General features: G+C 61.5%; 51 protein-coding genes (1 of these 51 running past the window's edge). 22 read left to right on the top strand and 29 right to left on the bottom strand.

Annotated features, from left to right (window positions below; all coding sequences use genetic code 11):
* Positions 1-47: 47 nt before the first annotated feature.
* Positions 48-1061 (top strand): adenosine deaminase, encoded by a 1014-nt coding sequence (gene add / locus AC1RMF_RS04585; RefSeq protein ID WP_493139955.1) that lies wholly within the window; start codon positions 48-50, stop codon positions 1059-1061.
* 10 nt (positions 1062-1071) lie between these two features.
* On the opposite strand, the gene AC1RMF_RS04590 is transcribed toward add, so the two are convergent.
* The 4 genes from AC1RMF_RS04590 to AC1RMF_RS04605 all read right to left on the bottom strand — a co-directional run bounded on the left by AC1RMF_RS04590 (position 1072) and on the right by AC1RMF_RS04605 (position 5484).
* Entirely contained in the window at positions 1072-2502 is a 1431-nt protein-coding gene (locus AC1RMF_RS04590; protein WP_493139957.1) for a GGDEF domain-containing protein, read from the bottom strand.
* Between the two features lie 95 nt (positions 2503-2597).
* Positions 2598-3527, bottom strand: a complete 930-nt coding sequence (locus AC1RMF_RS04595) for a DMT family transporter (protein ID WP_342616389.1) — start codon at positions 3525-3527, stop codon at positions 2598-2600.
* Positions 3524-4282 carry a 2OG-Fe dioxygenase family protein gene (locus AC1RMF_RS04600; RefSeq protein ID WP_493139960.1) on the bottom strand — a complete coding sequence of 253 codons (759 nt, stop codon included), beginning with the start codon at positions 4280-4282 and terminating at the stop codon, positions 3524-3526. Before AC1RMF_RS04600 ends, AC1RMF_RS04595 begins: the two co-directional genes overlap by 4 nt.
* Positions 4279-5484 (bottom strand): argininosuccinate synthase-related protein, encoded by a 1206-nt coding sequence (locus AC1RMF_RS04605; protein ID WP_493139962.1) that lies wholly within the window; start codon positions 5482-5484, stop codon positions 4279-4281. Before AC1RMF_RS04605 ends, AC1RMF_RS04600 begins: the two co-directional genes overlap by 4 nt.
* A 233-nt stretch (positions 5485-5717) precedes the next feature.
* On the opposite strand from AC1RMF_RS04605, the gene AC1RMF_RS04610 reads away from it, so the two are divergent.
* Together AC1RMF_RS04610 and AC1RMF_RS04615 are read left to right on the top strand one after the other, a co-directional pair.
* The gene (locus tag AC1RMF_RS04610; protein WP_493139964.1) at positions 5718-6644 is read left to right on the top strand and encodes a LysR family transcriptional regulator; all 927 of its coding nucleotides are present in this window, start codon (positions 5718-5720) and stop codon (positions 6642-6644) included.
* A 242-nt stretch (positions 6645-6886) separates the two neighbouring features.
* On the top strand, positions 6887-9211 hold the full coding sequence (locus AC1RMF_RS04615; RefSeq protein ID WP_493139966.1) for a sensor domain-containing protein: 2325 nt from the start codon (positions 6887-6889) through the stop codon (positions 9209-9211).
* Between the two features lie 10 nt (positions 9212-9221).
* On the opposite strand, the gene AC1RMF_RS04620 is transcribed toward AC1RMF_RS04615, so the two are convergent.
* Complete coding sequence (locus AC1RMF_RS04620) at positions 9222-10298, bottom strand: PLP-dependent cysteine synthase family protein (protein WP_493139968.1); 1077 nt, start codon at positions 10296-10298, stop codon at positions 9222-9224.
* 137 nt (positions 10299-10435) lie between these two features.
* Here AC1RMF_RS04620 and AC1RMF_RS04625 point away from each other — a divergent pair, with 137 nt between their 5' ends.
* The 5 genes from AC1RMF_RS04625 (at position 10436) to AC1RMF_RS04645 (ending at position 13906) form a co-directional block, all read left to right on the top strand.
* Positions 10436-10675, top strand: a complete 240-nt coding sequence (locus AC1RMF_RS04625; RefSeq protein WP_493139970.1) for a DUF3820 family protein — start codon at positions 10436-10438, stop codon at positions 10673-10675.
* Between the two features lie 110 nt (positions 10676-10785).
* Positions 10786-11328: an iron transporter gene (locus AC1RMF_RS04630; protein WP_493139972.1), complete on the top strand. Its 543-nt coding sequence runs from the start codon at positions 10786-10788 to the stop codon at positions 11326-11328.
* A gap of 17 nt (positions 11329-11345) precedes the next feature.
* Entirely contained in the window at positions 11346-11696 is a 351-nt protein-coding gene (locus tag AC1RMF_RS04635) for a cupredoxin domain-containing protein (RefSeq protein WP_493139974.1), read from the top strand.
* A gap of 27 nt (positions 11697-11723) precedes the next feature.
* Positions 11724-12524: an FTR1 family iron permease gene (locus AC1RMF_RS04640; protein WP_493140777.1), complete on the top strand. Its 801-nt coding sequence runs from the start codon at positions 11724-11726 to the stop codon at positions 12522-12524.
* Positions 12503-13906 (top strand): 4Fe-4S binding protein, encoded by a 1404-nt coding sequence (locus tag AC1RMF_RS04645; RefSeq protein WP_493139976.1) that lies wholly within the window; start codon positions 12503-12505, stop codon positions 13904-13906. The genes AC1RMF_RS04640 and AC1RMF_RS04645 overlap by 22 nt, the downstream gene beginning before the upstream one ends.
* Before the next feature lie 24 nt (positions 13907-13930).
* Here the strand turns inward: AC1RMF_RS04645 and AC1RMF_RS04650 are convergent, their stop codons facing one another.
* The 6 genes from AC1RMF_RS04650 to AC1RMF_RS04675 form a co-directional block, all read right to left on the bottom strand.
* The gene (locus tag AC1RMF_RS04650) at positions 13931-15190 is read right to left on the bottom strand and encodes a putative Na+/H+ antiporter (RefSeq protein WP_342616380.1); all 1260 of its coding nucleotides are present in this window, start codon (positions 15188-15190) and stop codon (positions 13931-13933) included.
* Between the two features lie 60 nt (positions 15191-15250).
* Entirely contained in the window at positions 15251-16435 is a 1185-nt protein-coding gene (locus AC1RMF_RS04655; protein WP_493139978.1) for a DUF1501 domain-containing protein, read from the bottom strand.
* Positions 16436-16464: 29 nt separating this feature from the next.
* On the bottom strand, positions 16465-18033 hold the full coding sequence (locus tag AC1RMF_RS04660) for a DUF1800 domain-containing protein (RefSeq protein ID WP_493139980.1): 1569 nt from the start codon (positions 18031-18033) through the stop codon (positions 16465-16467).
* A gap of 184 nt (positions 18034-18217) precedes the next feature.
* The gene (locus AC1RMF_RS04665) at positions 18218-19399 is read right to left on the bottom strand and encodes an AI-2E family transporter (RefSeq protein ID WP_493139982.1); all 1182 of its coding nucleotides are present in this window, start codon (positions 19397-19399) and stop codon (positions 18218-18220) included.
* A gap of 122 nt (positions 19400-19521) precedes the next feature.
* A complete protein-coding gene (locus tag AC1RMF_RS04670) occupies positions 19522-20826 on the bottom strand; it encodes an ABC transporter ATP-binding protein (RefSeq protein WP_342616376.1) in 1305 nt (434 codons plus the stop codon).
* A 9-nt stretch (positions 20827-20835) separates the two neighbouring features.
* Positions 20836-22566 (bottom strand): ABC transporter permease, encoded by a 1731-nt coding sequence (locus AC1RMF_RS04675; protein WP_342616375.1) that lies wholly within the window; start codon positions 22564-22566, stop codon positions 20836-20838.
* A 129-nt stretch (positions 22567-22695) separates the two neighbouring features.
* Between AC1RMF_RS04675 and AC1RMF_RS04680 the strand changes: the two genes are divergently transcribed.
* On the top strand, positions 22696-24813 hold the full coding sequence (locus AC1RMF_RS04680; protein WP_493139987.1) for an ATP-binding protein: 2118 nt from the start codon (positions 22696-22698) through the stop codon (positions 24811-24813).
* Positions 24786-25409 carry a response regulator transcription factor gene (locus tag AC1RMF_RS04685; RefSeq protein WP_493139989.1) on the top strand — a complete coding sequence of 208 codons (624 nt, stop codon included), beginning with the start codon at positions 24786-24788 and terminating at the stop codon, positions 25407-25409. Before AC1RMF_RS04680 ends, AC1RMF_RS04685 begins: the two co-directional genes overlap by 28 nt.
* A gap of 338 nt (positions 25410-25747) precedes the next feature.
* On the opposite strand, the gene AC1RMF_RS04690 is transcribed toward AC1RMF_RS04685, so the two are convergent.
* The 10 genes from AC1RMF_RS04690 to amaB all read right to left on the bottom strand — a co-directional run bounded on the left by AC1RMF_RS04690 (position 25748) and on the right by amaB (position 36316).
* Complete coding sequence (locus AC1RMF_RS04690; protein WP_493139991.1) at positions 25748-27229, bottom strand: nicotinate phosphoribosyltransferase; 1482 nt, start codon at positions 27227-27229, stop codon at positions 25748-25750.
* A 1-nt stretch (position 27230) separates the two neighbouring features.
* On the bottom strand, positions 27231-28106 hold the full coding sequence (locus AC1RMF_RS04695) for an NAD(P)-dependent oxidoreductase (RefSeq protein ID WP_493139993.1): 876 nt from the start codon (positions 28104-28106) through the stop codon (positions 27231-27233).
* On the bottom strand, positions 28103-29035 hold the full coding sequence (gene lhpI, locus AC1RMF_RS04700) for a bifunctional Delta(1)-pyrroline-2-carboxylate/Delta(1)-piperideine-2-carboxylate reductase (protein WP_493139995.1): 933 nt from the start codon (positions 29033-29035) through the stop codon (positions 28103-28105). The genes AC1RMF_RS04695 and lhpI overlap by 4 nt, the downstream gene beginning before the upstream one ends.
* Positions 29036-29061: 26 nt before the next feature.
* Positions 29062-29673 (bottom strand): helix-turn-helix domain-containing protein, encoded by a 612-nt coding sequence (locus AC1RMF_RS04705; protein WP_342616369.1) that lies wholly within the window; start codon positions 29671-29673, stop codon positions 29062-29064.
* A 112-nt stretch (positions 29674-29785) separates the two neighbouring features.
* Complete coding sequence (locus AC1RMF_RS04710; RefSeq protein WP_493140779.1) at positions 29786-30490, bottom strand: ABC transporter ATP-binding protein; 705 nt, start codon at positions 30488-30490, stop codon at positions 29786-29788.
* Between the two features lie 8 nt (positions 30491-30498).
* Complete coding sequence (gene livG / locus AC1RMF_RS04715; RefSeq protein ID WP_493139997.1) at positions 30499-31332, bottom strand: high-affinity branched-chain amino acid ABC transporter ATP-binding protein LivG; 834 nt, start codon at positions 31330-31332, stop codon at positions 30499-30501.
* Positions 31329-32645, bottom strand: a complete 1317-nt coding sequence (gene livM, locus AC1RMF_RS04720; protein WP_493139999.1) for a high-affinity branched-chain amino acid ABC transporter permease LivM — start codon at positions 32643-32645, stop codon at positions 31329-31331. The genes livG and livM overlap by 4 nt, the downstream gene beginning before the upstream one ends.
* Positions 32642-33568 (bottom strand): branched-chain amino acid ABC transporter permease, encoded by a 927-nt coding sequence (locus AC1RMF_RS04725; RefSeq protein ID WP_493140001.1) that lies wholly within the window; start codon positions 33566-33568, stop codon positions 32642-32644. The genes livM and AC1RMF_RS04725 overlap by 4 nt, the downstream gene beginning before the upstream one ends.
* Before the next feature lie 17 nt (positions 33569-33585).
* Positions 33586-34713: a branched-chain amino acid ABC transporter substrate-binding protein gene (locus AC1RMF_RS04730; protein WP_493140003.1), complete on the bottom strand. Its 1128-nt coding sequence runs from the start codon at positions 34711-34713 to the stop codon at positions 33586-33588.
* A gap of 76 nt (positions 34714-34789) precedes the next feature.
* Complete coding sequence (amaB, locus tag AC1RMF_RS04735; protein WP_493140005.1) at positions 34790-36316, bottom strand: L-piperidine-6-carboxylate dehydrogenase; 1527 nt, start codon at positions 36314-36316, stop codon at positions 34790-34792.
* A gap of 93 nt (positions 36317-36409) precedes the next feature.
* Here amaB and AC1RMF_RS04740 point away from each other — a divergent pair, with 93 nt between their 5' ends.
* Genes AC1RMF_RS04740 through nadB form a run of 8 tightly spaced genes read left to right on the top strand, consistent with a single transcriptional unit; the run spans position 36410 to position 45958 of the window.
* Positions 36410-37585 (top strand): NAD(P)/FAD-dependent oxidoreductase, encoded by a 1176-nt coding sequence (locus AC1RMF_RS04740; RefSeq protein ID WP_493140007.1) that lies wholly within the window; start codon positions 36410-36412, stop codon positions 37583-37585.
* Between the two features lie 14 nt (positions 37586-37599).
* Positions 37600-39297, top strand: a complete 1698-nt coding sequence (locus AC1RMF_RS04745) for a thiamine pyrophosphate-binding protein (protein WP_493140008.1) — start codon at positions 37600-37602, stop codon at positions 39295-39297.
* The gene (locus tag AC1RMF_RS04750; RefSeq protein WP_493140010.1) at positions 39294-40442 is read left to right on the top strand and encodes an NAD(P)/FAD-dependent oxidoreductase; all 1149 of its coding nucleotides are present in this window, start codon (positions 39294-39296) and stop codon (positions 40440-40442) included. The genes AC1RMF_RS04745 and AC1RMF_RS04750 overlap by 4 nt, the downstream gene beginning before the upstream one ends.
* A gap of 40 nt (positions 40443-40482) precedes the next feature.
* Complete coding sequence (locus AC1RMF_RS04755; RefSeq protein WP_342616361.1) at positions 40483-41373, top strand: EamA family transporter; 891 nt, start codon at positions 40483-40485, stop codon at positions 41371-41373.
* A gap of 46 nt (positions 41374-41419) precedes the next feature.
* On the top strand, positions 41420-42268 hold the full coding sequence (locus AC1RMF_RS04760) for a 3-hydroxybutyryl-CoA dehydrogenase (RefSeq protein ID WP_342616360.1): 849 nt from the start codon (positions 41420-41422) through the stop codon (positions 42266-42268).
* 52 nt (positions 42269-42320) lie between these two features.
* Positions 42321-43211, top strand: a complete 891-nt coding sequence (gene nadC, locus AC1RMF_RS04765) for a carboxylating nicotinate-nucleotide diphosphorylase (protein WP_493140012.1) — start codon at positions 42321-42323, stop codon at positions 43209-43211.
* 8 nt (positions 43212-43219) lie between these two features.
* Complete coding sequence (gene nadA / locus AC1RMF_RS04770; RefSeq protein ID WP_493140014.1) at positions 43220-44359, top strand: quinolinate synthase NadA; 1140 nt, start codon at positions 43220-43222, stop codon at positions 44357-44359.
* 15 nt (positions 44360-44374) lie between these two features.
* A complete protein-coding gene (nadB, locus tag AC1RMF_RS04775) occupies positions 44375-45958 on the top strand; it encodes an L-aspartate oxidase (RefSeq protein ID WP_493140016.1) in 1584 nt (527 codons plus the stop codon).
* A 39-nt stretch (positions 45959-45997) separates the two neighbouring features.
* Here the strand turns inward: nadB and AC1RMF_RS04780 are convergent, their stop codons facing one another.
* The gene (locus tag AC1RMF_RS04780; RefSeq protein ID WP_493140018.1) at positions 45998-46939 is read right to left on the bottom strand and encodes a TIGR02285 family protein; all 942 of its coding nucleotides are present in this window, start codon (positions 46937-46939) and stop codon (positions 45998-46000) included.
* Between the two features lie 82 nt (positions 46940-47021).
* Here AC1RMF_RS04780 and AC1RMF_RS04785 point away from each other — a divergent pair, with 82 nt between their 5' ends.
* A complete protein-coding gene (locus tag AC1RMF_RS04785; protein WP_493140020.1) occupies positions 47022-48533 on the top strand; it encodes a response regulator in 1512 nt (503 codons plus the stop codon).
* Here AC1RMF_RS04785 and AC1RMF_RS04790 read toward each other — a convergent pair.
* The 3 genes from AC1RMF_RS04790 to AC1RMF_RS04800 form a co-directional block, all read right to left on the bottom strand.
* The gene (locus tag AC1RMF_RS04790; RefSeq protein WP_493140781.1) at positions 48530-49267 is read right to left on the bottom strand and encodes a sulfite exporter TauE/SafE family protein; all 738 of its coding nucleotides are present in this window, start codon (positions 49265-49267) and stop codon (positions 48530-48532) included. The two genes, AC1RMF_RS04785 and AC1RMF_RS04790, sit on opposite strands and share 4 nt — an antisense overlap.
* Before the next feature lie 48 nt (positions 49268-49315).
* Positions 49316-50242: a bestrophin family protein gene (locus tag AC1RMF_RS04795; protein ID WP_342616354.1), complete on the bottom strand. Its 927-nt coding sequence runs from the start codon at positions 50240-50242 to the stop codon at positions 49316-49318.
* Between the two features lie 109 nt (positions 50243-50351).
* Positions 50352-51245 (bottom strand): LysR family transcriptional regulator, encoded by an 894-nt coding sequence (locus tag AC1RMF_RS04800; protein ID WP_493140023.1) that lies wholly within the window; start codon positions 51243-51245, stop codon positions 50352-50354.
* 185 nt (positions 51246-51430) lie between these two features.
* On the opposite strand from AC1RMF_RS04800, the gene AC1RMF_RS04805 reads away from it, so the two are divergent.
* The 3 genes from AC1RMF_RS04805 (at position 51431) to groL (ending at position 54911) form a co-directional block, all read left to right on the top strand.
* Entirely contained in the window at positions 51431-52699 is a 1269-nt protein-coding gene (locus AC1RMF_RS04805; protein WP_493140026.1) for an MFS transporter, read from the top strand.
* A gap of 137 nt (positions 52700-52836) precedes the next feature.
* On the top strand, positions 52837-53127 hold the full coding sequence (gene groES / locus AC1RMF_RS04810; protein ID WP_342616352.1) for a co-chaperone GroES: 291 nt from the start codon (positions 52837-52839) through the stop codon (positions 53125-53127).
* 128 nt (positions 53128-53255) lie between these two features.
* Entirely contained in the window at positions 53256-54911 is a 1656-nt protein-coding gene (gene groL, locus AC1RMF_RS04815) for a chaperonin GroEL (RefSeq protein ID WP_342616351.1), read from the top strand.
* A 99-nt stretch (positions 54912-55010) separates the two neighbouring features.
* Here groL and AC1RMF_RS04820 read toward each other — a convergent pair whose 3' ends face one another.
* The 4 genes in view from AC1RMF_RS04820 to pgi are tightly spaced (at most 18 nt apart) and all read right to left on the bottom strand, a layout consistent with a single transcriptional unit that may run on beyond the window.
* Entirely contained in the window at positions 55011-55622 is a 612-nt protein-coding gene (locus AC1RMF_RS04820; protein ID WP_493140029.1) for a DNA-3-methyladenine glycosylase I, read from the bottom strand.
* Entirely contained in the window at positions 55619-56245 is a 627-nt protein-coding gene (locus AC1RMF_RS04825) for an HAD family hydrolase (protein ID WP_493140031.1), read from the bottom strand. The genes AC1RMF_RS04820 and AC1RMF_RS04825 overlap by 4 nt, the downstream gene beginning before the upstream one ends.
* The gene (locus AC1RMF_RS04830) at positions 56242-57546 is read right to left on the bottom strand and encodes a winged helix-turn-helix domain-containing protein (RefSeq protein ID WP_493140033.1); all 1305 of its coding nucleotides are present in this window, start codon (positions 57544-57546) and stop codon (positions 56242-56244) included. The genes AC1RMF_RS04825 and AC1RMF_RS04830 overlap by 4 nt, the downstream gene beginning before the upstream one ends.
* Positions 57547-57564: 18 nt before the next feature.
* Positions 57565-57671, bottom strand: the 3' end of a protein-coding gene (gene pgi, locus AC1RMF_RS04835; protein WP_493140035.1) for a glucose-6-phosphate isomerase. The gene runs 1447 nt beyond the window's last position; the window shows 107 of its 1554 coding nt (coding positions 1448-1554); the start codon falls outside the window, past its right edge; it ends in the stop codon at positions 57565-57567.

The following is a 57671-nucleotide window of genomic DNA, read 5'->3' on the forward strand; positions in this document are numbered from 1 at the left end:
ACTACAACCGCGAGACCCAACGCCCGGTTGATTCCCAAAGGCCTTCCATGAATACATCTGTCCAGAACGCTAAAGCAAGTCGACTGAAATCACTTCCCAAAGCCGAGGTGCATCTCCATTTGGAGGGCAGTTTTGGGGCCGGTTTGATCGCCCAGTGGGCCAGGCTGGAAGGCGTCAGCTTGCCCCGGCCGCAGGAGGACCTCTTCAAGTTTTCGGGCCTTGCCGATTTTCTGGGCTTTCTGGATTTGGCCTGCGGCCTGGCTTGCACCACCGATCGACTGGTGGAATTGAGCTATGGCCTGAGTCAACGGCTGGCCGACAACGGGACGGGCTATGCCGATGTGATCTTCAACCCCACGCACTGGCATGCCTGGCACGGCCGACTGGGCGCCATGCTGGAGGCGATCGATGCCGGCTTTACGCAGGCCGAGCAGGACGGTCTGCCCAGCGTGGGACTGTGTGTCAGCCTGCTGCGCACACAGTCAGCCGACGCCGCCATCGAACTGGTTGACATGCTGACCACCATGCGTCACCCGAGAGTGGTCGCCTTGTCGGTAGATGGCAATGAGGCCGCCGCAGGTCGCACCGGTCCACGCTTTGCCGATGCCTTCCGCAGGGCGACAAACGCCGGTTTGCGCCGCACAGTCCACGCCGGCGAGTCCAGTGGACCCGAAGGGGTCTGGGACGCGGTGGAGCTGCTGGGCGCAGACAGGATTGACCACGGCGTCAGAGCCATAGAAGACCCGGCACTGGTCCGCATGCTGGCCGACCGGCAGATCCCCCTGGGGATCTGCCCCACGTCGAATCTGGTTCTGCGCGTATATCCGTCCATGCAGGAGCATCCCATCGAAAGGCTGCGAGCTGCGGGTGTGCCTGTCTCAGTCAATACCGATGACCCCGCCTTGCTGGACGCCAGTCTGGTGGGGGAATATGCCTTGTGCCAACGGACTTTTGGCTGGAACGATGACGTCACCAGGTCGGTCGCGCACACCTCCATAGAAGCCAGCTTTGCCAACGAAGATACCAAGGCGAAGCTGCTCGGTGCATTGGCCACCTGGTAGCAATCACGGGCTACAGTTCCTCGGCGAAATCCACACGGTTTCGACCACGGCGCTTGGCGCTGTACAAGGCGTCATCGGCCGCAACGAGCAGGCGCTCCGCTGTCATTTCCGCGTGGCGTGCAAATGCGGCCACGCCTGCGCTGATGCTGACGCTAGGCGCAGTCGGCGAGCCGGCATGCGCAATGTTCAAGTTGGCTACGGCAATCCTGATCGAGTCCGCGACCTGGATGGCTCCATGCAAGTCCGTTCCGGGCAACACCACCGCGAACTCCTCACCGCCGTATCGGGCCACCATATCGGCGGGCCGATTGGTGCACTTCTGGAGTGCCGTCGCGACAACCTTCAGACATTCATCGCCACGCGGGTGGCCGTACCGATCGTTGTACAGCTTGAAATGGTCCACGTCGATCAGGACCAAGGCCAGCACGTCCCTTTGCCGCTTTGCCAGAGTGATCTGAACATCCAGATATTCGTCCAGATAGCGGCGGTTGGACAAGCCGGTCAGCCCATCGTGGCGGGACAGCGTGGCAAGCGCCTGGTTTGCCGTTCCCAGCTCCATGGAAAGCTGTACCAGCCGGGCGTACTGCCTGCCATGCTCTATCAGCAGCACGATCAAAAGAAGACTCGCTGCCAGCAGGCCGTACATGCGTCCCACATACCAACCCAGGTCATAGCGACCGGTGTTCAACAGAGCCCCCAGCGCAATGTCACACAACCAGACGCACAGGACGACCAACAGCCATACATCGAGCACGGAGTGCGGCTTCTTGCGCCAAAGTGCCACCAGCGCAGTTGCACTCAACAGCCAGACGGCCAACAGAAACCCGTGCCCCAGGGGAGTTGTCTGGTTGCCATCCAGAAACGTCGGGATAAGCCCATTTCCTCGCAGCGCAAACAGCGTGAACCCCGTTACAAGGGCAAGTACCAGGAACACTGTGGCAACCACACGGACGGTTGCTGCACGGGTCGTCTGGGTTTCGGGTGGTCCGCCCGTGCCATCGTCGCGCCTGGTATTGGCATAGGCAATGACAAACAGGGGAAAGCCACCGTGCCAGAACATGTACATGGCAGACGATGTTTGCGGCCCGGCGCCGGTCACCTGTGGCGACCAGAACAGATTGGGAAAGCTCAGCGCGTAGGCCAGCGTAATCAAACAGGAGAACACATAACCGCCTGCCAGCACCAACAGGGCGGGTGCCCGCAGTACGCCGTACTGACTGAATAGCAGCGCCGCAGTAATCAGGTCACAGAGAACCAGCGCCGCCACGTATGCCGGGAGGAAGGCGGAGAACTCTTCCAAGGGACTCTTGGCAAACGGTGCTGCACACAGAAGAACCAGGGCTGAAAACAGGATGGCGCACAGCGCAAGTCGGTACTCCCTCCGTCCGGCGGGCTCGGTCGAAAGCAACACCCAATGCTCGTTTGGCAGGTTTTGTAGCATCGTTTTCCCCAACGGCGGCTTGCGCTGCTCTGAAAACTATTTTTTTATGCCTCCAATCTACGAGTGTCCTGCATATTCCATGTGTTGTCTCATTTTTATTTGCGCGGCGCCCGCAACACGGCACCGGTACCGGCAAGTATGAGTCCGCATCCGATCCAGGCCCAGCCAGAGAGCATCTCCCCGAAAAATATCCAGGCGAACAGGGCACCAAATATCGGTTCACTGCCCATTAAGAAAACGACCTTGGTGGGTGAAGACCTGGCAGCGGCATAGTTCTGTGCAAAGAATGCAAACACCGTGCAAAACAGAACCAAAAATCCCATGAGGAACCAGAAATCCAGATTGCCGGGGATGGTGTCGGCAAGCCCTTGCCCATCCGTAGACAGCAATGCAAACAGGGCACCCAGAAACACAATCCAGGCCTGCATGGCGGTGAGCTGCAGGGCAGAGACCGGGTGCCATTGCGTCATCTTGCGTGTCAGGGTCATCATGAGCGCGCGCAGAAGGGCTGCGGCCAGCATCAGCCAGTCACCCTTGCTCCTTAGGGGCTCCATGAGCGCAGAGGGGCTCAGTAGCAGAACGCCTGCCAGGCAGGCTGCCACGGCCGCCAATACCACCTGGCTTGGTGGGCGTCCAAGAAGGGCCCATTCCACCAGAGGGGTCAGCGCAACGCATAGGCTGATGAGAAACGCCGCGTTGGTGGCCGAGGTGAGCGTAACCCCGACCGTCTCGCACACAAATATGCACAACAGCAACAAGCCCAACGTGGCACCAACCGTCAGGCTTTTGCGCACGTTCTGCCGTCCCAGCATGGACAGCAAGGACGGTGTCAGCACTATCGCCGTCAGGCTGAAACGCAGCACCAGGTAATGCAGCACCGTCACCTGCAGGGTCACCTGCTTGGCCACCGCGTAGCTGCCGCCCCACACCGCCGCGACTGCCAGCAACATGAGTTCGGGCAGATATCGGGTGTATGACGCAGCCGTAGTTGCGGCATTTGCCAACCCTGCAGGTGAGCCCTTCATGCAGACTCCCGCCGGGTGAAGGCGACAACCAGCACGTCCCGATAAGCGGGCATGCCGTCAATCTTGGGGGAAATGGCGGTGACGGCGTGCATCGTGCTCTCGTCATTGGCGATGAAGGTATGCATGGGCTCCGTGAGCGTCGCGCTGTCCAGCAGGCGTCTGCGGACATCCGTGATCATGCTCTCGCCACCCACCACGTTCTGCCGGCGCACCATCATCGAGACGATGTAGTGCACCCCGTCACGGTGCAAGCCCTCAGGCGTAGGTTGTCCAAGCTCTCCACTGCGCGCCAGGATCCGGTAGGGGTGCAAACGGATGTTCCAGGGGGTCGGATGTCCTTGCGCGGCATCGACAATGCGCACCAGGGTCCACAGGATTCCCCGCAGGACGGGGTGCGCCACAAAGCCTTGCTCCAATGGATCAAAGTAGCGCGGTATGCCGCCATTGAGCGCATTCACATAGCTCGGCTGCTCATAGGGCCCGTGCGGAAGTTGCAGCAGCGAGCCGTCCGACTGCGTATTGAACTGCCCGTAACGCCGCAGACGATAGCGCCCACCGTCGCCCATGTGCCGGTCCAATGTCAGCCGGTTCCAATAATCCGCAAAGTCATGCCAGCTGGAGTCGTACACACCTGCAGCCTCGGCAACGTCCGAGCCAGCCAGCACAGCATAGTCCTTGGAGGCCAGGAGCCGCGAGGCGCGCGCCCATAGCGGCGGGCTTGTTACTTGGCGCGTCGGGGAGAGTACGGCGTTCATGCTGCCACCTCCATGGCCTCGGGGATCTGCAGGCTGTTGCTGCCGCGAATCTTGGCAATCGACTTCTCCCACGCATCGCGGTCCGTCAGGTAGAGCGGCACGTCAGCCACGATGGAGCACACGTCGGCAGCACCGCCGCGCAGTTGAAAGCCGACAGTCCCGCTGACCTGCTGGGCTGTGCAGTCGATGAACTGCTCTGCCGATTCGCGCAGCTTGCCATACCACCGGCCTTCAATGGCCTCGCGTACCCAGAGCTGCTCCTGGCTGGCTTTCTCACGCAGCACCTCATATTCAAGGCAGGCCGTCTCCAGATGCCTGTAGGCATCCATCAGAATGGTTGCCGCCGGGGCCTCCCGCACTTCAAGCACCTTCTCACCCTGGTCCAGGTGTTCAAGCCCACTGTACCGGCCAATGCCGAACGAACCCACGTGGTAGTTGAGCTGCTCAACAAGCTCCATGGTCGGCATGCGTTTGCCGTTGACCGCCACCGGCCTGCCGCCTTCAAAACGGATCTGCACGCTGGCTCCAAACTTGCTCTGCGTCGCAGCGGTCCACTGGTACAGAGAGTCCGGCACCCAGAAGGCCTCCGGGTTGTCCAGTGAGCCCGATTCGTACTCGCGCACCCACAGATTGGCGTCACCACTGATGCCGCGTGCCTGAAAGCGTGTGAGCCCTGCTGCCGCCAATCCGGCGATCTTCTCTTCACGGCTGAGGGCAGAAAATTCATAGGGCGTCCCGTACCAACCACCAAATCCCAATTGCGAGATGGCACCGTTGAGGCGGCGCAGGCTGTTCTGCGATTGATTGGCGGTATGGATGACGGCGTCGCAGCCAAGCCTCTTTGCCGTCCGCACTGCGGAGGCCGCAATCAGCGGACGGGTGAGCGAAGAACTGATCGGGTAGATGCCCAGGTATTTGGCTTGCGCGCGGATGGCAGGAATGACACCCACGTTGACGAACTCTTCCCTCGCATCCACGACTTCCAGGTCGGCGCCGAAGTGGTCGGCGATGGACTTCAGGTCGCTCTGGTCCACGCCATCCCCGACATCCACCGCCATTGCAGTAACCTTGCAGTTGCGTCGGGCCAATTCCTTCAAGGCATAACTGCTGTCCAGGCCACCGCTGAAAAGCGTCAGGATATGGCGTGAATGACTGGCCACAACGTCCATATCTGCAAAGCTGCGAATCCGTTTAGAGATCATGTTTCCTCCGGTTTGAAAGTGAGATCGGGACGGACTGATCTTCTGGTCGGAAGAGTGTTTGCAAAATCCCACATGGCGGAACAGCTGATATGCCCCCTCGGAACCAATTTCCGATTGACTGCTTGACGATTTACCGGTATCGCCCTGCCCGGTACAAGGTCTCATGCCGCAGCGATCCTCTTCCTTCACAGGTATATTGACAACAGGTGTCGCTGGAAAGGGAGTGTTTCCCAATGGGAAAGAATGAATTCTTGGATGTGTTGACCGAAATGGTCACCTTCGTTCGCGTGGCGGAGTCGGGCAGCTTTTCGGCCGCCGCGCGCTTTCTTCACATCACGCCGTCAGCGGTGAGCAAACAGGTCACCCGACTGGAAAGAGTGTTGGGGGCCCAACTGATTCGGCGCACCACCCGCCAGTTGCAACTCACCGATGTGGGCATGGAGGCCTTCCACAAATGCAGCGAACTGGTGGAGGCCGCGCAAGGCGCCATGCAGGTAACGGCCAAGTTCATGGAGCGACCGCAAGGCATGGTTCGCCTCACTGCGCCCAAGGCTTTTGCAAAGCACATCCTGCATCCTGCGATCCTGGATTTCCTGGACAAGTATCCCGAAGTGGACGTGCAGCTCATCGTCACCGACAAGCTGGTCGACCCTATTCAGGAAGGTGTCGATCTGGTGGTCCAGCTGACCAAGGTGCCGCCGTTGAATCTGGCTTCGCGGCCGCTGATGGAGGTTGAGCACATCCTGTGCGCTTCGCCCAAGTTTCTCAAGAACAACCACCCCATCAAGAACCCCAAAGACCTGGTGGGAATCAACTGCCTCTACCTGGGAGAGCGCGACCGGGACAACTGGTGGCGATTCAAGAAGGGCAACGAAGTTGAGGACGTCGTCGTCAAGGGGCGCTATGTCGCCAACCACAGCGAAATGCGCCTGGAAGCTGTCCTGCGGGGCGTGGGTGTTGGATGCGTTCCCGACTTCGTGGCCCGAAGTGCGCTGCGATCAGGGGCCGTGCAGCGCATCCTTCCAGAATGGGAGCTGGAGGCAAACTACCACGGCACCGCGCACATCCTGTATCCGCCCAATCGCTTCCTGGCGCCCAAATGCCGCGTGCTGATTGACTTCCTGGTGGAGCACGTTGCCGCACGCATAAAGGCGGCCTGAGGATCTGCGCGCCGACGCCCCGCTTGCACCGAACTGGACACGGATAGCCGCATTCCGCGGCTGGCACAAGACTGTTGCCGCCCAGGCACAAAACGATTGTTGATCCTCCTTCACAATTTGAATCAATGCGAATGGGGGCGTCTTAGGAAATCAATACTGCTATTGCACCTTAGATGGAGGTTATCAATGCATATTGAGAAGTTCGGCGGATCGACTCGGCAGATCACTCACGAGGTGGTCAAATGACCACGACCATACTGACGGGCACGTTTCTTCTGGGCTTGGTTCTTGCGATCTATTCGGTCCTGAGAAGACAGGCCAACGACAGTGAAGACCATCTGTCAGGCATTGCCAACAACGTGCCTGCCCTGATTGCCTACGTCAACGCACAGCAGCATTACGAATACGTCAACGACCTGTACAAGAAATACTTTGCCCCCTGCATGAAAGACATACGGGGGCACAGCGTGCAACAGGTCTTGGGGCAGGACCGCTATGCCACGATATCAAAACAGATTGAAAGTGCGCTGAAAGGTCAGTTGCAGCATTACGACTGGATGCCGTTTCCAGACACCTGGCTTGCCATTCAGTACGTTCCCCGGTTGGGCAATCGTGACGAGGTGATCGGGTATTACGTAGTGGGTAGCGATATATCCGAGCGCAAACGCACCGAAGATCAGATTCAGGAGCTCAACGCGGAGCTGGAGCGACGCATTCGGTTGCAGGAAAGTGTGAGCCGCGCGCTCACAACGCTCAGTGCAGGGAACCGCGCACTGCTCAGGGCCACGGACGAACAATCCCTGTTGGACAGCATGTGCCAGGCCATCGTCAAGGTAGGTGGCTATGCCATGGCCATCGTGTGCTACACCAATGACGACAAGGACAAGACCCTGCGCACCATGGCGGAGTGTGGTCACTCGGCGGGCATGGAGGCGCTGCGCGCCATCAAGAACAGTTGGGCAGACAACGAGTATGGGCGCGGTCCCATGGCACGGGCCATTCGCACGGAAAAGGTATGTGTCATTCAGAACCTGCATGCGGATCCCAACTATTCCGCTTGGCGCTCCGATATGGCCGACTACGCCGCTGGCATTGCCTTCCCGTTGAAGGTGCAGGGAGAAACTATAGGAGGCATCGGAATATATGCGTCCCAACCGGATGCGTTCGGACCAGATGAGGAAAAGCTGCTGACGGAACTTGCAGAGGATCTTGCCTATGGCCTCACCTCGCTGCGTGAAAGAATAGAAAAGGAGAAGATAGAAAATGCGATGCACCTTCTCACGAGCTACGACGCGCTCACCGGTCTGCCCAACAGCAATTACTTCACCGAGCTGTTGAATGGCGCCATTCATTCGTGTCATGCCAAGGGGCAGTCGTTCGCGTTGATTCAGACAAATATCGAACGGCTGTCCGAAATCAACGACGCGCTGGGCTTTCACCAGGGTGACTGTCTGCTGCGGGAATTCGCGGAGAGACTGCGCTCGGCCGCTGCAAATTCCGCAATGGTCGCCCGCTTGCGCGGCGATGAGTTTGCGGTATTGATACCTGAGTGTGACGAAAGCGCTGCCATTCTGATGGGGCAGCAACTGCAGCAGGCTTTCTCGGGTCGTTTTCTCATTGCCGACATTCCCCTGGAGTTGTCAGCCAGGATCGGCATCGCCCTGTATCCCCAGCACGGAACCAACCCGCACGACCTGTATCGCAACGTTGACATAGCGGTCCACCAAGCCAAGAAGCGTGGGATCGGCTTGTGCGTCTGCAGTCCGCCCAAGGCGCGCGACCAGTCCAGACGCCTGACGCTGGCCGGAGAACTGAGGCGCGCCATTGATGAGGGAGACTTGCGCATCTACCTGCAACCCAAGATCCATGTGGCCTCAGGTCTGGTCCGAGGGGCAGAGGCCCTGGTCCGCTGGAAGCATGCCAAGTATGGAATCATTCCGCCGGGGGAGTTCATTGATCTGGCCGAGCACACCGGGCTCATCAAACCCCTCACGGATTGGGTCATAGAAGCCGTGTTGGGCATCGCGCAGGACTGGAATGAAAGAGGTTGCGCACTACCCATTGCGGTGAACATTTCCGCCCGCAACCTGCATGACGAGGATTTTGAAAATCGACTGCACAAGCTGCTGTCAGTCAAGGATGTACCGGTCGGCCTGCTGGAGATGGAGGTAACCGAATCCGTCATCATGGAGGACGCCGAGTTTTCATTGCGTGTATTGCACGGGCTGCGCAACCAAGGCATACCGCTCTATATCGACGACTTTGGCACAGGCTACTCCTCCCTGAGCTACCTGCAAAAGATGCCAGTCGACTATTTGAAGATTGACCAATCGTTCGTACGGAATATCACTACCAGCAAGGAGTCTTCGCTGATCGTGCGTTCGACGATCGAGCTTGCACACGACATTGGCCTGATGGTCGTCGCCGAAGGCGTTGAAACCCAGGAGCACTGGGACCTTCTGGCCCAATTCAAATGCGACTATTCACAGGGCTACTTCGTCGCTCGGCCCATGCCGGTGGAAGAGTTCCAGGATTGGGTCCAGCTCTGGGACGCACGCCGCAACTGATTGCTGCCGGTCAGGCGCTCGCTTGCGACATTGCAGCACGCACCCACTGCGCCGCATCCGTGCAATCACCTATCGTTTGGGCAACCCATTGTTCGTCGTAGTAGGTGGGTAGGTAGCGTTCACCGGCGTCGCACAGCAATGAGAGTATTGACCCGGACTCACCACGCTCGCGCATTTCCAGCGCCAGGGTCAGCATGCCCATGAAGTTCGTGCCCGTGGAAGGGCCCACCTTGCGTCCCAGCAACACCGACAGCGCGCGCATGGCGGCAATGGAATAGCTGTCTTGCACCACCAGCATGCGATCCACCAGGGTTCGGATGAAGCTTGGCTCCACACGGGGGCGTCCGATACCTTCGATGCGCGAGCCCGGTCCGCAGATGGCGGCATCGCCACTTGCAAAATAATCGGAGAAAACCGAACCGGCCGGATCGGGCACCAACAGCCGTGTGGCGTGGCGACTGTAGCGGATGTAGCGTCCGATGGTGGCACTGGTTCCGCCCGTGCCCGCCGCCGCCACGATCCAGCGCGGCACCGGGTGGCGCTCCTGCTGCATCTGCTGGAACATGCTTTGCGCAATGTTGTTGTTGCCACGCCAGTCCGTTGCGCGCTCGGCGTAGGTGAACTGGTCCATGTAATGGCCCTGCCATTGGTCGGCCAGTTGCTTGGCCTGTGCATAGACCTGGGACGCCGTATCCACAAAATGGCAGCGCCCACCATAAAACTCGATCTGGGCGACTTTCTCAGGAGAGGTGCTTTTTGCCATGACGGCAATGAACGGCAGCCCCAACAGGCGTGCAAAGTAGGCTTCGCTGACGGCGGTGGAGCCGCTGGAGGCTTCGACAATGGTCGAGCCTTCACGGATCCAGCCATTGCACAGGGCGTACAAGAACAGCGAGCGTGCCAGTCGGTGCTTCAGACTGCCGGTCGGATGGGTTGATTCGTCTTTCAGATACAGGTCGATCCCGCGATTCGAAAACATGGGCAGATTCAACGGAATCAGATGCGTATCGGCGCTACGCTGGTAGTCGGCCTCAATGCGGGAGATTGCCTTGTCTGTCCAACTATTGGCACCCTGGTTAACATGCATACTGAAGTTCCTCGGGCACGGTTGAGAAGAGGGAAAGTGACTGGCGCGCATTGTAGCGAGGTCGGTCTCCCGGACTGCCTGCAATGAGGCCAAACTTCCCAACAACTGACCTCGCCCCAGCCACTGCAAAGCGCCCCATGAATCCCGAAGACCTGCAACTGCTTGTGACCCGCGAAATGCCCTACGGCAAGTACAAGGGCCGCCGCATTGCCGATCTGCCAGGCAACTACCTCACCTGGTTCGCGCGCGAAGGATTTCCCAAAGGGGAACTGGGCCGCCTGTTGGCATTGATGCACGAAATCGACCACAACGGCCTGTCTGACCTGCTGACGCCACTGCGCCATCAAGGGTCCTACGCAGAAACTGCAAGGCGCTGATACCTCCTGAAAGACAGTCTCTGGAGAGGCGTGTTTACAAAAGTAAATGAGAGTGATTCGCATTCTGTGTTAGGATTTATCCATCCTCACCACCCACCGATGTCTTCACCATGAAACCACGTATTGCTCATTCCGCGCTCCTTGGCCTGGCACTGCTCTCTTCGCTCGCGCAGGCGGCAGAAACCCCGATCGGCAAGCACCAGATCGTGAGCGGCCTTGAAATCGGCGCCGTCTATCTGCAGCCGGTGAAGATGGAGCCGGACGGCATGATGAAGAAGGTTGAAGAATCTGACATCCATCTGGAAGCGGATATCCACGCAGTCAAGAACAACCCCAACGGCTTCGCCCAGGGCGACTGGATGCCGTATTTGATGGTCAAGTTCGAACTCAGCAAGACGGGAAGCAACTTCAAGCTCTCCGGCGACCTGATGCCTATGGTGGCCAGCGACGGACCGCACTATGGTGACAACGTCAAGCTCGATGGTCCTGGCAAGTACAAGCTCAAGCTCACCATCATGCCGCCATCGGACAACCCGCATGCGCACTTTGGCCGTCACGTCGACAAGGAAACCGGTGTGGGTCCGTGGTTCAAGGCGTTCGATCTGAACTACGACTTCACCTACGCCGGAACCGGCAAAAAAGGCGGCTACTGAGCCTTGGGAGATCTACCGTGGCCCAGGGATTCCGACACTTCGCAGCAGGCCTTCTGGCTTGCCTGACGCTGGCAGCGGCCCCCGCCGCTATGGCCGCCGAGGACCTGCCGAGCTTTCGGCTGGAATGCAACAACGGTGTGTTCAAGCCGCAAAAACTGGTGGTTCCTGCGGGCAAGAAATTCAGGATCGACATCTACAACACGGGCACGGAAGCCATCGAGTTTGAAAGCGTGCAACTGCGCAAGGAGAAGGCCCTGAACCCCGGCGGCAACTCTTTTGTCGTGGTCTACCCGTTGGACCCGGGCGAATACAAATTCTTCGACGACTTCCACATCCAGCAGGGCCAAGGCAACCTGGTTGCCAAATAGCCGGAGTCACAAAACGCGATGCACAACCTGGCCCAGATCTTCTTTGTGATGTGGCGCGAAAGCGTCGAAGCCATGCTGGTGGTGGGAATCCTGCACGCATGGCTTTCCCGCAACCCGGAGGGACGAAGAGGCGTGCGGTTCCTGTGGCTGGGCGTTCTGGCGGGGCTGTGTGGCGCCTTGTTGCTGGGCCTTGGCATCGAAGCCCTCAATGCAGTTTTGTCCGATGAGGGGCAGGAATATTTTCAATCAGCGCTGCAATTGGCTGCGGCCGGCCTGATCGTGCAAATGGTCTTCTGGATGCGCCGCCACGCGCGCAGCCTCAGGCGCGATATGGAGCAGTCACTGGAGCTCAACGCCCGCCAGAAAAACTGGTGGGGCGTGGGCGCACTGGCTGCCATCGCCGTTGCGCGCGAGGGAAGTGAGACCGTGGTGTTCCTGAGCAGTCTGGCCAACGGCAGCAGTCTGGCTTCACCCGCCTTCTGGATCGCCCTGAGCTTGGGCGTGCTGGTTGCGGCGGTCACGTTCTACGCACTGCAGCTGGGAGGGAAGCTGATTTCCTGGCGCGCCTTCTTCCGGGTAACCGAGGCCATGCTGCTGTTGCTGGCCTGTGCCCTGCTCGTCAGCGGCGTGGAGCGACTGATTGGCATACAGACCCTGCCAGCCTTGATCAACCAGCTGTGGGATAGCTCCGCACTGCTGGACGATGGCAGCGTCGTGGGCAGCGTGGTGTCCGCGTTCACCGGTTACCGTGCGCGTCCGTCACTGATGATCGTTCTGGTGTTCTGCGCCTATTGGTTGGGGGTCCGATGGAATTCGCGACGGCGCTGAGGCGGGCCCCACGCAGGCCCCTGGTGGCCGGCCTGGGCGAGTGGCTCAAACGCCATGGCAAGCTGATTCGAGCCACCCAGTGGGTTGTGGTGGTGTGCTACGCCATACTGATTCTGGTTCCGGCGCTGCTGCCGCTCCCCGACGAAACCGCACACGTCTTCACCCACCTCACCGTCTTTGCACAATTCGTCTTCTGGGGCATCTGGTGGCCTTTTGTGCTGGTGAGCATGGTTCTGGTGGGACGCACCTGGTGCGGTGTTCTCTGCCCCGAAGGCGCGCTGACTGAATGGGCCAGCAGCAAAGGCCTGAACCGTGCCATCCCGCGCTGGATGCGTTGGGGCGGCTGGCCTTTCGTGGCCTTCGTCGGCACCACCGTCTACGGACAAATGGTCAGTGTCTACCAATACCCCAAGGCGGTGTTGCTCGTACTGGGTGGCTCCACGCTGGCAGCCATCGCAGTGGGCTATGTCTATGGCCGTGAAAAACGCGTCTGGTGCAAATACCTGTGCCCGGTGAATGGGGTGTTCGGTCTGCTGAGCAAGCTCGCGCCGCTGCACTACCGGGTCGATGCCGACGCTTGGCGACAGTCCTATGGCCCCACCATCCGCATTCAGCCCATCAACTGCGCCCCCTTGGTGGCCATACGCAAGCTCGAAGGCGCCAGCGACTGCCACATGTGCGGTCGCTGCAGCGGTCACCGTGACGCCATCGCCCTCACACTGCGCTCGCCCAACCATGAAGTGGTGAACCTGGGCGGTCATCTGGCGAACGGTTGGCAGACGCTGCTGATCCTCGTAGGGTTGTTGGGCATCGCCCTGGGCGCGTTCCAATGGACCATCAATCCGCATCTGGGCGAAGCCAAGCAGTGGTTGGCCGACTGGCTGATCGAGCGCGACATCATGTGGCCGTTTGCCGAAAACGCGCCCTGGTGGCTGCTGACGCACTACCCCGAACAACGCGACGTCTTTTCCTGGCTGGACGGGGGCCTGTTGCTGAGCTACCTGATGGGCATGGGTGTGGTCATGGGCGTCGGCCTGGCCCTGCCTCTGGCGTGGACCACGCGACTGCTCGGTCCCTGGCAAAAGCAACGCTTCTACCACCTCAGCCAGGCACTCATTCCGGTTGCCGGTGTGGGCGTGTTCCTGGGACTCTCGGCTTTGACCGTCAGCCTGTTGAAGGCCGAGGGCATTTCCCTGCACTGGGTCAATGACGCACGGCTGCTGCTGCTGACGGTTGCCAACCTGTGGTCACTGTCCCTGTTTGCCGGCATCGTGCGACGCTATGCTGCCACCCGCACTGTGACGGCACTTGGCGTACTTGCCGCGACCCCGGCCCTTGCGCTGATTGACTACGCCTGGGCGCTCACCTTCTGGATCTGGTGAGCGGCATCCCTGCCACGGAGCATCTCAGAAGAACCGGAACGCAACAGCTGCCACCAGTGTGGGAGGCAGCGCCGCCAGCAGCAAAGAGCCTGGGCTTACCACACCGTCTTCAAAGTGTTCGCGCAGAATGGCAATGCCGGCCGGGTTGGGCGCATTGGCAATGATGGTCAGGCCGCCACCGGTCACGGCACCGGCCACCAACGCGTATTTGAAACTCTCGCTTAAGCCCTCCACGAGGGAACCCAGATAAGTAAGCGCGGCATTGTCGGTAAAGGCGGTGAGCGCCATGGCGCCCACAAAGACCACGTCGCTGCTCATGCGCATCAACACCGGTTGCAGCCACCATTGCTGCTGTCCGCCCAGCACCACCAGACCGGCCAGGAAGAACGCCACCAGCAGACCTTCCTTGAGGATGAGCTTGTCTTGGTGGCGCTCATAAGCGTGCGCAATGCCCAGAAAGAACAGGAACAGCCCCATGAAGATGGCCGGGTGGTGGGCAAAGACCACCACGCCTACCAGAAACAGCAAATGCACCAGCACCAGCCGCAGAGGAACGGCTTCTCCCGCTTCCGACTCCAGCGGCAACGGCAGCGCCTGCAGTTCCCGGCGGAACCACACCGACAGCACCGTGGCATTGATCACCACGGCGGCCGCGGCCTTCCAGCCGAAGTGGGAGGCCATGAAGGTTGTGTCCCAGCCCCAGGCAGAAGCCACCATCAACACAGGCGGCGCGGCAAAGGAGGTCAGCGTGCCTCCAATGGATACATTCACCAGCAGCACCCCCAGAGTGGCGTAGCGCAATTGCAAAGACAGCCCGCAGGCAAAGAAGCGCTGCCCCAGAATGAGCGCCGCCAGCGTCATGGCCGCCGGCTCGGTGATGAACGAGCCCAGCAACGGCACACACACCATCACCACCAAAAAATAGCCCAGGCTACCGCCCAGAGGGACTGCCTGCGCAATGCGCAACACCAGCGCCATCGCCGTCTGCAAAATGGGGCGGGTGGCGGCAATCACCATCACCACGAAGACAAACAGGGGCTCGGTGTAGTTGCGCGTGTCGATGTACTGCACCGCAGCTTCCTGCCCCTCCATGGCGAACATCACCAGGGCCAGCACCAGGGCCCAGAAGCCGAACACCACTTCCACCTCGCCCAGCAGATGCCACAGCCCGGCATGGCGCGGCTGCAGATGCGCCAGGCGTTCAAAGTATTTGGTGGAGAAGGTGTGCACGATGGCCAGGGCAAACAAAATGCCGCAGACCAGTTGAAACGATGTGTAAGTCAAAAAACCTCCGGACGCGCGTGGGCACCAATGCCCCCATTCTGCCGTGCCTTTCCGCCCACCTCAGAGCAGACCCAGGTCCTTAGTCTTCACACCCGCAAAAACGCTGTCCACCTGAGCGGGCCCGAGCGCGTACTGGCGCGCAAACAGTCCGCCCAGCACGGCACGGTATTCGTTGAGCACCGGAAAGTCCCGGTCCTGAAACAGCGTGGCCTTCTCCACGGCCACCTGCTCGCCCGCCACACGCCCACCGCGCACACTGCCCCCCATGACCCACATCACGCTGCCGTGGCCATGGTCGGTGCCCCGGTTGCCGTTTTGCCGGAAGGTGCGGCCAAACTCGCTCATGACCACCACGGTGGTGTTCTTCCAGGCGCTGCCCAGCTCTTGCGGCAAGGCAGCAAGGCCCTTGCCCAATTCGTCAAAGCGGCTGGCCAGGTAGCCGGTGGCCGCGCCTTGCCCCACATGTGTGTCCCATCCGCCCACATCCACAAAGCAGATGTTGTAGCTGTCCTTCATGAGCTTGCCGATGCGCCGCGCCTCCAGCTCGAAGCCCTTGGCCGTGATGGAGTTGCGGCTGGCGGCGTCCATCTCGGCCGCCATCTCGCGCATGACCTCGTTGCGCACCGCAAAGCCCTCCTGCACCGGGCCTGCCAGTGCCGTGCCGCGGTACATGGAGGCAATGATGTCGCTCTGGCGCGCATCCACCGAAGGCTTGGCCAGCGACTTGAGCGCGGTGTTGGGTACCTTGGCCGCACCCAGGAAGATGCTGGGCAACTGGTCGGTGAAGGCCATGGGGGCGCTGCCGCTCACCGCCGAGGCCAGGCGGTTCAAAAAGCCGGAGCCGAAGTCGCGCCGCCCCTCCAGCGGCTGGCCGAGTTCGATGCTGTCCTGCGTCTCAAAATGGCTGCGGCTCACATCATCGGTTCCCGAGAACGGCACAAAGGCCAGCTCACCACTCTGGTACAGCGGATAGAGGCTGTCACGCAGGGCCGGGTGCAGCCCCCAGTCGGCGGTCAGCGGCAGTGCCGAAGCCAGGTCCGACGATGGTTTGGCCAGCGCAATATCGGGCCGCACGGCGTAGTAGTAACTGCTGGAAATGGGCACCAGCAAGCTGGCCGCGTCATACCCCCCGCGCAGAAACACGAACAGAAAGCGCCCAGCATTGCCAGGCGCCGCATGCAAGGTGGCACTGCCCCAGGCCAGGGGCAACGCAAGGGAAGAGGCAACAAAGTGACGGCGCAACATAGGCAGACTCCGGTGGCGTCGGTCCGTACCTAGCGGTACATCATCTCCGGCGAAGACAGCAAAAAGGTATTCCACTCCTGGGGCGATGTGGCCTGGTCCAGCGCCTTGGCCGTGGCGGGCTGCAAGGTCTTGGCAATGGCCTGGAAGTACAAGGCGTTGGAGAGTTGCGGGAACGCCGCGCGCTCCTGCGCCTGCGGGCCATCGGTCTTGAACAGGCCGGCACTGCCCGAGCCAATGGCCTTGGCAATCTCGAAGCGTGTAGCCATCTGGCCCGGGCTGTCCCAGGCGTGGCTGGTCAGCGGATAGCCATCGGGCGTGACCCGGCCATACAGCGGCTCGCCCATGCGGTTGAGCCAGTTGAAGATGGGGTTCACATTCAGAATGGCCTTCTGGTCATACGCCAGCCGCACAGCCGACACCACGTAGCGCATGGGGTCCTTGAACTTGGGCGCCGCCCGGGCAAACTCCGGCGCCGTGAACAGCACCTGCAGTGTGGCCGCAATATCGCCCTTGCTCTGATCAAAGGCCTTGGCCATGCGGTTGACCAGCGCAGCGGGCGGTTCATCCGCCAGCCAGTACACCGCCAGCTTGCGGCTGATGAAGCGGGCTGTGGACGGGTGCAGAGCCAGCCGGTCCAACGCCTCGTTCAACTCTGCCAGCCCCTTGCTCTTGATAGGCTGACCCAGCAACACTTTGTCGCCAAAGTCATGGCGCGCCGGGTTGAATTCAAACAGCCCACGGCGCACGTAGTACCCCTGCAGTTCCTTCTTCAGTCCGGGGTTGGTAGTGCTTTGGTTGACACCGTTTCCAGTCAGCACGCGGGCCAGTTCCTGCACGTCGTGCTGGCTGTAGCCGCCGTCCACACCCAAGGTGTGCAACTCCATCAGCTCGCGTGCATAGTTCTCATTGATATGCCCGGCGGCATTCTGGTCGTTGTCCAGATAGCGCAGCATGGCCGGGTGTGTGGCCACGGCGCCCAGCAGCTCGCGAAAGCTGCCCAGCGCATGGGCACGGATGGCGTTTTCCTCGTAGTCACCCAGCAGGACGCGCAAGTTACTCTTGTACTGGTGCACGCTGAAGTGGTTCATCCAGAACCAGGTCATCTGCTCCTGAATCTGGTTGGGCGAGTACAGCGCACGCAGCACATGGCGCGTAGCCACTTCCCGTTGCAGCCGGTTGAGTTCCTGCTGGTAGGCCTGCTGCGCCGTCTTCTTGGCGTCGTCCACCGCCACGGCGTCCGTATCCTTGCGCATCTGCTCCATCTGTTGCACCAGCTCCAGCACCGGCGTCTTGCTGATGGTCATGCTGTCGATCTGTGCCTGCAGTTCAGGAGCCAGTCTGGATGCCGATGGATGCAGCTGACGGGCCAGGTACTGGTCTGCACCTTCGGCGCTGTACTGCTCCACCGCGCTGGTGCTGGCGCCCCAGGTCAGGCGGTTTACCGGCAGATACGGATTGGTGTTGCTTGCCTGTGCACGGGAAGAATCGGTCACCGGGGTGGCGCAGCCTGCCAGCAACATGGCGCAACACAGCAAGGCCCATGTGAGCGGGCTGCTGCGTATCCAGTGGGGTCGTGAAATAACCACGGCGTTGGGCATCCGTTCACCATACACCCATATTGTGTATTTCGTGTTTCTGGACATGCCCGTCCAGGCTTTTTGGGTGGGGCGGGTTTGTACGCCGCACGCAGTTGCGTTGTCGAGCATTCAAGGCATCCCATACCGGCCCATGCGATGCCATAGCGCAGGATCCGAGGAGGCCCTGAAGCGATTGAGAAACTGCTCAATCTCCCAGCAATTCTCCAATCGGTTTGAGGTCGTCCACGCGGTCGCAGACGGCCTTTATCGTGGTGAGTATGGGTACACCCAGAAATAGTCCCCAGACACCCCATAGCCAGCCGAAGGCAAGCACGCCGATGAAAACCGTTACCGCATTCATCCGGCTGGTGCGGCTGGTAAGCCACGGTGTGAGCAGGTTACCCGACAGCGTATGCAGCACCATCGACACGCTCGCTATGGCCAGTGCCATATGAAAGCTGCCAAATTGAACGAAACCGACCAGTGACGCCCCCCCTGTGACCACCAAGGAACCGATATAGGGCACCAGATTGGCCAGTGCTGCGCCCACACCCCAAACCGCTGCATGGTCCAGCCCCATGAGTCCGAACAAAACCCAGGTGGCCAGTCCCACCACCACGCTGGTAAAGGCCTGCGCTAGAAGGTAACGCTGGACCTGGGCGGTGATCTCGTCCAGTGCCTGCACCGTGATGCGCTTTTGCGCAAAGGTGGGTCCGGCAATGCGAACCATCTTTCGGCGAAAGGTGTTGCCCGATGCAAGCAGGAAGAAAGCAATGAACACCACGACCATCGCCTCACCGATAGATGCCGCCAGACCCAGCGTTCCGACCCATAGATAGTCCTTGATGTCGAACTGTGTGCGTTCAATGCGTACCCGCGTGACACCCCGCACGGTGGCGGGTTCGGCGGCACCGCCTTCCTGAGCGGCTCTCTCGATTTCCGATGCTGCGCGCTGTACCTTGTGGATTGTTGTTTCGCTGGCGCCGCGCTGGTCGCGCAGCGCTTGCCGAACTTTTTGCGCCGCTTCCGGCAGAGACTCTATCAACGCGGCAGCGTCGTCACTGACTGACCATGCGGTCCAACCGACAGCACCAAACAGGCTGACGATAAGCAGCGCAGCGCCAATCGCGCGAGGCAATCGCCAGCGCTCCAAACGGTCAACCAAAGGACTGAGTGCGTAACTGATCATGAGGCCCAAGAGCACAGGTATCACCACCGCCTGGGCCCAGCGAAGTGCGAACAGGGAGCCGAGGAATGCCAGCAACGCCAACGATACGCTGCGCACGTCGACCGGCATATACAAAAGAACCCGCTGGGGTTCCGGCGGAGGCACCGAGAGCGGCTCCGGCAAAGGATCGTTGGGCGGAGTAACAGGGGCGAAAGACATCGGCCAGCGTAGCACGGCGAGCCAGCACGTTCTGTGCGCCATCGCACAACGAAGTGCCAGCTAACAGTGTGGGCTGCGATGACTGGGAAACCCTTGCACGCCAGCCACCATGTACCCCGAAGTCAATGCTCCGCTTCCGGCTCCGGCAACTGGATCATGCCGGTGTTGTAGTTGTAGCTATACACCTCGCCATGGCGACCCCACTCGATGGCCACCTTGAGCACGCGTTCGGCCTCCTCGCTGTCCATGCTCTCGCGCAGCAGATCCAGGAAGTGCTCTTCCTTGAGCTCGCCCACCGGGTCCTGCTGCAGGCTATGGCGTATGTGCGCCGCCAGCGGAACACGCTTGAGCAACTGCTGCGCAAACAACACCTGGCGCTGGTCGTGCTGGGATGCCACATAGCTCTTGCCCAGTTCGGTCACGGACAGGTCGCCGCTTTCCAGCACGGCAAACTCCAGCAGAGCCAGCGCTTCTGCCGCCGGCAACAGGTCCTCGTCGGTCAGCTCGGTCTCTTCGCCCAGTTGCGGCAGGTCGGCGCGGCCCAGGAACGGCTCGTCCATCAGCTTTTCCAGCACACCTTCCACCAGGCCGATGTCGGCATCGGGCAGGCGTGCGTCCAGGCGCATGGGCTCCACCTCACCGGTGGCCTTGCCGGCACGTACACGACCGGCTGTCATCACCGCATAGATCTCATCCACCAGCATGCGCACTTCTTCGCTGTCGGCATCGCGTGGCCGCGGCAGATCGACGCGCATCTCGTAGCGCACCCGGCCCGGGTCGCTGGCGAATATCAGCACGCGGTCGGCCATCATGATGGCTTCCTGGATGTTGTGCGAGACCACCAGAATCGCCTTGGTGGAAATCTCCTCCTGCTCCCACAGCTCCAGGATGTCGTCGCGCAAGCGCTCACCGGTCAGCACGTCCAGCGCGGAAAACGCCTCATCCATCAACAGCACGTCGGGGTTGACCACCAGCGCGCGCGCGATGCCCACACGCTGACGCATGCCGCCCGACAACTCACGCGGCAAAGCGCCCTCGAAGCCGGACAGGCCGATCAGGTCAATCACCTTCTGTGCCCGCGCATCGCGTTCAGCCGCAGGCACACCCTGTGCCTCCAGACCAATTTCCACGTTCTGCTGAACCGTCAGCCAGGGAAACAGGGCAAACGACTGGAACACCATGCTGATGCCGCGCGCCGGGCCGTACAACGGTTGACCGCGGTACAGCACATCGCCACGGTCAGCCATGACCAGCCCGGCCATGATGCGCAACAGGGTGGACTTGCCGGAGCCGGACTGCCCCAGCAGGGCCACGATCTCGCGCTCACGCAACGTAAAGTCCACGTTATCTAGAACCGTGCGTGGCGCGCCGTCGGCGGAGCTGAAGGATTTGCCGACCCCCTTGAGGTCTACGATGGTGGGGTTCACAAGCGCTCCTTAGAAATGCATGCGGTCTTCGGCCATGCGGTAGAGCCGGCGCCAGACAAAGTGGTTGAGCGACATCACGTACACACACATCACACCGATACCCAGTGCGATGCGCGGAAAGTCACCAGCGGAAGTCATCTCAGCGATATAGCTGCCGATGCCATGGGCCTGCACCGTGGTGTCGCCCCAGGTCACGTATTCCGACACGATGCTGGCATTCCACGAGCCGCCACTGGCCGTGATGGCGCCGGTCACAAAACTGGGAAACACTGCAGGCAGCAGGTAACGCCGCCAGCGCAACGAGCCCTTGAGCCCGATGTTGCGTGCCGCAAAGCGCAGCTCGGTGGGGATGGTGGAGGCGCCGGCAATCACGTTGAACAGCAGATACCACTGGGTGCCGAAGATCATCAGCGGCGACAGCCAGATGTCGGGTGTGAGGTGGAAATGCACTATGCCCAGCACGAACACCGGAAACATCAGATTCGCCGGAAAGGCAGCGAGGAACTGCGCCAGCGCCTGCACCCGCGCCGCAATGGCCGGGTTCATGCCAATCCATATGCCGATGGGCACCCAGACCAGTGCGGCCAGGCCGATCAGCAGCATGACCCGCAGCAGCGTGTAGAAGCCTAGCAAGAACACATGGCCCACCTCGCCCCAGCCCACCTCGGCGTGGATGAACTCCGCCAGGCGCCAGCTCGCAAAAAGAATCAATGCCGCCAGCACCGCATCCCATACCCGCACCAGGGTGGGTGAAGGTTCCGACACGCGGGATTTGATGGAGGTACCGTCATGATGGCGGCGAAACAGGGCAAAGCTCTTTTGCAGCAGCACGGCCATGCCATCGCCAATGGTCTGCAGCCGCTCGGTGCGGCGCAGCCATGTCAGCAGCCACGATGTCTGGTTCTGGGCGCCGCCAATCTCTTCGAAGCGGAACTTGTCGGCCCATGCCAGCAAGGGGCGGAAAAACAGCTGGTCATACAGCAGCACGCCGATCAGCATGGCGCCCACGGCCAGACCGATGGCGCCCAGATCCTTGGCCTCGATGGCCATTGCGATATAGGAGCCTATGCCCGGCAGCTTGATGTTCTGGTTGGAGACCGAGATGGCCTCGGAGGCGACCACGAAGAACCAGCCACCCGACATGGACATCATCATGTTCCACAGCAGCGAGGGCATGGCAAACGGCATGTCCAGGTGCCAGAAGCGCTGCCAGCCCGACAGCTGAAACACCTTGGAGGCCTCGACCAGTTCCGAAGGAATGGTGCGAAACGACTGGTACAGGCTGAACGCCATGTTCCAGGCCTGCGAGGTGAAGATGGCAAAGATGGCGGCGCATTCCACGCCAAACAGGCTGCCGGGGAAGAGCGCAATGAAGCCGGTCACCGTGATGGACAGAAAGCCCAGAATCGGTATGGACTGCAGGATGTCCAGCATGGGCACCAGAAACTTCTCGGCAGCGCGGTACTTGGCTGCCAGCACCGCAAACACCACACTGAACACCAGCGACGCCGCCAACGCCATGAACATGCGCAAGGTGGTGCGCAACAAGTAGTAAGGAAGGTAGGTGAAATCCAGCGAGATGGGCAGTTCCACACCCACCTGGTAAGGCGTTACCATCTGCCGCGCACCAAACGCCATGACAACGATGATGGCCAGAACCAAAGGTAACAATGCCCAATCCCATCGATTGCCTCCGGCCTCAACCACCTGTCGGGGAAAGAATGTCTTCTGGTTCAGCATGCGCAGTGGTTTCTACAAGGCGGAAAGTAGGGGATTCTCTCTCAGCGATTGTGACGGATTTGTTACTTTACCAAGCGTTGACCATGACATTTCTGCAGCAATGACCCACCGCACTGCCAAGGCCATCCGATGCCAATGACAGCGGCACTCAAGAACCGGCACTGGCAGGCCGGGTTGTTCGCGGCACTGCTAGCGCTGGCGCTGGTCGTGTCTGCGGGCGTGCTGGCCGCACGCCGCGAAACCAGTCTGCAGATCGATCTGCTCAAGCGCGTGGTGGAAGTGCATGCGCTGGCCCTGCGCGGCGCCACCACACAGTACAACTACCTGCCCTTCACCGTGGCCCAGCATCCCAAAGTGCTGGCCGCACTGCAGACCAGCGACACCGCCAGTGCCAACCTGTATCTGGAAGAAATCAACCGGCGCGCCGGCTCCGACGTGCTGTACCTGATGACCGCCCAGGGCAAGACGGTGGCATCGAGCAACTGGAACACCCCGCAAAGCTTTGTTGGACAGGACTACTCCAACCGACCCTACTTCCTGGACGCCCTGGCCGGGCGCGGCGGCAGGTTCTATGGCGTGGGCAAGAACACCGGTGTGCCGGGCTACTTCATTTCCACCCCGGTGCGCAGCGGCGACCGTGTCGTGGGCGTGGTGGTGGTCAAGGTGGATCTGCGCCAGGTGCAGCAGACCTGGCTCAATGCGGGCAGCCCCATTGCCTTGTCGGACGAACGCGGCATCCTGTTTCTGGGTTCGGTGCCGGAGTGGATGTACACCACCTCACGGGAGCTCAGCCCGCAGGAAATCGCCTGGCTGGCCCGGCACGAGGTCTATGGCAAGAATCGCGTGCTGGCACCCCTGCTGTGGGAACGCGAAAGTCTGGACGACGGAGGTCAGCTGCTGCGTACGCATCTGGCCGGCAAGGAGCGGCGGTTTGTGGCCGTGAGTGAATCCCTGCCCGATCTGGGCTGGACCCTGACCGTCACGTCCGACTACACCACGGTCACCCAGGCCCGCAACCGTGCCTGGGCGCTCTCGGCCATGGCGGCCGGCCTGCTGCTGCTGGGCGTCATGCTGTGGCAGACCCGCCGGCGGCAGTTTGACGAACTGGAAAAAGAAGTGCGCCTGCGCACCCAGGATCTGAACCAGGCCCACGCCTTTCGCAAGGCCATGGAAGACTCGCTGCTGGTTGGCATGCGGGCACGCGACCTGGAGGGCCACATCATCTACGTCAACCCGGCACTGACCGACATCACCGGCTACCCGGCAGAAGAGCTGCTGGGCAAGCAACCACCCTACCCCTACTGGCACCCGGAGGACATGGAGCGCCACTGGCATGACAACGAGGCCGCGCTGACCGGGCGCTCCGACATGACCGGCTTCGAGTCCCGCGTGCGCCACCGCGACGGACATGACGTGTACACCATGGTCTACACCGCGCCCCTGATCGACGCCGACGGCAAGCACAGCGGCTGGATGAGTTCGGTGGTGGACATCACGGCGCAAAAGCAAAGTGCCGCACGCCAGCGGGAGCAGGAGGAAAAGCTGCGCCATGTGCAGCGCCGCGCCATCATGGACGAAATGGCCTCCACGCTGGCCCATGAGATCAACCAGCCGTTGCTGGCCATTGGCGCCAATGCCAGCGCCGCACGCAAACTACTGGAGCGCGGCGTCATGGACCAGCTGCAGGGCTGCCTGCAAGCCATTGAACAGCAGAAGCAGCGCGCCGCCGACATCGTGCGCAAGATCCAGGACCATGTGCGCATGAAGACCCGTGGCGCGGAGGACTGCGATGTCAACGCGCTGGTGCGCAGCGTGCTCGCCTTCGTTGCAGCCGAGGTACGGCAGCGCCAGACCCGCGTGATCACCCGCCTGCAGGAGCCGCTAGCCACGGTGCGTGGCGACCGCGTGCTGCTGGAGCAGGTGCTGGTGAACTTGGTGATCAACAGCCTGCAAGCCATGCAGGCGCAGGAGGCCCACACCCGCGTGCTGGAGCTGCAGACCCTGTCGTCCAGTGCCGGTGTGCTGGTGCAGGTGAGCGACAGCGGGCCGGGCATTCCGGCGGACATCGCCGACCAGATTTTCAAGAGCTTTGTCACCACCAAGGAAGAAGGCCTGGGCATTGGTCTGAGCATCTGCCGCACCATCGTGGAAAGCCACGGCGGGCGCCTGAGCTTTGAGAACCGCGCCCAGGGCGGCACCACCTTTACCATCCAGTTGCCATGCACACCGAATACAAACCCGATCTGACGCTGCACGTCGTGGACGACGACCAGGGTGTGCGCGAGTCCATGGTCACCCTGTTCACCGCCTGCGGCTTGCGGGTGCAGCCGCATGCCAGTGGTGAAGATTTTCTGGGGCAAACCAATCTGCACAAACCGGACTGCGTGCTGCTGGACTTGCGCATGGAGGGCATGACCGGCCTGCAGGTGCTGGAAGCATTGCAGAAGCAATCCAGCCCGATGGTGGTGGTGTTCCTGTCCGGCCATGGTGACATCCCCACCGCCATGGCGGCCACGCACCGGGGCGCATTCGACTGGCTGGTCAAGGGCATGCCCGAGAGCGAGCTGCAGGCCAAGGTGGCAGCGGCCATGCAGCGCGCCGAGGAGCTCAGTCTGCTATTGCACCGGCGCAGCGAAGTGATCGCACGCTGGGATACGCTGACGCCGCGCGAGAAGGATGTGGCGCGGCTGGTGCGCAATGGCTGGACCAACAAGCTGGTGGCCGATGAGTTGCACATAGGAGTGCGGGTGGTGGAGGGTTATCGGGCCAAGGTCTTTGACAAGCTCTGGGTGTCCAACCCGACCGAGTTGGACCGGTTGTTGCGGGATCACGCTATTACCTAGGTTCGATCGCATTCTTCAAACAGCAACATCGCTTGTGACGGTACTTGCGCGATTACTTCGGCCACAGGCTGACGTGGTACTCAGCTCCGCGGCTGTCCCCCGGCCTTCGGCCTCCTCCTTGATGCCGCTGCGCTGAGCACCACGCCATCCTGAGGCTGCTATGTAGTTGGCGTACCCAAGGTATTCAGACATCGCGTGCCAACGGTGCTGGCGGTCGATGACACTGGGGCAGATGGTGCAGCGAAATCAAGGGGGAGCCCGCAGGGCGGAGGACATTCGCGGAATCATCTGCCCCAGTGTCATCGACCTACACAAATCTGCCCCGTGGCAAGGAATTCCTAAGAGCTGACCGCAGAAAAATACCCCGGCTTGTACTGTCCTCCAGCAGCCTCGGCCCGCTCCCGGATAGTGGCCAATGTGTCATCCACCAACAGGCTGCCATTCTCAAACACCACCTGCAGGGCAACGCTGAACCCCTGTTCCAGCGCACTGGCCATGGCCGGGCTGCCTTCCAATTCCGTGCGGTATTCGCTGCCCTTTTTCAGCAAGGTCTGCCGCCCGGCGCGGGAGCGCTTTTGCGGGTCGGTGCGCGGTGCCTTGAACACGTCGCGCCACTCCCCGTTGACTTCCACCGCGCTGCACTTCATGGCAAAACGCTGGTCGTCGCGGTTCACGATCTGCAGGAGTGCGCCGCCCTGGCTGAAGGCCACGTTGTCGGCGCTGTAACCGTTGAACTGCAGGTTGGCCAGGATGGTGCGTATGCTGCGGATGGTGATGCCGTCGCCCTGGAGCACGCGCACATGTTGCAGCACGCGATAGCCCTTGGCATTGACCGTGCAACCGAACGAGGCATCCAGCGCCTTGATGGTATTGAGCACCATGGAGGCCGGGTCGCCACTGTCGGGGCGAATCACCACCAGGGCGCCACTGTCCATCACCTGCTGACGCAGCTCCTGGCCCCAGATCTTCTTGACTGCGTGGTCCAGGTCGTAGGAGTCCGACACCACGGCCAGCACCGCGCCAGGTTGGGCGTACTGCCGGAGCATGTTGGCATAGGCGTCGCGTTCGCCGTCGCGGCCCCAGCTGGTAATCGTGCTGTGTTCCGCTGCCGGAGTGGAAAAACCGGCCATGGCAGCGCCGTAAAACACACGTGCCCCCAGCACAGCCGTCAGCGTGTCGGTGCCCTGGAAATTCACCAGATGGGCCATGCCGCCAATCAGAGCCGACTCCATGGAGCTCACACCACGCGCGCCGAAGTCGTGCAGCTTGCCGGTGATGGAGGATTCGTCCCCGGTTTCCACCAGGTACTTGTGAATGAGCTGGCGGCACATCCAGCTGTTGGTGGCCACGGTGATCGGATACCACACGCGCATCAGCACCGTCTCCAGAAAGCTGGTGAGCCAGTAGCAGGCGGGGTCGGTGTTTTCTATCGTCAGCAGCACGTTGCGGGTTGGTACCACGCTGCCTTCGGGCACCGCCAGAATTCTCACCGGCAGGCGGCCCTGGTGGACATTCACGATGTGCAGCCAGCCGGCCCGGTTGAAGGGCACGCCATGGGCACGACACACTTCATCTGCCAGTTCCACATCACTGGCCGTCACCAGCTTGGTCAGGTATTCCTTCAAGATGTATTGCAGGCCGAAAAACACCGTGCGGTCATGCACGCCGCCGCGCGACTCGATGTAGCTGAACACCTTGCTGGTGCCCGGCGGGTACTGCAGGTAGTGGGAGGTCTTGTAGCTGTCGGTGTTGAGGATCAGCAGGCGGCTGATGTCGCTGAAGGACTGCAGGCTGATCGGGTTAGGGAGCGTGGGGTTCATGTCATGCGGACCGGTTGCCCGCTTCGTTCTGCAACAGCCATTGCAATGCCTCTTGCGCCGTGGGTGCGGATTGCGGCGGTGGTTGGGTTGCCAGTGCGTCGGCGGTGCGGCGAAAACGCTGCTCCACACCGGGTAACACCAGCGAAGGCAAACCCGCCTGCTCCAGCGACAGCGCCACGGCGCGCACTTCCTCGGCGCGGCGCCGGGCGTGCAGCACATGGGTGCTGACCAGCATGTCCACAAAGGTCTGCAAGGGCGTGTGGTCCACGTCCTGCAATTGCTCGAACAGCGCCTCGCGCAGGCCCTGCTGCTCGGCTGCCATGCACACCTCCACACTCAGTGCTTCCAGCCCTTTGGTGAACTGGCTGCGCAACAGCTTGAGTGCGATGGCGTCCCCAGCCGCAGCGCCCGCCATGACGGTCACACGGCTGCCGACCCGCTGCAGTGCATCGGCCAACGCCTGTGCGCCCTCACCGGCGGTCAGCAACGGGGTCTTCTCCCGCCCCAGCGCGATGGCGCCCATGATGGCTACGTCCACATAGCGCATGCCGCTGGCTGCGCACAGGGCCGCAGCCTGTCTTTTGGTATCCACCGCAGCGGTGGTGAAGTCGCATACGGTGCTGCCAGTCGCCGCATGGCGCACGATGTTCTGCACCACAGGCAGCGCCTGCGAGCCGGTCACGCAGGAAAATATCCAGTCCGAACCGCTCAGCGCATCGGCCAGATTAGCGGAAATGGAAAGGCCCATCCCCGCGGCAATTTGCGTGGCTGCAGACGACGGGCGGGGTGCAACCAGCTGCAGGCTATGGCCGGCCCGATGCAAGGCCTGCGCGTAGCACTGGCCTACCTCGCCCAGCCCGATGATGGCAATGTTCATGCCCCATTGTGTACGACAGATTGGGCAGCGATCAGATCCAGTGCGGCAAAGCCCACCGACTTGAACACGGTGATGGACTCGGCGCTGCTGCGCCAGGCACGCTCGGGGTTGGCTGCCAGTTCGGCAATCTCACCCTGGATGTCGCTGTGCGCCATCAGGCCTTGCTGGATCGCCTGCAGCACTTCACCGCCCTTTTGCAGAATGGCCTCGCGGCTGTCGGCAAACACCTGGCTGCGCACCATCAGCGCGGGTTCGGCCTCGGCCATGGCCGGGGTGAAGGCGCCCACCAGCCCCACATGGGTACCGGGCTGCACCCATTCGCTACGGATGAAGGGATCCACCGCCGCGCTGCAGGCACACAGCACATCGGCCTGCGACACCACCTGCTGCAAGTCGGCATTGGCGTGGGCCACCACACCTTGGCGGGCCAGAATGTCCACCACGGCGCGGGCCTTGTCGGGGTTGCGGCCCCAGACTTCAATGCGTTCGAAGTCCATCACACTGCGGTGCGCCAGCACCATGGGCACGCTGAGCGAGCCGGTGCCCAATACCGCCAGGGTCTTGCTGTCCTTGCGCGCCAGAATGCGCGCGCCCAGGGCGGCCACGGCCGCTGTGCGGCGCTGGGTGAGCTCTGTACCGTCCAGCACCGCCAGCGGGCTGCCGTCCACGCACGACATCAGCACATACACCGCAGCAATGGTGGACTTGCCCCGGCTGCCGTTGTCCGGCCAGAACGACACCAGCTTGACGCCCATGACCTCGTGGGATTTCCAGGCCGGCATGATCAGCACCGTGCTGTCGTCATGGTTGGGCTCGAAGTGGCTGCGCAGCGGCGATTCGATCGGTGTCTGCAGCCCCTGCGCCAGCGCATCTATCAATGCGGGATAGGGCAAGGCCCTGGCAACGGCGGACTGGTCAAAAAACTGCATGCGGGGCCTTCACGGTAACAATGGATTCAGATGGATGGAATATTGGGTGTGGTACGCGGATTGGTGGTGCTGACCCACAGCACCACCGCGTTCTCGGGACTGACGCTGATGACGCGGTGGCCCATGCGGCTGTCCAGATAGGCACAGTCCCCGGTGCGCAGGCGCTCGGGCTCATAGAACTCGGTGAACATCTCGACCTCGCCCTGCAGGATGTAGACCAGTTCCTCGCCCTCATGGCGGCTCCAGTCATCGAAGTCGTCGAAGCTGCGTGCGGTGACCACACTGCGAAACGGCGTCATGACCTTGTGGGACAGGTCGTTGCACAACAGCATGTGCTGGTAATACGCGTTGTTGAGCGGTTGCCCCTGACCGGCGCGGGTGATGCTGCGCCGCCCGCTGCCATGGTCGGGCTCGTGCGACTCGAACAGATCGCTGATATCGATGGCAAAGCCGTGGGCCAGTTTGATCAACGCATCGTAGGTCGGTGACATCTGGCCGTTTTCGATCTTGGAGATGGTGGAGCGCGCCAATCCGGTTGCCTTGGCAGCCGAGTCCAGCGTCCAGCCCAACTGGCTGCGCAAGCCGCGTATGCGCTGGCCAAGAAGTACTTCGCTGCTCGGTGCTGAGGGGGCATTCATGTGTCGGGTCTCGGTGGTGGAAGGATGGTACAAATCGGTGGCAGCACCGGCATGGCGCCGGGGTGGCGCGGACCGCATGCTGCCTTGATTGTAAAAAAAGCCCTGCGCGGGCTCAGTGCCCTCCCAAATAAACCTTTTTCACTTCCTCGTTGGCGAGTAATTCCGCACCACTTCCCTCCATGCGCACCCGGCCATTGACCAGCACATAGCCACGGTGCGCCAGCGCCAGTGCCTGGTTGGCGTTCTGCTCGACCAGGAAGATGGTCTTGCCGGCCTTGGCAATCTGGCGCAGCGCGGCGAACACATTGGCAATCATCTTGGGTGCAAGGCCCAGCGAAGGCTCGTCCAGCAGGATCATCTTGGGGCGGCTCATCAGCGCACGGGCAATGGCTAGCATCTGCTGCTCGCCGCCGGACATGGTGCCGGCGCGCTGGTTGCGCCGCTCCTTCAAGCGGGGAAACAGGCTGAACATGGCCTGGCGGTCTTCGTCGGCATGGGCCGGGCCTATGGCCACGGTGCCGATCAGCAAGTTCTCCTCCACCGTCATGGCAGGAAAGATGCGCCGCCCTTCGGGCACCTGCGCCAACCCGCGCTTGGCAATGGAATGCGGCGCCACATGGGTAATGTCTTCCCCATCAAAGCAGATGCGCCCGGCGCGCACGCCAGGAGTCCCATACAGGCTCATCAACAGGGTGGATTTGCCCGCACCGTTGGCCCCGATCAGGGTCACGATCTCACCGGCATGGACCTGCACCGACACACCGTGCAGCACCTGGATGGCGCCATACGACACGTCAATCCCGTCAATTTCCAGCAGTGCCTGGCTCATGCCGCCGCCTCCGTGCTTTCGTCCTCGGCCACGCCCAGATAGGCCTGTATCACCGCCGGCGACTCGGCAATCACAGCCGGGGTGCCTGCGGCAATCACCCGGCCGTAGTCCAGCACCACGATATGGTCGCTGATGCCCATGACCAGCCCCATGTCGTGCTCGATCAGGAACACGGTCACGGCATAGTCGTAGCGCAGGCGCTGAATGAGTGAGGCCAATTCCTCGGTCTCGCGCGGGTTCAGTCCGGCGGCGGGCTCGTCCAGGCAGATCAGTTGCGGCTGGGTGCACATGGCGCGGGCAATTTCCACGCGGCGCTGGTGGCCGTACGGCAGTGTGCCGGCCAGGCGGTTGGCACAGTCTCGCAAGTCCACCACGTCCAGCCACTCCAGCGCACGGTCCAGCGCCTGCTGCTGGGCCTGGCGGTAGCTGCGGGTATGGAAAAGCCCCGCCAGCATGTTGCGGTTCAGGCGCCGGTGCTGGGCCACCAGCAGGTTCTCGATTACCGTCATGTCCTTGAACAGGCGGATGTTCTGGAAGGTGCGGGCTATGCCGGCCTGCGCGATGTTGTGCGAGCCCCCATTCAGACGCGAAGCCGTGAGCTCGGCCAGATCCTGCGCGTGTCCCTCCCGCGTGATGCGGATGTACCCGGAGCTGGGCCGGTAGAAACCGGTAACGCAGTTGAACACCGTGGTCTTGCCCGCCCCGTTGGGGCCGATCAGGGCGGTGATGGAGCCTGCCGCCACTTCAAAACTCACGTCCGCCAGCGCCTGGATGCCTCCGAAGCGCATGCCAAGCGACTCCACCTTCAGAAGGCTGTCGGGCGCGCTCATGCCTTGTCTCCCGTCACTGCGTAGCAGGGTCTGCGGGAGCGGATCAGCCCGCGCGGACGCCACACCATCATCAGCACCATCAACGTGCCGAAGGCCAGGATGCGGAAGTCGGCAAAGTCGCGCAGCAGCTCGGGCAGCAGCGTCAGGATGAAGGCTGCGGCGATCACGCCGACGATGGAGCCCAGACCGCCCAGCACCACAATGGCCAGGATCAGCGCCGACTCAAAGAAAGTGAACGAGGTCGGGTTCACAAAACCCTGGTAGCTGGCAAAGAAGACGCCGGCCATGCCGCCTGTCATGGCGCCCATCATGAAGGCCGAGAGCTTGACCGTGACCGGGTTGATGCCCAGCGAACGGCAGGCAATCTCGTCTTCCCGCAGTGCCTCCCAGGCGCGGCCCATGGGCATGCTGCGCAAGCGGTAGACCCAGACAATCATCAAACCCACCACCAGCAGCAACACCGTGTAGAGAAAGATGAACTTGGTGTTGGGGTTGTAGTCCCAGCCCATCACCGTATGGAAGGGCTGCCCGCCCTGCTTGGCAATGCGCGAGAACTCCATGCCAAACAGCGTGGGCGCCGGAACTGACAAGCCGTTGGGGCCGCCGGTGAAGTCCAACCAGTTGGTCAGCACCAGGCGGATGATTTCGCCAAAGCCCAGGGTGACGATAGCCAGGTAGTCGCCATGCGTGCGCAGCACCGGAAAACCCAGCAGGCCGCCTACCGCTGCGGCCAGAATTGGCGACAGCACCAGTGCGCTCCAGAAGCCCAGGCCCAGATGCAGCGAACCCAGCGCCAGAAAGTACGCACCCACCGCATAGAAGGCCACATAGCCCAGGTCCAGCAGTCCGGCCAGACCCACCACGATGTTGAGCCCCAGCCCCAGCAAGACGTAGATGAGGGCCAGGATCAGCGACTTCATCACATAGCTGTTCTGCGCAAACACCACCGGCAAGGCAAAGGCCACCACCGCCGCCACCGCACTGATGAGCAACCAGCGCCGCACCGCGCTACCGCGCTCGACCGTGGTGGCGTGGCTGTTGGCAAAGGCAGCCTGGCGCAAACGCTCCTGGCCCCAGGCGGTCTGCAGCACCGCCAGGAACAGCACGCGCCCGAGCGTAACGATTCCTGCCAGCCACACTGGCCGCTGGGCATGGGCCACAAAATCGAAGCCGGGGCTGAGTTGCAGGCCGGTGATCGGGCCGAACACCACGCAGGCCAACAGGAAGGTGCACAGTCCGTCAAGTGCCAGGGGCTGCCAACGGTTGCCCGATCCAGCCGGCGCCGAGCCCGTGCGAACAAGGGTGTTGCTCATACTTTTTCCACCGCAGGGCGTCCCAGCAATCCGCTGGGCTTGAAGATCAGAACAATGATCAGCACCGAGAAGGCAAACACGTCCTTGTAGTCGGTGCTGACATAGCCGGAAAAGACCGACTCCAACATGCCCAGCAACACGCCGCCCAGCAGCGCCCCGGGCAATGAACCAATGCCGCCCAGCACCGCTGCGGTGAAGGCTTTCACGCCCACCACAAAGCCAACGTTGAAATCAAATGAGCCGTAGTTCAGCGTCACCAGCAGCCCGGCAATGCTGGCCGACACGGCGCCGATCACGAACACGATGGATATCACCCGGTTGGTGTCTATGCCCAGCAAAGTCGCCATGCGCGCATCCTGCTGCGTGGCGCGACAGGCGCGGCCCAAGCTGGTGTGGTTGATCAGGTAGGCCAGTGCCGCCATGCTCAGGATGGCCACCACGACGATCAGCATTTGCACATAGGTCACCTGGAAGAAATCCTGTTCCCCGCTACCCACTGCTACGCGAAAGGCGCCGCTCAGAAACGGGCGTATCCCCTGCGGATTGGGGCCTTGCGCGATCTGCACATAAGCCTGCAAAAACAGTGACACGCCAATGGCAGAGATCAGCGGAGCCAGTTTGGTCGAGTTGCGCAAGGGCCTATAGGCCGTGCGCTCTACCACCCAGCCATACACGCCCGTCACCGCCATCACCACCAGCAGGGTGATGAGCAGCGTGGGCGCGATGGCATGGACATGGAAGAATGCCAGCACACTCATGGTGATGCCGGTGATGTAGGCCGAAACCATGTAGATGTCGCCATGGGCAAAGTTGACCATGCCGATGACGCCGTACACCATGGTGTAGCCCACGGCGATCAGGCCATAGATCATGCCCAGCACCAGTCCGTTGATGATTTGCTGAGCCAGTATGTGCAGATCCATGACCCGGTCCCCGCTGCTTACTTGGCTACCTTGGCGTACGTGCCGTCATCCTTGTACTGGTAGACCACGTAGTCGGCCACCGTCAGGTCGCCGTTGGCGTCCCAGGCCTTCTTGCCGAGCACGGTGTCTACCGGGTTGGCCTTGAGCCAGGCAGCCATGGCGGCGCCGGAGCTGGACTTGGCATTCTTCAGGGCGGCAGCTACAGTCTGCACGCCGATGTAGGTGTACATGGTGTAGCCAGCTGGCTCAAAGCCGCTGGCACGGAACTTTTGCACCACGGCCTTGCCAGTGGGGTTGTCGCGCGGATCGTCGCCAAAGGTGATCAGCACACCCTTGAGTGCCGCATTGCCGCCCGCCGCGGTGGCAAAGGATGCATCCACCGCGCCGTCGGCAGACATGAAGGTGGTGGTCAGACCCTGCTCGCGGATCTGGCGCAGCAAGGTACCGGCTTCGGCCGACAAGCCGCCAAAATAGATCAGGTCGGGGTTGGTGGATTTGATCTTGGTGACCAGGGCGTTGAAGTCCTTTTCGCCGCGGGTCAGGCCTTCGTACAGCACTTCCTTCACGCCGCGCTTGCCCAGCTGCGCCTTGGTGGCATCCACAATGCCCTGGCCGTAGGTGTCCTTGTCATGGACCATGGCAATGCGCTTGGCCTTGAGCTTGTCGACGATGTAGTTGGCAGCGATCACGCCTTGCTGGTCGTCACGTCCGCACACGCGCATGATTGATGGCAGCTTGCGGTCGGTGACCTTGGGGTTGGTGGAGGCAGGGGTGACCATCAGCATGTCGGCCTCGGCATACACCTCGGAAGCAGGCATGGTGCTGGAGGAGCAGAAGTGGCCCACCACGGCTGCAACCTTATCCTTTTCAATCAGGCGCGAGGCCACGGCCACCGCCTGCTTGGGTTCGCAGGCATCGTCACCAAACACCAGCTCGATCTTCTTGCCATTGATGCCGCCCGCCGCATTGATGTCGTCGGCCGCCATCTGGGCGCCCTTCTTCATTTCCTCACCATAGGAGGCAGCGCCTCCGGTCATCGGGCCGGCCACTGCAATCTTGACGTTCTGCGCCCAGGCGCCGGACGTCATGGCAAACGCTGCGAGCAGCGATGCACCCACCAGGGACTTCTGAATATGCAATTTCATCGTTGAGACCTCATGTTGTTGAATGCTCGTTGCCAGTGAGCGGTTAGGCAGGGGGAAGCAAAGACGGGGGCCAGCCTCAGACGTCGAAGCGCACGCCCTGAGCCAGCGGCAACTGGTTGGAGTAGTTGATGGTGTTGGTGGCGCGGCGCATGTAGGCACGCCAGGCGTCCGAGCCCGACTCGCGACCGCCGCCGGTTTCCTTTTCACCACCAAAGGCGCCGCCGATCTCGGCGCCAGAGGTGCCGATGTTCACGTTGGCAATACCGCAGTCCGAACCACTGCTGGAAAGGAACTGCTCGGCCTCGCGCAGGTTCAAGGTGAAGATGGCCGAGGACAGGCCCTGGGGCACGGCGTTCTGCAGGGCAATGGCTTCATCCAGCGTGGTGTAGGACAGCACATACAGGATGGGCGCAAAGGTTTCGTGGCAGACCACCGCAGTCTGTGCCGGCATTTCCACGATGGCGGGCGTCACGTAGTAGCCGCCAGCGAACTGCTGTTGCAACACGCGCTCGCCACCGGTGACCTGTCCGCCCTGCTCCCGCGCCTGGTTCAAGGCCGTCTGCATGTTGTCGAAGCTGGCCTTGTCGATCAGCGGTCCCACCAGGGTTCCCGCCTCCAGCGGAGAACCGATGGGCAGCTTGGCATAGGCACTCTTGAGCTGGGCCACCAGCTGGGCGCGCACGCTCTCGTGCACGATCAGACGTCGCGTGCTGGTGCAGCGCTGGCCAGCGGTACCCACGGCCGCAAACAGGATGCCGCGCACGGCCATGTCCAGATCCGCCGAAGGCGCCACGATGACGGCGTTGTTGCCGCCCAGCTCCAACAGGCTGCGGCCAAAACGCTGTGCCACGCGCGGCCCCACTTCGCGGCCCATGCGGGTGCTGCCGGTGGCGGAGATCAGCGCCACCTTGGGGCTGTCCACCAGCGCCTGGCCCACATCGCGCAAGCCGGCCACCACCTGCGACAAGCCCGCCGGTGCCTTGCCGCCGTTGGCGCTGTAACGCTGCAGGGCCCGCCCGAACAAGGCCTGGCAGGCCAGTGCGGTCAGAGGCGTCTTTTCGGACGGTTTCCACACCACGGCGTTACCGCAGACGATGGCCAGGGCGGTGTTCCAGGACCATACCGCCACCGGGAAGTTGAAGGCAGTGATGACCCCCACCACGCCCAAGGGGTGCCAGGTTTCCATCATGCGGTGGCCGGGACGCTCGGACGCGATGGTCAGGCCGTACAACTGGCGCGACAGCCCCAGGGCAAAGTCGCAGATGTCGATCATTTCCTGCACTTCACCCAAGCCTTCGGACAGGATCTTGCCGGCCTCCAGGGACACCAACCGCCCCAGTTCGGCCTTGGCGGCGCGCAGCTCGTCACCCAGCAGGCGGATCAGCTCACCGCGCGCCGGCGCCGGCACCTGGCGCCACTCCAGGAAGGCTGCCTGGGCTGTGTCTATGACGGCTCCGACCTGCGCGGGCGTATGCGGTGTGATCCCGCCCAACAGGCTGCCGTCAATGGGCGAATGCACGGCCAGACTGCCACCGGCATACTGGTCCGCAGGCACTCCCAGGGACTGCATCAAGGGGGGTAACAGGGTATTGACTTCAGACATTCAGGGTTCTCCGTTCGTGTTACACATTTCCATTATGCACAAATGTTTCCGATAGTGTATATTTTCCACGAATTTAAATTACTCTTCGAATTTATGCAAAAAGTAGATGTTTTGATCGTCGGCGGCGCCGCTGTGGGCAGTGCGGCAGCCTATTTCCTGGCCTCACAAAGTGACTTCAAGGGCTCGGTGATGGTGTTGGAGCAGGATTTTTCCTATGAGAAATGCGCCACCGCCCTGTCTGCCGCGTCCATACGCCACCAGTTCTCCACGCCGCAGAACATCCAGCTGTCGCAGTTCGGCAGTCACTTCCTCAAGCACATAGGCGACTACCTGGCGGTCGATGACGACGTGCCGGATGTTGGGTTCCACGAAGACGGCTACCTGTTCCTGGCCACCGAAGCCGGGCGGGAAGTGCTGCAGTCCAACCACCGCATCCAGAAGGCGCAGAACGTGGACGTGGCGCTGCTCACGCCCGAGGAGCTGCGCACCCGCTACCCCTGGATGCAGGTGGACGATCTGGTGGCTGGCTCGCTCGGGCTTTCGGGCGAAGGCTGGCTGGACGCCTATGGCCTGATGCGCGGACTGCGGCGCAAGGCGATGGCGCTGGGCGTGGAATACCGCCAAGCCAAGGTGACGGCCTTGCAGCGCGAAGGCCACCGCATCGTGGCGGCCACGTTGTCGGACGGCAGCTCGGTGGCCTGCGGCACCGTCATCAATACGGCCGGAACCGGCGCTGCGGCCCTGGCGCGCAGCGCGGGCATCGCCCTGCCGGTAGAGGCGCGCAAACGCAGCGTGTTTTACTTCACCACCAGCGCCCAGCTGGACAACTGCCCCATGGTGATAGACCCCAGCGGCGCCTACTTCCGCCCCGAGGGCAAAGGCTTCATCTGTGGCGTGGCGCCTGCGCCCGAAGACGACCCCGAGTGTTATGACTTTGACGTGCAGCACACCCTGTTTGACGAGGTGCTGTGGCCCACGCTGGCCGCGCGCGCGCGTGCCCTGGAGGCCCTGCGGGTGCAACGCAGCTGGGCCGGCCATTACGACATGAACACACTGGACCACAACGTGATCCTGGGCGCCCATCCGGAGGTGGACAATCTGCTGTTTGCCAACGGCTTCAGCGGGCATGGCATGCAGCAGTCGCCCGCCGTGGGGCGCGCGCTGTCGGAACTGGTGACCTATGGCGGCTACCGTACGCTGGACCTGCAGGCCTTTGGCTGGGAACGTGTGCTGAAGAACCAGCCTTTGTACGAAATCAACGTGGTCTGACGAGGAACGCATCCATGACAACAACCCTGAGCGGCGGCCAGCTGCTGGTGCAACAACTGCAAACCCATGGCGTGGCCCATGTCTTCTGCGTCCCCGGTGAAAGCTACCTGGCGGTGCTGGATGCGCTGCACGATGCGCCCTCCATCGCGGTGACCGTGTGCCGCCAGGAAGGTGGTGCGGCCATGATGGCCGAAGCCCATGGCAAGCTGACCGGCCAGCCCGGCATCTGCATGGTGACCCGCGGACCGGGTGCCACCAATGCATCGGCCGGCATCCACATCGCCATGCAGGACGCCACGCCCATGATTCTGTTCGTGGGCCAGATCGAGCGCGGCATGCGCGAGCGCGAAGCCTTTCAGGAAGTGGACTACCGCGGCGTGTTCGGCAAGCTGGCGAAGTGGGTCACCGAGATCGACGACGTGGCCCGCATCCCCGAGCTGGTGTCGCGCGCCTTCCATATCGCCACTTCGGGCCGCCCCGGGCCGGTGGTGATCGCCCTGCCGGAAGACATGCTCACCGAACTGGCGGAACTGCCACAGGCAACGCGTGCACCGCGCGCCTTTGCCACCATTGAAGCCAACCCCAGCGCTGCGCAGCTGCAGCAATTTGCCCAGCTGCTGGCGCAGGCCCAGAAACCCATGCTGGTGCTGGGCGGTAGCCGCTGGTCGGCAGAAGCGGCGCAGCAGGTGGCCGACTTCGCCGCAGCCTGGCAGCTGCCGGTGGGCTGCTCGTTTAGGCGCCAGATGCTGTTTGCCGGCGAACACGCCTGCTACGCCGGTGACATCGGTCTGGGCATCAACCCCAAACTGCTGGCGCGCCTGCAAGAGGCCGACCTGATCGTGCTGCTGGGCGGACGCATGTCGGAAGTGCCCTCGCAAAGCTACACGCTGCTGGGCATCCCGGTGCCGCAGCAGACCCTGGTGCACGTGTACCCGGACCCGGACGAGCTCAACCATGTGTACCAAGCGGACCTGGCCATTACGGCGTCACCCCAGGGCTTTGCGCAGGAGCTGGCCCGCCTTTCGCCGCCGGCAACGCCCGTGTGGTCGGCATGGACAAAAGCCATACACGCCGACTACCTGGCCTGGAGCGATGTGAATGATCGCACGCACCCGGGCGCGCTACAGATGGGGCCGGTCATGGCGCACCTGCGAGAGGTGTTGCCGCAGGATGTGATCCTGTGCAACGGTGCGGGCAACTTTGCCATCTGGTTGCACCGCTTCTGGCGCTTTCGCCAGTACGGCACGCAGCTGGCGCCCACCAGCGGCAGCATGGGCTACGGTTTGCCCGCGGCCGTGGGCGCACAACGGCTCTACCCAGAGCGCACCGTGGTCTGCTTTGCCGGCGACGGCGACTTCATGATGCACGGTCAGGAGCTGGCCACCGCGGTGCAGTACGGGCTGCCGGTGATCATCATCCTGCTGGACAACGGCATGTACGGCACCATCCGCATGCACCAGGAGCGCAACTACCCAGCGCGCGTGTACGCCACCGAGCTGCAAAACCCCGACTTTTGCGCACTGGCGTTTGCCTATGGCGCGCACGGTGAGCGGGTGGAGCGCACCGAGCAGTTTGCCCCGGCGCTGGAGCGTGCCCGCCAGAGTGGCAAACCTGCGCTGCTGCATTGCCTGATAGACCCGCAGGCCATCACCCCCAGCGCCACGCTCGACAGCCTGCGCGCCCAAGGCCTGGCGCAACAGGCAGCACGATGACGGCCGAAGCCCCCATTCACTGCGACTACCTGGTCATTGGTGGCGGCATTGCGGGCGCATCGGTTGCCTATTGGCTGGCACCCCACGGCCAGGTGGTGGTACTGGAGCGCGAGTCGCAGCCCGGCTACCACTCCACCGGCCGCTCGGCCGCGTTGTTTGAGGAAGCCTACGGCACCCCGCAGGTGAACCGGCTGGCCCACGCCAGCCTGGCCTTTCTGCAAGCCCCGCCCAGCGGATTTTGCGAGGTGCCTCTGCTGGCGCCACGCGGCGCGCTGACGGTTGCCGAACACGATCAGCAAGTCGATTTGCAGCAGTGCTGGGACCGCCTGCGCAGCATTACGCCGCGCGCAGAGCTGCTGAGCGCAGAGCAAGCCTGCGCCCTGGTGCCGGTGCTGCGCCCCGAAAAAATCCTGGGAGCGGTATTGGACCCCGACGCCCAAGACATGGATGTGGATGCGCTACATCAGGGCTATCTGCGCGGCCTGACGCGTGCCGGTGGCAAGCTGGTCTGCAACGCAGAAGTGACTGCGCTGCAGCAGCGAAACGGGTTGTGGCTGGTTCAGGCCGGTGGCAGGCATTACCAGGCCGCAGTGGTGATCAACGCCGCTGGCGCCTGGGCCGACCAGATCGCGCAGTTGGCCCAGGTGCAGCCCATAGGCTTGCAGCCCTGCCGCCGTTCGGCCCTGCTGTTTGCACCGCCCGAAGGCGTGCCCACGCGGCACTGGCCCATGGTCTTTGGCATCCGCGAAGACTGGTACTTCAAGCCCGACGCCGGACTGCTGCTGGGCTCCCCTGCCAACGTCGATCCGGTGGAGCCTCAGGACGTGCAACCTGAAGAACTGGACATTGCCATGGCGATGTATGCCATCGAGGCCATCACCACCATGCAAATCCGCCGCCCCAGCCGCACCTGGGCCGGCCTGCGGTCGTTTGTGGCCGATGGCGATCTGGTGGGCGGGTTTGATCCCCAGGCACCGGGCTTCTTCTGGGTCGCTGCCCAGGGCGGCTATGGCGTCATGACCTCACCCGCCATGGGCGAGGCCTGCGCTGCACTGGCGCGCGGGCTGGATCTGCCTGCGCATCTGAAAGCCTGCGGGCTGGACGCTGCCATGCTGTCGCCCGCGCGCTTGCCACATCGGCGATGATCCGGGCTTTGCGCATTGCGCAGGCTCTGCTTTATCGTTCATGACTTTTCGCCGCTTTGGAAACCTGGTGCCGCTGTTGGCCGTGCTGGGTTCCGTCACTGCTCTGGGTATTGGCACTTCGTTTGCCAAACAGCTTTTCCCCCTCGTGGGTTCCTTGGGTACCACCGCGCTGCGCGTGGGCTTCTCCGCGTTGTTGCTGCTGATGCTCTGGCGCCCCTGGCGCTGGAAACTCGCACGCGCCGATGCCAAGGCCGTGCTGCGCTACGGCGTGGCGCTGGGGCTGATGAACCTGATGTTCTACATGTCGCTGCGGACCATTCCCTTCGGGCTGGCCGTGGCGATCGAGTTCAGCGGCCCCTTGTGCGTGGCCATGTACGCGTCGCGCAGGCCGGTGGATTTCCTGTGGCTGCTGCTGGCGGTTTGCGGTCTGGCGCTGCTGCTGCCGTGGAACCCGGGTACCGCGCCGCTGGACCCGGTGGGCGTGCTGTTTGCGCTGGGCGCCGCTGTGCTGTGGGGTGCCTACATTGTGTTCGGCAAGCGCCTGGGGCATTTGCATGCGGGCCAGTCGGTGGCTTTGGGTCTGAGCGTCGCGGCGCTGGTGGTGGTGCCCATTGGGGTGTGGAACGCGGGCGCCGCGCTGCTGCAGCCGCAACTGCTGCTCTACGGCGTGGGCGTGGCTGCCGTGTCCAGCGCCATTCCCATTTCACTGGAGATGGTTGCCCTTAAACGCCTGCCCAAGAGCGCCTTTGGCATCATGACCAGCATGGAGCCGGCCGTGGCGGCGCTGCTGGGCCTGCTGGTGCTGGGAGAACATTTGAGCGCACTGCAATGGCTGGCGATCGTTCTGACCATGCTGGCAGCTGCGGGCAGCGCATTTACTGCGCCAAAGCAAGTTCCTGCGATTTCAGCGGCCCAGGCGGTGGTCCAGTGATTAAACTTTGGTCAGACTTTTCCCACTTTTACCTGGAGTTTTGAACATGAGCATTAACACGGTTGGCATCATCGGTGCGGGCACCATGGGTAATGGCATTGCGCAGGCCTGCGCCGTGTCGGGCATCAACGTCGTGATGGTGGATATTTCGGATGCGGCGGTCAGCAAAGGCCTGGCCACCATCAGCTCCAGCCTGGAGCGCCTGATCAAGAAGGAAAAACTCACCCCCGAGCAGCGCGATGCCGCCTTGAGCCGCATCAAGATCAGCACCCAGTACGACGACCTCAAGAGTGCCCAGTTGGTGATCGAGGCTGCCACTGAGAACTACGACCTCAAGGTCAAGATCCTCAAGCAGATTGACGCGCTGGTCGGCGCCGAGGTGATCATCGCCTCCAACACCTCGTCCATATCCATCACCAAGCTGGCCGCCGTCACTGGCCGGCCAGACCGATTCATCGGCATGCACTTCTTCAACCCGGTGCCGCTCATGGCCCTGGTGGAGATCATCCGCGGCCTGCAGACCAGCGATGCCACCCACGCAGCCGTGCAGGCTCTGGCGCAGGCATTGGGCAAGTCGCCCATCACGGTGAAGAATGCGCCGGGCTTTGTGGTCAACCGCATCCTGGTGCCCATGATCAACGAGGCCTTCTTTGTGCTGTCTGAAGGACTGGCCACTGCCGAAGACATTGACGCCGGCATGAAGCTGGGCTGCAACCAGCCCATAGGCCCGCTGGCGCTGGCCGACATGATTGGTCTGGACGTGTGCCTGGCGGTGATGGAGGTCTACCTCAATGAATTCGGCGACAGCAAGTACCGCCCTTGCCCTTTGCTGAAGGAAATGGTGGCTGCCGGCCACCTGGGCCGCAAGACCGGACGGGGCGTCTACACCTACTGATCCGATGCCCCCGGCGCGCTGCGCGGCGCCAATGGCGTTATGCTGCGCGCCTATGAAAACCGAAATCATCCCGTTGGACACCAGGCAAGTCGCAGAACTTGCCCGGCATGACGTCGAAATGGCCCTCGCGGAAGACGTGGGCCATGGCGACCTGACTGCCAATCTGATAGACCGCGCCAAAACCGCCCGCGCCCGCATCATCGCCCGCGAAGATGCCGTAGTGTGCGGATTGCCCTGGGTCAAGGCTGCCCTGACCGCTCTGGACCCCAAGGTGCACCTGACCATGCATCTGGAAGAAGGCCAGCGATGCAGCGCCAACCAGACCGTGCTCGAAATGGAGGGCTCGGCCCGCGCCTTGCTCACGGCAGAGCGCACGGCCCTCAACTTCCTGCAGATGCTCAGCGCCGTGGCCACCAAAACAGCACAGTACGTGGCCGCCGTGCAAGGCACCGGTACGCAGATCGTGGACACCCGCAAGACCCTGCCGGGCCTGCGGCTGGCACAGAAGTACGCCGTGCGCATAGGCGGAGGTGCCAACCACCGCATCGGCCTGTTCGACGCCATCCTGATCAAGGAAAACCACATCGCCGCAGCCGGCGGTGTAGCCCAGGTGCTGGCCAAGGCCAAGGGGCATTCGGCAGGCGCCGCCTTCATCCAGATCGAAGTAGAAACCCTGGACCAATTGCGTGAAGCGCTGAAGCACGACGCCACCATGGTGTTGCTCGACAACATGAACCTGCCCACCCTGCGTGCAGCGGTGGAGATGAATCGCACGCTGGGCGCACCACGCAAGATCGGTCCTGCCATTCTGGAGATTTCCGGCGGTGTCACGCTAGAGGGCCTGCGCGAACTGGCAGAGACCGGTGTGGACCGCATCTCGATCGGCGCGCTGACCAAGGACGTTCGGGCTACCGACTATTCCATGCGCTTTGACGCACTCTGAGGCGCACCATGAGCACCCCAACGATTGGCCAGCCACTGAGCGTGGCCTATGAAATCCCCGACTTCTCGGTAGCCGCCGTTTCAGGCACCACCAATATCCAGCACGCCTGGGCCCGCGTTCCGGTAGAGCCCAGTGCCGCCGAGCGCAAGGCACTGATGGCCCACATCGCCGAGCTGCTGCGCGCACGTGACGCGGTGCTGGTGTCACACTACTACGTACACCCGGACCTGCAGGACCTGGCCGAACAGACCGGCGGCATCGTGAGCGACTCGCTGGAGATGGCACGCTTCGGGCGCGACCACAAGGCCCGCACGCTGGTGGTTGCCGGCGTGCGCTTCATGGGTGAGACGGCCAAGATCCTCTCGCCCGAGAAGACCATCATCGTTCCGGAAATGGAGGCCACCTGCTCGCTGGACCTGGGCTGCCCAGTGGAGCAGTTCAGCGCATTTTGCGACCAACACCCAGACCGCACCGTGGTGGTGTACGCCAACACCAGTGCCGCTGTAAAGGCACGCGCCGATTGGATGGTGACGTCCGGCTGCGCACTGGATGTCGTCAGGCACCTCAAGGCACAGGGCAAAAAGATTCTGTGGGCGCCGGACCGGCATCTGGGCGCCTACATCCAGCGCGAGACCGGCGCCGACATGGTGATGTGGAATGGCTCATGCATCGTGCATGACGAGTTCAAGGCCTTCGAGCTCGAAGGCCTCAAGGCGGCGCATCCGCAGGCAAAAATACTGGCCCATCCAGAGAGCCCGGCCTCGGTGCTGGCGCTGGCGGATGCCATCGGCTCCACCTCCGGCATTCTCAAGGCAGCGCGCGAAATGGATGCCCGTGAATTCATCGTGGCCACCGACAACGGCCTGATGCACAAACTGCGCACGCTCAACCCGGACAAGGTGTTCATCGAAGCGCCTACCGCTGGCAACAGTGCCACTTGCAAGAGCTGCGCACATTGCCCCTGGATGGCCATGAACAGCCTGCAAGGGCTGGCCCAGGTACTGGAGAGCAACAGCAACCACATCGCAGTCGATCCAGCCTTGGGGCTGCAGGCACGCAAGTGCATTGACCGCATGCTGGACTTCACCGCAAACAAGGCGAACCCACAAGCCGCAGCAGGCTTGGTCCCCAACATCGGCGCTGCCTGAAGCGCAAGGCATTTCATGAAACACCATTCCTTTGACGTGCTGATCGTCGGCAGCGGTCTGGCCGGCCTGAGCGCCGCACTGCAGTTGCCCAGTCACCTGCGCGTGGCCCTGATCACCAAGGGCGAACTCAACGAGGGCGCCAGTGCCTGGGCCCAGGGCGGCATCGCCGCCGTCATGGCGGACACCGACAGCTTTGACGCACATGTGAGCGATACGCTCACCGCAGGTGCGGGGTTGTGTGACGTGGAGGCGACCCAGTTCGTGGTGGAGAACGCACCGCAATCCATCCGCTGGTTGATGGAGCTGGGCGTGCCGTTTACCGAAGAAGACGGCGCCCTGCACCTGACCCGTGAAGGTGGGCACAGCGAAAGACGCATCGTGCATGTGACCGATGCCACCGGCGCCGCCGTGCAGAAGACGCTGATCCAGAAGGTCTTGCAAGCCGACAACATCACCGTGTTCAACCACCACATGCTGGTGGACCTGATCACCCATCAGAAGATGGGCAAAACCGGCCAGCAGTGTGCGGGGCTGTATGCGCTGGACGGTGTGCGGGACATGGTGGACACCTTCAGCGCACCGCACACCATCCTGGCCACGGGCGGCGCGGGCAAGGTCTATCTCTACACCACCAACCCCGACACCGCCACTGGCGACGGCATTGCGTCCGCCTGGCGCGCGGGTTGCCGCGTGCAGAACATGGAGTTCATCCAGTTCCACCCCACCTGCCTGTACCACCCCGAGGCCAAGTCCTTCCTCATCAGCGAGGCGGTGCGGGGCGAAGGCGGACTGCTGCGCCTACCCAATGGGGAACGCTTCATGCCCGCACACGACCCGCGTGCGGAACTCGCGCCGCGTGACGTAGTGGCCCGCGCCATTGATTACGAGATGAAGAAGCACGGGCTGGACTGCGTCTATCTGGACATCACCCACAAGGGCCGCGCATTCCTGCAGGAACATTTCCCCAACATCCTGGAGCGCTGCGCCCAACTGGGCATAGACATCAGCACCCAACCGATCCCGGTGGTGCCTGCGGCGCACTACACCTGCGGCGGCGTGATCACCGACCTGTCGGGGCGCACCGACCTCCAGGGCCTGTACGCCATTGGCGAGACCGCCTGCACCGGTCTGCACGGCGCCAACCGGCTGGCCAGCAACTCCCTGGTCGAATGCATGGTGTTTGCGCGCTCGGCAACCCAGGCCATTGCGCAGTCTGCACTGCCCCAGCCCGGCGCCCTGCCCGCCTGGGACGACAGCCAGGTGACCGACGCCAATGAGGCAGTGGTGATTTCGCACAACTGGGACGAGCTGCGCCGCTTCATGTGGGACTACGTGGGCATCGTACGCACCAACAAGCGGCTGGAGCGCGCGGCACACCGTATTGCACTGCTGCACTCCGAAATCCAGGAGTACTACGCCAACTTCCATGTGAGCCGCGACTTGCTGGAGTTGCGCAATTTGCTGCAGGTGGCTGACCTGATCGTGCAATCCGCACGGCTGCGGCATGAAAGCCGCGGCTTGCATTTCAGTCTGGACTATCCCGACAAGCTGGAGCAGGCGCTACCCACCATCCTGTCGCCGATGTTTGGCAAGCCTTAAGACTCTCCGTCCGCTCCAGTACGACCAACCGCCTCACCGCTACTGCGCATATTTGGCGAGATCAGTCGGCTTGGTGCGCTGACGAAAGAAAGCATCTTGCGACGCCTTGTAATGCTTGACAGTCTCGCGTGTGAGCCATCTGTTTTGCGAATTGAGATATTCCGGTCGCCTGGAATTCCTGACCATCAACGCATCAATCTTCTTGATGACCCGTCGTCCCCAATCGGTACGCGGACAAGCAAAACCAACCAGCGGTCCGGTGGAGCCGGCGATGGGCAGCGCCCGTAGACCTGAGGCTTTCAACTCGGGGCTGCGGGCCTGCTGGTACGCCAGGATGAAGTCGTATTCCAAGGTGTAATCCGCCCTGTTGAGCATCAGCATCTTGAGGGTGCTGGCTCCCGAGTCGGATCGAATCGCATTGCTGATGCCCGGCGTAGGACCACGCCGCCTCAAATAGGCGTCAGCGAGTGGTCCATAGCTTCTTTGCGGCTCGATGATTCCACGCACGTCAGCCCTGCCCAACAGAGACTCCAGCAATACCTCTCCACGGGCATTCATTGGGATCCTGGAGATGGCTTCGGGACGCACGATCAACTGAAGCGGCACAAGCTGATACATCAGCGAGTAATACGCAAATGTCTCACGCTCGGGGGTCATGAGCACTCCGGCAAAGCACGATTCCACACCACCCGACAAATTGGCCAGACCGCGCGGGATGGTCACCTCAACAAAGTCGTGCTCCACTTCAGGCCAATCATCTGTCACCAGTTGGATGACCTTGTCAAAAATACCTTCGGTGGGTTTGCCATTGACCAATATGAATCCGGGCGGAACGTCCTGCACCATCCACAGCATGCGGGGCTTCTCTGCCGCACCAGACTTCAGAGGAATCTGCAAACAAATAAAAAGGCACAGACCAATCAACAACCGCCACGAATTCGGAGTAGGTCTCGACAAACGGATGGATATCAAACTGTGCATGGAGTGCTTCCCTGAAAACGCAATGACTGCATTAGAGGTCTTGGCACGTTGGACCAATGTAAAACCAGCTTAATGGATATTCATGGGTCCTGACCGACTTCTGCGTCTGCGGAGCCGGACTTTCATCGCCAGTTCCGACTCAACTGCTACGCGTCATGCTGACAGCGGTGAATCTGCATTGCAGATGATCAAGACCGCCCACTCCATAGGTCAGCCGTTTGATTACGTGTTGATGGATTGGCTTATGCCTGGGATGGATGGGCTGGAAACCATTCGTGCCATCAAGGCGTTGCAACTTCAGCAGCTTCCTTTCATCCTCATGGTTACAGCGTACAGGCGCCAGGAGCTGGTCAAGAGCGCCGAGCTGCTGGGTGTGGAGTACGTTCTTGCCAAACCAGTGAATGGCTCCACGTTAGTGGACACCATGATGCAGCTCACGGGCAACGCTGTACCGTCGATCAGACTGCAGCACTCCAGCGTCATCAAGAAGGGGAACGAACTCGAAGCTGCATTGCGGGCCGTGCGCGGTGCCCGCATCCTGCTGGTGGAAGACAACGTACTCAATCAACAAGTGGCAATCGAATTGTTGACCGATGCTGACTTTGAAGTGGATATGGCCGCAGACGGTCGTGCTGCCCTTGACCGCGTGGAAGAAAGTGTGGAACTACAAAGGCCCTACGACCTGGTGCTCATGGATATGCAAATGCCCGTGATGGACGGCGTCACGGCCTCGCAGCACCTGCGCCAGCGGCACAGTGCCCAGGAGTTGCCCATTGTGGCCATGACCGCCAGTGCCATGCAGGCGGACCGCAATCGCTGCCTTGCGGCCGGCATGAATGACTTTGTCACCAAACCCATCCTGCCTGCGCAGCTGTGGCAAAGCCTGTTGCGCTGGATTGCACCGCGGGAAGGTTTGGGTCAGACCAGCAAGCCAGCCCCATCAACGGATTCCATGCCGGATTCGGACCTGCCGCCTATTGAATTGCCGCTGCGCATTGCCGGGCTGGACATCGAGCGTGGCGTGGCGCTCATGGGTCAAAACCAGGGCCTGTATCTCAAGACGCTGAGAACATTCGCCTCCACCCAGAGCCGTGCCATGGACGAGATCCGCCTTTCGCTGCAATCCCAGCGCGTTGCCATCGCGGAGCGACAGGTCCATACCCTCAAAGGCCAAGCGGGCTATCTGGGTGCCGTGGATTTGTACGAGGCAACTGCCGAGCTGGAGACATTGCTGGGCAAAGGCAATGTGGAGTCCCACGAATTCGAGCTGTCACTGCATGCAACGACACAGCAACTCTCAGCGCTGATCGCGTCCGTGAATCGGGCTCTGCCGCCCATGCCGGAAGAAGTGCAGCGTCCACAAGATCAAGCCGTTCTGCCACAGGAACAAGCCACGGAGCTGATGCAGGACCTGGAGCACCTCGTAAAGAGCAACGACCCTTACGCACTGGAAGTACTGGAGATGTACAGACAAACACTCAAGAGCTGCATGGAGGACAGCTTCGAAACATTTGAGACTGCATTGCAAAATTTCGATTTTGAAGCCGCAGCAACGCTGCTGGAGAGCGTTGCAAGCGGAAGCGACTCAGCCTAAATTGGCTTCATAAACAGACCGATGGTCAACACCACACCAATGCAGACAATGGCCACGCGCAGCACCTTTTCATTGACCCGGTGCAACGCCCAGGACCCCATGAGTCCACCCAATATGGCGCCTGAGCCCAGCACCACGGCTTCCAGCCAATGCACCTGGGGCGAGGTGATGAACAGCAAGACGGCTGAAGCATTCATGACGCTGGCCAATGCGTTCTTGGTTGCACCCGCATTGCGGGTGGGCAAGCCCGCCATGGTCAGCGCGGCCATCATGAGAATGCCAATTCCGCCGCCGAAGTAGCCGCCATAAATGGCAATGCAGAACTGCGCAATACCGGCCCCCACCGTGCCCAGATGTGCAGAGCCTCTGCCGGTCCTGCGAAAGAGACTTCCCCAGGCGAATACGGTTGTGGCAAACAGCACCAACCAGGGAACCAGTCGGGCAAATACGCTGGAAGGCGTGTTGAGCAGAAGCAGGCCGCCCAGCGCCCCACCCAGGATACTGATGCCAAATAGCGCACGAAAGGAAAGCTTGCCTGCACCGGTTACCAGCGCCCGTCCTGCCAGGCCTGAGGTCACTTGTCCTGGAAAGAGTGCAACCGTCGATGTAATGTTGGCCGCCAGCGGCGACATGCCAGAAATGATTAGCATAGGCAGTGTGACGAATGAGCCACCTCCGGCCAACGAGTTTTGCAAGCCAGCCCAGGCGCCCGCGATAAAGATAAGAGCAATCAACATAACGATTCCAAGGTTAGGGTTCCGTGCGCTGTCGGTGCGCAGGACTTACATCAGGCAATAGTCCACCGGCAACAGCGGAGGTGGAATTTCTTCCTCACCAAGCGCTTCCCGGACAGTGATTTCGATGCTTCGGCAAATGGCGTCCAGCGGCAGGTCGTTCGGAGAGCTTCCGAAAGGCTCCTCAATTTCATCGCCCAGTGCATCGAGTCCGAAAAAAGTGTATGCGACGATGGCAACCACTACCGGGGTCATGAATGTCAGCGTATCAACTAGGCCAAAGGGCAACAGCAGGCAATAAGCATAGGCCGTTCGGTGCAACAGTAGCGTGTAGGAAAACGGCACCGGAGTGCTGTTGATACGTTCGCACGAAGCAGCAGCGTTGGTCATGGCTGACAGGGTGCTGTCTATCTGGGCAACCACCTGCGGGTCTGCCAGCCCGGCGCGGCGCAGTGCACCAAGGTCCGCCCCCATGCGCATCATCAAGGCCGCACTGTGATTGCTGGCCTTGGCCACATCGGCCCACTCCTGCAGGCTGACAAATGCCTGGACTTCGGCGCCCGACGGCGTGCCCCGCAATTGCAGACGCAAGGCATGGCAGAACGCCACCGCCCGGTACAGCATGCGTGGGCGCAAATCTTCCTGACCAGGTGCGGGTGCATCCACGAGGTAGAGGCACTGGCGCGACAGATTGCGACAGCGCAGCAGCAACTCTCCCCACAGTTTGCGCGCTTCCCAATAGCGGTCATAGGCAGCGGTATTGCGAAAGCCCAGGAAGATGGCCAACGGCAATCCCATGAGTGAAAAGGGAATGGGCGACAGCGTGACCTTGAATTGAAAGAACATGCCATGGGTCACCGTGACCGCGGTTGCCAGTGCGATATTGAAAATCAGGATTTTGCTGATGCGCGGCAGTATGGAACCGCGCATCAGAAGAAACAGGTCAAGCCCGGTCGGTCGGTCTCGTACGATCATGCAGTATCCAGGCTTTCAGAAGAGGCTCCCTGTGCGGGCAAGAGGTGGATTCTAAGGGTTAACCCTTGATTTCTCGAGACATCTCTACAGGTTGCAGACGGGTCCTGCGTCAACTCTGGACGGCCATCGGCACTGCATCGCGCATGATGGAAACAAAGCGCTGTAGTCGCGACGGATAGAACTGCGCATGCGGATAGGTCAGGTAGACCGGCAACGGTGCCGCCTGCCACTGCGGCATCAGGTGCAGCAGGCGGCCTTGCGCGATATCGTCGGCGAGCAGCCACGCAGAGCCGACGCAGACCCCCAGTCCCAACAACGCCGCGCTGCGCAAGGCGTAGAGGTTGTCCGTGGTGAAGCGGGGACGAATAGGAACCTGCCGGACCTCCCCCGTCACGTTATGCCTGAGCACCACCTCGTTGCGGTAATAAGTCCCCAGAGCCAGCCAGGGTAGATGCGCCAGATCCCCAACCTCGGCCGGCAGCGCATCATCCAGCACGGAGGGCGCCGCAACGACGAAGCGCGGCACCTCGGACATCTTGATAGCCACCACCGCCGGATCCTTGGGTTCTCCCACCTGGACCGCGCAATCAATACCTGAGCCGATGTAGTCCTGCACGTCGTCCCGCAACAGCCATTCCACGGTGACTTGCGGGCACTCCTTCAAGAAGCGGGCCAGGGGCAGCACAAATTTCTCCTGTCCGAAGGCGTGGGGGACTGCCACGCGCAATTTGCCCTGGGGTTCCTTTTGCGTTCCGCGCAGGTCGGCCTCAAAAGCAGCCCAGCTTGCCAGCAGCTCCTTGGCTCGCTCGAAACAGCGCTCGCCGTCAACCGTCAGCCGCATGCCGTGTGTGGAGCGCTGCAGCAGACGCACGCCCAGATGCCGCTCCAGCGCCTGCAAGCGGCGACTGACCGTAGGCTGCGTGGCGTTCATCTGCGCAGCAGCTGCCGACAGGCTGCCAGCCTCCACAATGCGCACAAAAGTACCCATGAGCAGCATGCTCATGTCTGCGTCTGCAGCGCCTGCGGCCATGGGACCCGATGTCTTGGTACCTATACGGTCAGTAGGAAATTTGCCACTCGTTTTCATGCGTTCAATGTATAACAAATATGCTTGGCAACCTACTACCACCTTTCCTTCTTGGCTTTCACAATGCAGCCATGCTCCAAATATCCTGAAGGAAAAGACACATGTCGGTTATGCAACCATCGAATTTCAATAAAGACCCAGCGCCTGGCAACGGTACACAACCAGCGCCTGAAACCGAGCTTCCTGCAACGCTGGTACTGCTACTGGCCACCGGGGCGGGGCTCAGTGTGGCCTCTCTGTATTACAGCCAGCCCATGCTGGGCGTACTCGGCGATGAACTCAGCGCATCAACCCGCGCCATCGGCTGGGTACCCACGCTGACCCAACTGGGTTACGCCCTGGGACTTTTTCTTCTGGCGCCGCTGGGCGACCGGTTTGACCGCCGCAGCATCATTCTGGGCAAGGCTGCGCTTTTGGTGCTGGCCCTTTTGCTGGCTGCCCTGGCACCGTCCATACAAGTATTGCTCGTTGCCAGCCTGGCAATTGGAATCACTGCAACCATGGCACAGGACATCGTTCCTGCCGCTGCCACGCTGGCGCCCGTGGCGTATCGGGGACGGGTGGTGGGCACCGTCATGACCGGGTTGCTCCTGGGCATCTTGCTATCCCGGGTAGTGAGCGGCTTTGTGGCGGAGCACTTCAGCTGGCGCACCATGTTCTTTGCGGCGGCGGCCAGCGTTGCCGCCATTGGCGTGGCGGCCATGCGGGGACTGCCCCATTTCAAACCAACGACATCCCTACCCTACGCTGCCTTGTTGGGTTCATTGGGCAATCTATGGCGCCGCTACCCCGCCCTGCGCCGGGCTGCATTGGCCCAGGGTTTGCTGTCGGTAGCCTTTAGCGCATTCTGGTCCACGCTGGCGGTCATGTTGCACTCGGAGCCTTTCCATCTGGGCAGTTCGGCCGCAGGAGCTTTCGGTTTGGCTGGCGCTTCAGGTGCACTGGCCGCCCCGCTGGCCGGACGACTGGCTGACAAGCGTGGACCGGAGTTGGTGACCCGTTTGGGTGCAGGCTTGGTGATGTTGTCCTTTGTGGCCATGGCCATGGCGCCTTGGCTATCAAGCCATGCGCAGTTGGTGCTGTTGGTGGTTTGTGCGGTCACATTCGATCTGGGCGTACAGGCAGCGCTGATCGCACACCAGACCATTGTGTACGGCATTGAACCCGCCGCCCGTAGCCGACTGAATGCCGTGCTGATGGTTGGTATGTTCGTTGGAATGGCCACTGGTGCCGCCCTGGGCAGCACGTTGCTGGCTCAGTGGGGATGGGTAGCGGTGACCTTTTTGGCCGCAGGTGCCTCATTTGCTGCGCTGCTGGTGCGCCTTTCGCAGTCCGGTATTTCGACCAAGGTCGGGCTGACCAGCCCTTGAAAACGACCAAAAAACCCGTATGATTAGCACTCAAGTCAGGCGAGTGCTAACATTGCCGACTGAAAACAACCTGGGTGCTGACGCTTTGGCGTTGGCACTTTGCATTGACCTCTGTTTCAAAACCAAGGAGATTCCTCATGAAACTGCGCCCATTGGCCGACCGCGTGATTGTCAAACGCGTTGAAAGCGAAACCAAAACTGCCTCCGGCATCGTCATCCCCGATAACGCTGCTGAAAAGCCTGATCAAGGCGAAGTGCTGGCTGTTGGTCCCGGCAAGCGCAATGACAAGGGCGAACTCGCTGCCCTGACTGTCAAGATTGGTGACCGCGTTCTGTTCGGCAAGTACAGCGGCCAGACCGTCAAGGTGGACGGCGACGAACTGCTGGTGATGAAGGAAGACGACCTCTTCGCTGTGGTTGAAAAGTAAATTGCGCAGCAATTTACTTTCGGCGCAGGCTAACTTTGCGCAGCAAAGTTAAGGGGCGTAGCCCCGGGCCGCAGCCAAAAGTACCCTCGTTACTTACTTTTTTAATTTACTGAATTCGGAGAAATCACATGGCAGCAAAAGACGTAATTTTCGGCGGCGAAGCCCGCGCACGCATGGTTGAAGGCGTGAACATCCTGGCTAACGCAGTCAAGGTGACACTGGGCCCCAAAGGCCGTAACGTAGTTCTGGAGCGCTCTTTCGGCGCCCCCACCGTGACCAAGGACGGTGTGTCCGTGGCCAAGGAAATCGAACTCAAGGACAAGCTGCAGAACATGGGCGCACAGATGGTCAAAGAAGTTGCTTCCAAGACTTCTGACAACGCTGGTGACGGCACCACTACCGCTACCGTGCTGGCGCAAGCCATCGTGCGCGAAGGCATGAAATATGTGGCCGCCGGCATGAACCCCATGGACCTGAAGCGCGGTATCGACAAGGCTGTGGAAGCCCTGATCGCCGAGCTGAAGAAGGCTTCCAAGCCCACCACCACCTCCAAGGAAATCGCCCAGGTTGGCTCCATCTCCGCCAACAGCGATGTTTCCATTGGTGACATCATTGCCAGCGCAATGGACAAGGTCGGCAAGGAAGGCGTGATCACCGTGGAAGACGGCAAGAGCCTGCAAAACGAACTCGACGTCGTTGAAGGCATGCAATTCGACCGCGGCTACCTGTCTCCCTACTTCATCAACAACCCCGAAAAGCAATCTGCGATTCTGGACAACCCCTTTGTGCTGCTGTTCGACAAGAAGATCAGCAACATCCGTGACCTGCTGCCCACCCTGGAGCAAGTTGCAAAGGCTGGCCGCCCCCTGCTGATCATTGCTGAAGATGTCGAAGGCGAAGCCCTGGCAACTCTGGTGGTCAACACCATCCGCGGCATCCTGAAGGTTGTGGCTGTGAAGGCTCCTGGCTTCGGCGACCGTCGCAAGGCCATGCTGGAAGACATCGCCATCCTGACCGGTGGCAAGGTGATCGCAGAAGAAATCGGCCTGACCCTGGAAAAGGTGACTCTGGCTGACCTGGGTTCCGCCAAGCGCATCGAAGTGGGCAAGGAAAACACCATCATCATCGACGGCGCTGGCGCCGCTGCTGACATCGAAGCCCGCGTCAAGCAAGTGCGCGTGCAAATCGAAGAAGCTACCAGCGACTACGACCGTGAAAAACTGCAAGAGCGCGTGGCCAAGCTGGCCGGCGGTGTTGCCGTGATCAAGGTTGGCGCTGCCACCGAAGTCGAAATGAAGGAAAAGAAAGCCCGCGTGGAAGACGCCCTGCACGCTACCCGCGCTGCTGTGGAAGAAGGCATCGTGGCTGGCGGTGGCGTGGCTCTGTTGCGCGCCAAGCAAGCTGCCGGCACCATCAAGGGTGACAACGCTGACCAAGACCACGGCATTGCCCTGGTGCTGAAGGCTATCGAAGCTCCTCTGCGCGAAATCGTTTACAACGCAGGCGGTGAAGCTTCTGTGGTGGTGAACGCTGTGATGGCTGGCAAGGGCAACTACGGCTTCAACGCTGCCAACGACACCTACGGCGACATGATCGAAATGGGTATTCTGGACCCCACCAAGGTGACACGTACTGCTCTGCAGAACGCTGCATCCGTGGCTTCCCTGATGCTCACAACCGAATGCATGGTTGCCGAGACTCCCAAGTCCGAATCCGCTGCTGGCGGCGGCATGGGCGGTGGTGATATGGGTGGTATGGGCGGCATGGGCGGCATGGGCATGTAATTGCTCCTTACCTGAGTGGACCTGTTTCACTCAGCCGCATGAACAAAACCCCGCAGGGCTAGCGCTCTGCGGGGTTTTGTTTTGGGTACTTGCTTCTTGTTAAAGCTTGTTGGGATCGAACTGCTTGCGGGCCTTGAGCGCTGCTTCACGCACAAAGCAGCTTTCCTCATGGTCATTGACCAAGCCCATGGCCTGCATGAAGGCGTACATGGTGGTGGGGCCGACGAATTTCCAGCCGCGCTTTTTCAGGTCCTTGGAGAGTGCAACGGATTCGGCATTCTGGGTCATGGCGCGCAGCGTATCGCGGGTGATGCGTTTGGGGCGACTGGACGCCGGTGGCTCGAATTTCCAGAAGTACGCTGCGAGTGAGCGTTCAGACTCCAGCAGCTTCTCAGCACAACGCGCATTATTGATGGCCGCTTCGATTTTTCCGCGATGCCGGACAATGCCGGCGTCCTCGAGCAAGCGTGCAATGTCCTTGTCCCCGAAACGCGCAACCTGCGCAATGTCAAAGCCCGCGAACGCCGCGCGGAAGTTCTCGCGTTTCTTGAGGATGGTGATCCAGCTCAGTCCCGACTGAAAACCTTCCAGACAGATTTTTTCAAACAGCCGGGTGTCGTTGTAAACGGGGAAGCCCCATTCACGGTCATGGTAGTCACGGTAGATCTGCGAATCGTCTACCCAGAAGCAGCGTGCGTGTTGGATTGTCATAGCCCGCAATGGTGCACCAAATCCGTCGCCAATTGCGATGCTGAGGTGAAGTGAATGCCCTTCCATCCCAGCGCGCGCGCCGCCTCCACATTGCCTGGCATATCGTCAATGAATACCGTGCTTTCGGCGGGAAAGCCGTAGCGGGACTGCAGTAACTGGTAGATGCGCAGATCGGGTTTGCTGCAATGTACATCCGCGGAAAAAATACCGCCGTCGAAGTGCCCCAGGAAGGTGTGCTTGGACTCCAGGTCACGTGCATAGGGCGCAGGCATATTGGAGAGAAAGTACACACCGCTTACGCCACTGCCAGCTTCGCGCCTGGTGAGCAACAGCTGCAGTATCGACAAGGAGTCCGGCAGAGGAAGCAACCGCTCGGGGATTGTGCTGAACAGATGGTGCAGCGTATTGGCGTCAAGGCCCAACCTCTTCGAAGTGCGCTCCGTGACGGCATCCAAGTCCAGCAGGCCTCGGTCAAAGTTCTGCCAGTCTTCGTGGCCGAACACTTCTTGCGCCAGTCGCTTGGCCTGTGACGTATCAACGGCGTGCTGCGGAAATACTTCTGCCACGATGTCGACCGGCCGCCAGTTGAACAGCACCGCTCCAAAATCAAAAACAATGTTCATGCAACAAGCTCTTCCATTGACAAGGCGCGCAGTGCGCGGCGTAGTGCGGCCGCCAGGTAGGCCGGCTTTGTGCGTCCAATCCGAACCTCGGGCGTGCCGTGCCATTGGGCACAGCGCAGAATAGCGCGCGCCACCTCTTCAATCTGCATTTCAGTCCAGCGCGGGCCCTGCTGTGCATATAAGGCCCTGACTTCGAATACGCCATCGGCGCGATGTGCCTTGGCATCCAGTCTGCCAATCAGCTCGCCGCGACACAAAATCGGCAGCACAAAGTAGCCATATACCCGCTTGGGCTCGGGCGTATAGCACTCAAGGCGGTAGTCAAAGTCAAACAGAGTCTGCGCCCGCTCACGGTCCCAAACCACCGGGTCGAAAGGCGAGAGCAGCGCAGTATGGGTTGCATGCAATTTGTCGGCTGCAGCTTTTTTCACCAAGGCGGCCTGACTCCGGTGCACATATCCGGGAGAGTCCCATCCGCATACCTTGATGCGCAGCAGATCGCCCTGCTCCACCAAGGTGTCCAGATCCACGTCCTTCAATCGGGGTTTGCTGCGGTAATAGTCATGGATCCAGCGTGCCTGCGTCACGCCCAGGGCGGCAACGGACTGGCAAATGAACTGAGCGCGCACCGCGGCGATTGCAGGCACATTTGTGGCATCTCCTGCACCGGCCTGGCCACCTGAAAGGCTTTCGGGCTGGCCCAGCAAATGGGGCACAACCCGGTGCGCCAAGTCGTACACGCGCTGAAATTTATCGCGTCGCTTCACCATCAGTTCGCCGGAGGCAAACAGCGCTTCCAGCCACCGCTTTTCATCTTTCCAGCCCCACCAGGCCGAACTCGCACCGTCCGGTCTTTCAAAATCAGAAGACTTCACCGGGCCATGGGTATGGATGTGTGCCAGCAATGTATCCAGCTCGGCCCGCTGCTTCGCGTGGATTTTCTGGGCATGGGCGAGGCCCCAATGAGAGCGCGCCTCGCAGTTGAAAACGCGATGCGCCAGCAGGTCGGAAATGGGGGCAAAGCAGGCCTCATGGGCCCAGGTCTCAAACACTTCGCCTTGGGCCAAGGCGTCTTCCAACCACTGCGCGGGATAAGCCTCAAGTCGCGAGAAAAGGACCAGGTAGGGGCTGCGCGCCACCACGTGAATCGTGTCGATCTGCAACAACCCCATGCGCGCGATGCAATCACGCAAGGCCTTGCGCGTTGCCCGCTTGGCCGGGGGATGCAGCAGGCCCTGTGCAGCCAGTTGCAGGTTGCGCGCCTGCTGCAGTGTCAGTTCAACCGGGTGACGACGCTTCAAGCGCAGAGTGCTCCGGGTTCAGGCCCGCAGCCGCGCAAGCAAACCGGCCGTGGACCCATCCAGGCCGGTGGTATCACCACTGCCAAGGCGAGCCTCTACGTCCTTGGCCAGCACCTTGCCCAGCT

The organism is Rhodoferax sp. GW822-FHT04A08, from assembly GCF_058801025.1.

What these genes read in the sequence shown, in the direction of transcription:
- AC1RMF_RS04655 (WP_493139978.1), bottom strand. Translation starts at nt 16,435, where the DNA reads ATGTTGCGCCGTCACTTTGTTGCCTCTTCCCTTGCGTTGCCCCTGGCC.
- nadA (WP_493140014.1), top strand. Translation starts at nt 43,220, where the DNA reads ATGAGCACCCCAACGATTGGCCAGCCACTGAGCGTGGCCTATGAAATC.
- AC1RMF_RS04695 (WP_493139993.1), bottom strand. Translation starts at nt 28,106, where the DNA reads ATGAACATTGCCATCATCGGGCTGGGCGAGGTAGGCCAGTGCTACGCG.
- AC1RMF_RS04675 (WP_342616375.1), bottom strand. Translation starts at nt 22,566, where the DNA reads ATGCTGAACCAGAAGACATTCTTTCCCCGACAGGTGGTTGAGGCCGGA.
- AC1RMF_RS04730 (WP_493140003.1), bottom strand. Translation starts at nt 34,713, where the DNA reads ATGAAATTGCATATTCAGAAGTCCCTGGTGGGTGCATCGCTGCTCGCA.
- AC1RMF_RS04795 (WP_342616354.1), bottom strand. Translation starts at nt 50,242, where the DNA reads ATGATCGTACGAGACCGACCGACCGGGCTTGACCTGTTTCTTCTGATG.
- AC1RMF_RS04610 (WP_493139964.1), top strand. Translation starts at nt 5,718, where the DNA reads ATGGGAAAGAATGAATTCTTGGATGTGTTGACCGAAATGGTCACCTTC.
- AC1RMF_RS04660 (WP_493139980.1), bottom strand. Translation starts at nt 18,033, where the DNA reads ATGCCCAACGCCGTGGTTATTTCACGACCCCACTGGATACGCAGCAGC.
- AC1RMF_RS04780 (WP_493140018.1), bottom strand. Translation starts at nt 46,939, where the DNA reads ATGCACAGTTTGATATCCATCCGTTTGTCGAGACCTACTCCGAATTCG.
- AC1RMF_RS04800 (WP_493140023.1), bottom strand. Translation starts at nt 51,245, where the DNA reads ATGAGCATGCTGCTCATGGGTACTTTTGTGCGCATTGTGGAGGCTGGC.
- AC1RMF_RS04680 (WP_493139987.1), top strand. Translation starts at nt 22,696, where the DNA reads ATGCCAATGACAGCGGCACTCAAGAACCGGCACTGGCAGGCCGGGTTG.
- AC1RMF_RS04760 (WP_342616360.1), top strand. Translation starts at nt 41,420, where the DNA reads ATGAGCATTAACACGGTTGGCATCATCGGTGCGGGCACCATGGGTAAT.
- AC1RMF_RS04590 (WP_493139957.1), bottom strand. Translation starts at nt 2,502, where the DNA reads ATGCTACAAAACCTGCCAAACGAGCATTGGGTGTTGCTTTCGACCGAG.
- nadB (WP_493140016.1), top strand. Translation starts at nt 44,375, where the DNA reads ATGAAACACCATTCCTTTGACGTGCTGATCGTCGGCAGCGGTCTGGCC.
- AC1RMF_RS04615 (WP_493139966.1), top strand. Translation starts at nt 6,887, where the DNA reads ATGACCACGACCATACTGACGGGCACGTTTCTTCTGGGCTTGGTTCTT.
- AC1RMF_RS04690 (WP_493139991.1), bottom strand. Translation starts at nt 27,229, where the DNA reads ATGAACCCCACGCTCCCTAACCCGATCAGCCTGCAGTCCTTCAGCGAC.
- AC1RMF_RS04805 (WP_493140026.1), top strand. Translation starts at nt 51,431, where the DNA reads ATGTCGGTTATGCAACCATCGAATTTCAATAAAGACCCAGCGCCTGGC.
- livG (WP_493139997.1), bottom strand. Translation starts at nt 31,332, where the DNA reads ATGAGCGCGCCCGACAGCCTTCTGAAGGTGGAGTCGCTTGGCATGCGC.
- groL (WP_342616351.1), top strand. Translation starts at nt 53,256, where the DNA reads ATGGCAGCAAAAGACGTAATTTTCGGCGGCGAAGCCCGCGCACGCATG.
- amaB (WP_493140005.1), bottom strand. Translation starts at nt 36,316, where the DNA reads ATGTCTGAAGTCAATACCCTGTTACCCCCCTTGATGCAGTCCCTGGGA.
- groES (WP_342616352.1), top strand. Translation starts at nt 52,837, where the DNA reads ATGAAACTGCGCCCATTGGCCGACCGCGTGATTGTCAAACGCGTTGAA.
- AC1RMF_RS04825 (WP_493140031.1), bottom strand. Translation starts at nt 56,245, where the DNA reads ATGAACATTGTTTTTGATTTTGGAGCGGTGCTGTTCAACTGGCGGCCG.
- AC1RMF_RS04705 (WP_342616369.1), bottom strand. Translation starts at nt 29,673, where the DNA reads ATGAATGCCCCCTCAGCACCGAGCAGCGAAGTACTTCTTGGCCAGCGC.
- AC1RMF_RS04645 (WP_493139976.1), top strand. Translation starts at nt 12,503, where the DNA reads ATGGAATTCGCGACGGCGCTGAGGCGGGCCCCACGCAGGCCCCTGGTG.
- AC1RMF_RS04595 (WP_342616389.1), bottom strand. Translation starts at nt 3,527, where the DNA reads ATGAAGGGCTCACCTGCAGGGTTGGCAAATGCCGCAACTACGGCTGCG.
- AC1RMF_RS04685 (WP_493139989.1), top strand. Translation starts at nt 24,786, where the DNA reads ATGCACACCGAATACAAACCCGATCTGACGCTGCACGTCGTGGACGAC.
- AC1RMF_RS04755 (WP_342616361.1), top strand. Translation starts at nt 40,483, where the DNA reads ATGACTTTTCGCCGCTTTGGAAACCTGGTGCCGCTGTTGGCCGTGCTG.
- livM (WP_493139999.1), bottom strand. Translation starts at nt 32,645, where the DNA reads ATGAGCAACACCCTTGTTCGCACGGGCTCGGCGCCGGCTGGATCGGGC.
- AC1RMF_RS04745 (WP_493140008.1), top strand. Translation starts at nt 37,600, where the DNA reads ATGACAACAACCCTGAGCGGCGGCCAGCTGCTGGTGCAACAACTGCAA.
- AC1RMF_RS04725 (WP_493140001.1), bottom strand. Translation starts at nt 33,568, where the DNA reads ATGGATCTGCACATACTGGCTCAGCAAATCATCAACGGACTGGTGCTG.
- AC1RMF_RS04620 (WP_493139968.1), bottom strand. Translation starts at nt 10,298, where the DNA reads ATGCATGTTAACCAGGGTGCCAATAGTTGGACAGACAAGGCAATCTCC.
- AC1RMF_RS04600 (WP_493139960.1), bottom strand. Translation starts at nt 4,282, where the DNA reads ATGAACGCCGTACTCTCCCCGACGCGCCAAGTAACAAGCCCGCCGCTA.
- add (WP_493139955.1), top strand. Translation starts at nt 48, where the DNA reads ATGAATACATCTGTCCAGAACGCTAAAGCAAGTCGACTGAAATCACTT.
- AC1RMF_RS04605 (WP_493139962.1), bottom strand. Translation starts at nt 5,484, where the DNA reads ATGATCTCTAAACGGATTCGCAGCTTTGCAGATATGGACGTTGTGGCC.
- lhpI (WP_493139995.1), bottom strand. Translation starts at nt 29,035, where the DNA reads ATGCAGTTTTTTGACCAGTCCGCCGTTGCCAGGGCCTTGCCCTATCCC.
- AC1RMF_RS04625 (WP_493139970.1), top strand. Translation starts at nt 10,436, where the DNA reads ATGAATCCCGAAGACCTGCAACTGCTTGTGACCCGCGAAATGCCCTAC.
- AC1RMF_RS04630 (WP_493139972.1), top strand. Translation starts at nt 10,786, where the DNA reads ATGAAACCACGTATTGCTCATTCCGCGCTCCTTGGCCTGGCACTGCTC.
- AC1RMF_RS04785 (WP_493140020.1), top strand. Translation starts at nt 47,022, where the DNA reads ATGGGTCCTGACCGACTTCTGCGTCTGCGGAGCCGGACTTTCATCGCC.
- AC1RMF_RS04740 (WP_493140007.1), top strand. Translation starts at nt 36,410, where the DNA reads ATGCAAAAAGTAGATGTTTTGATCGTCGGCGGCGCCGCTGTGGGCAGT.
- nadC (WP_493140012.1), top strand. Translation starts at nt 42,321, where the DNA reads ATGAAAACCGAAATCATCCCGTTGGACACCAGGCAAGTCGCAGAACTT.
- AC1RMF_RS04750 (WP_493140010.1), top strand. Translation starts at nt 39,294, where the DNA reads ATGACGGCCGAAGCCCCCATTCACTGCGACTACCTGGTCATTGGTGGC.
- AC1RMF_RS04665 (WP_493139982.1), bottom strand. Translation starts at nt 19,399, where the DNA reads ATGTCTTTCGCCCCTGTTACTCCGCCCAACGATCCTTTGCCGGAGCCG.
- AC1RMF_RS04820 (WP_493140029.1), bottom strand. Translation starts at nt 55,622, where the DNA reads ATGACAATCCAACACGCACGCTGCTTCTGGGTAGACGATTCGCAGATC.